This is a genomic window from Roseateles saccharophilus, from assembly GCF_031458095.1.
In the GTDB taxonomy this organism is placed as follows: domain Bacteria; phylum Pseudomonadota; class Gammaproteobacteria; order Burkholderiales; family Burkholderiaceae_C; genus Pelomonas; species Pelomonas saccharophila_A.
The window spans coordinates 1-55,231 of record NZ_JAVDXU010000006.1 but is presented as its reverse complement, the minus strand read 5'-3'; the positions used below and the strand labels follow the sequence as shown (position 1 = coordinate 55,231).

Sequence of the window (55,231 nt, the reverse complement as noted above, 5' to 3'; positions counted from 1 at the left end):
TCTGGCCCGCGTACATGACGGCAATCCGCTGGGCCATCTCGGCCACGATGGCGAGGTCGTGGGTGATCATGATCAGCCCCATGCCCTGCTCGCGCTGCAGCTTCAGCAGCAGGGCCATGATCTGGGCCTGGATGGTCACGTCCAGGGCCGTCGTCGGCTCGTCGGCAATCAGCAGCTTGGGGCCGCAGGCAATCGCCATCGCGATCATCACGCGCTGGTTCATGCCGCCCGACAGCTGGTGCGGATAGGCATTGGCGCGGTTGGCCGCGTCGGGGATCTCGACCAGCTCCAGCAGCTCGACAACGCGCTGCTTCGCAGCGGCGCCGCGCAGGCCCAGATGGGCCTTCAGCACCTCGGCGATCTGCGCACCCACGGTGTAGCTGGGGTTGAGGCTGGTCAGCGCGTCCTGGAACACCATGGCCACGTCACGGCCGATCAGCGCGCGGCGTTCGGCGGCGTTGAGTTTCAGCAGGTCGCGGCCCTGGAACTCCAACGCGTCGGCCGTGACCTTGCCCGGCAGGTCGATGAGGCCCATCAGCGCCAGCATGGTCACCGACTTGCCCGAGCCCGACTCGCCGACGATGCCCAGCAACTCGCCCTTGTCCAGCGTCAGGTCCACGCCGTCGACGGCGGGGAAGGCGCCGAACTGGACCTTGAGATTCCTGATGTTCAGCAAAGGCATCAGGCCACCTTCTTCAGCTTGGGGTCCAGCGCATCGCGCAGCCCGTCGCCCATCAGGTTGATGGCCAGCACCGACACCAGGATGGTCAGGCCCGGCAGCGTGACAACCCAGGGCGCGCGGGTGATGTAGTCGCGTGCCGACGACAGCATGGTGCCCCACTCGGGTGTGGGCGCCTGCACGCCCAGGCCCAGGAAGCCCAGGCCCGCCGTCTCCAGGATGGCTGACGAGAAGCTCAGCGTCGCATTGACGATCAGCGGCGCCATGCAGTTGGGCAGCACGGTGATGAACATCAGCCGCCACACATGGGCGCCGGCGACGCGGCTGGCCGTCACATAGTCGCGGCCGATCTCGCCCAGGGCGGCAGCGCGCGTCAGGCGCACATAGCCGGGCAGGGCGCCGATGGCGATGGCGATGACGGTGTTGACGAGACCCGGGCCGAGGATGGTGATGACGCAGATGGCCAGCAGCAGGGCCGGCAGGGCCAGCACGATGTCCATCACGCGCATGATGGCCGGCGACAGCCAGCGCTGGAAAAAGGCCGCCAGCAGCCCCAGCAGCACGCCGGGCAGCAGCGACATGAGAACGGCCGCCAGGCCAATGCCCAGCGACACCCGGCCGCCATGCAGCAGCCGGCTCAGCATGTCGCGGCCCAGCTCGTCGGTGCCGAGCAGGAAGCGCGTGTTGCCGCCCTCGGCCCAGCTAGGGGGCGTCAGCATGAAGTCGCGGTATTGCTCGATGGGGTCGTGGGGCGCGATCAGCGGGGCGAACAGCGAGGCCAGCGCGATCAGCGCGAAGACGATCAGCGCCACCAGGGCGCCGCGGTTGGCGGCAAAGCCGAGCCAGAACTCGCGCAGGGGGCCGGGCGGCTCGATGGGTTTGTCGAGGACGGCGCTCATCAGTGGCCACCTCCACGGATGCGCGGATTCACCACGCCATACAGCACGTCCACGATCAGGTTCACGGCGATGAAGGTCAGGGCCGAGATCAGGATGCCGGCCTGCACGACCGGATAGTCGCGCCGGCCGATGGAGTCGATCAGCCATTTGCCGATGCCGGGCCAAGAGAAGATGGTCTCGGTCAGCACGGCGCCGGCCAGCAGGCTGCCGGTCTGCAGGCCCACCACCGTCAGCACCGGGATCAGCGCATTGCGCAGGGCGTGCACGACAACGACGCGCGCCGGCGACAGGCCCTTGGCGCGGGCGGTGCGCACATAGTCCTCGCGCAGCACCTCGAGCATGCTGGAACGGGTCATGCGCGCCACCACGGCCAGCGTGCTGGTGCCCAGCACCAGCGCCGGCAGGATGAGGTGCATCAGCGCCGACTTGAAGGCGCCTTCTTCGCCGCTCAGCCAGGCGTCAATCAGCATGAAGCCGGTGACGCGCTCGGGGTCGAACTCGATGCCGATGCGGCCGCTCACCGGCGTCCAGCCCAGCTGCACCGAGAAGAACATGATGAGGATCAGTCCCCACCAGAACACCGGCATGGAATAGCCCACCGTGGCCAGGCCCATGACGCCCTGGTCCAGCAGCGAGCCGCGCTTGAGCCCGGCGCTGACGCCCAGCAGCAGGCCGAAGCCGACGGCAAAGATCAGCGCCGCCGTGGCCAGCTCAACGGTGGCCGGGAACAGGGCCGCGAACTCCTTGCTGACCGGCTCGCGGCTGACCAGGCTCTGGCCCAGGTCGCCGTGCAACAGCTTGCCCACGTAGTCCGCGTACTGCACCGGCAGCGGCTGGTCCAGGCCCATGCGCTTGACGAGAGCCGCATGGGCCTCGGGGTCGAGCCGGCGCTCGCCCATCATGACCTCGATGGGGTCGCCGGGCACGAGGCGGATCAGGCCGAAAGCGACGAGGGTGATGCCGATCAGCGTCGGCACCAGGGTCGCCAGGCGTTTGAGCAGGAAGGCGAGCATCCGGCGGTGTTACCAGCGCGAGGTGTAGGGGCGGGTTTCGCCGTCACCGCCGCCCGCCACGCGCATGGCGCTGGGCGTGGACGCGACCTCGATCAGCGCGGCTGTCTCAGCGTCGGGCGTGCCCGAGATGTCGCGCGGCCGGTACTTCATCTGGAAGGTCTGGATGACCTCCTTGGTCAGCACGTCCAGCTGGCCTGAGCGCGACACGTTGTAGCCGATGCGCGCGAGGCGCTCCTGCAGCCAGGCCACGTCGTGCGGCGCGACCTCGTGCTCCAGCGTCTTGACCATGACCGAGGGGCCGTCCGGCCAGGGGATCAGCCCCGCGTCGGCCAGCTGCTTCCAGGGGAATTGTGGGCCGGGATCCTGCTTGCGGCCGGGGGCGATGTCGGCGTGGCCGATGATGCGTTCGGGCTTGACGCCATGGCGCTTCTGGATGTCGCGCACCAGGGCGATGACCTCGTCGACCTGGGCCTGGGGGAAGGGCGCGTAGACGCGGCCGCCGGGGCCGTCCACATAGCCGGCGTTGACGATCTCGATGCCGATGGAGGCCGAGTTCAGATTGGTGGCGCCGCCCCACCAGCTGGCCCCGGCATGCCAGGCGCGGCGGTTCTCGTCGACGAGGGCGTAGCTGGCGATGGGGTTGTCGCGCACCAGGTAATGGGCCGAGACCTGGCCGCCCGTCGTCAGCACCTTCAGCGACTTCTCCCAATCGATGACGGTGTAGTGCAGCACGATGAACTGGGCGCGGCTGTCCTGGTTCTGCGAGGTATAGCTGCGGTCGATATTCGGGGCGCGCACAGCGGCGGCCGGCCCGGCGGCCATGACGGGAGCGGAGGAGGAAGGCGCGGCGGGCGAGGGGGCCGGTGTCGGCACGCTGGCGCAGGCGCTGAGCAGCAGGGCCAGGGTGGCGGCAACGAGGGAGGTGGACTTCATGCGTGGGAAGGCGTGGCCAAGCCCGGATTGTTGCAGCGCCCTCGCCCGGCCGGCCTCGGGCCAGCCCGCAGGGGTCATGCTGGAGGGCCATGCGGGTATGAGTGCAGGTGATGGTTGAATGGCGCCATGAGCCTGTACACGACGCTGCACGCCACGCCCTCGGTCGACACCTACCGCCATCTGCGCGTGGCCTCCGGGCTCAGCCCCAAGTCCGCCGAGGCGGCCGCACGTGGCCTGCCGAACTCGCTGTTCGCGGTGCAGATCCTGCACGCCGGCGAGCCCATAGGCATGGGGCGGGTCATCGGCGATGGTGGCTCGGCCTTCCAGGTCGTCGACATTGCCGTGCTGCCCGAACACCAGGGCCAAGGCCTGGGCAAGCTCATCATGGGTGAGATCGCTGCCTGGCTGCGTAGCAACGTGCCCGAGAGCGGCTATGTCAGCCTGCTGGCCGATGTGCCGGCCGATGCCCTCTATGTCCAGTTCGGCTTTGTGCACACGGCGCCCGCGACCGTCGGCATGGCCTGGAAACGCGCGTGAGCGAAGCTTGTCTGAAAGCCGACGACCGCTGCCTGCTGCCCATAGGCTGCACCGAGCAACACAAAGGCGCGACGAGGAGGTGCTGGAGATGTGGCGCATCGCGGTGGAGGAGACGCCGGCGTTGATCCAAGGGCCGTGGGCTTAGGGCGCTGCGATTGAGGCCGGGGCGTTGCCGGCCAGAAGCGGCGGGTCGGCTGGTTGCCGGCGGGAACAAAGATTGCCCTGAAAGGGGATGCAGTCAGAGGCTCTCCACGCATCGGCTCCAGCTTGCGTTGCGACGGATGTCATCCGCGTCGTCGGCGCCAGGGAGAACAACCTGCGCAATGTCAGCGTCGACATTCCGAAGAAGCGCATCACCGTGTTCACAGGGGTGTCGGGCTCGGGCAAGTCCTCGCTGGTTTTCGACACCATTGCGGCCGAGTCCCAGCGGCAGCTGAACGACACCTTCTCCACCTTCGTCAGGCATCGCCTGCCGCACCATGCCCAGCCGAATGCCGACTCGCTGGAGAACCTCTGCGCGGCCATCGTGGTCGACCAGCGACGCCTGGGCGGAAATGCCCGCTCCACCGTGGGCACGGCCACGGACATCCTCGCGCTGATCCGGCTGCTGTTCTCGCGTGTCGGGCAACCCTTTGTCGGCTACTCCAACATCTTTTCGTTCAACCATCCCGATGGCATGTGCCCGCGATGCGAGGGACTGGGCAAGGTTGACACCGTTGCTGTTGACCGGCTGTTCGACAGGCAACGGTCGCTCAACGAAGGGGCCATCCGCTTCAGTGCCTTCGCTGTCGGCGGCTACCGCTGGAAGCGCTACGTGAACAGCGGCCTTTTCGACAACGACAAGCCGCTGAAGGACTACAGCGACGAGGAATGGCAAACCCTGCTCCATGCGCAGGACGTGCCCGTCACCAACCCCGGGCCGGGGTGGCCGCCGACGAGCCGTTACGAGGGGGTGCTCCCGCGCATCCGGCGCAACTTCCTGAACCGCAATGTCGACGAGATCAAAGGTCTGGACCGCACCGAGTGGGACCGGCTGGTGACGGCCGGACCCTGTCCGCAGTGCCACGGCGCGCGCCTCAACGAGAAAGTGCTGAGCTGCCGCATCGACGGCAGGAACATCGCCGACTGGTGCGCCCTCGAGGTGGACGAACTGCTGGCGGTCGTCACCCAGGTCGGCGCGCCCCTGGCCGCCACCATGGTTCCCGCACTTGCCAGCCGGCTGCAGCATCTGGTCGACATCGGGCTGGGATACCTGAACCTCGGCCGCGGGACGAACAGCCTGTCGGGCGGGGAATCGCAACGCGTGAAGATGGTGCGCTACCTCGGCAGCAGCCTCAGCGACATGAGCTACATCTTCGACGAGCCCAGCGTGGGCCTGCATCCACGGGACGTGGCGCGCCTGACCGGGTTGTTGCGCCACCTTCGCGACAAGGGCAATACCGTGCTGGTGGTGGAGCACGACCCCGACATCATCGTGGCGGCAGACCATGTCATCGACATGGGGCCGGGGGCTGGAGACGCGGGAGGCCGCGTGGTCTTCGAGGGCAGCGTCGCCGCGCTGCGGCTGGCCGACACGCCAACCGGACGCTGCCTGGCTCGACCAGTGAGCGTCAATGCCGCGCCGCGCACGCCTTCGGGCTGGCTGCCTATCGAGCACGCGAATCTGCACAATCTGAAAGACGTGAGCGTCTCCATCCCCAAGGGCGTGATGACCGTCGTGACGGGCGTAGCCGGTTCGGGCAAGAGCAGCTTGATCAACGGCGCCTTCGTGCGCACCTATCCGGAGGTCGTGTGCATCGACCAAGGAGCGATCGGTGGGTCGCGACGCTCGAACATCGCCACCTACACAGGCATCATGGATCCCATTCGGTGGCTGTTCGCGCGGGCCAATACGGCCAGCGCATCGCTGTTCAGCGCCAACTCGGGAGGCGCGTGCCCCGTGTGCAAAGGGCTCGGCACGACGGAGACGGACCTGGCCTTCATGGAGCCGATCGTCAGCATCTGCGAGCGCTGCCGTGGGCGCCGGTTCACCGACGAAGTCCTGACCTACCGGATGCGCGGCAAGAACATCGGGGAGATCCTGGCGATGCGCGTCGCCGAAGCGAAAGCCTTCTTCGATGAACCGGAGATAGGGCCCGCGTTGGAACGGCTCGATGAGGTCGGACTCGCCTACCTGTCCCTCGGGCAACCCTTGTCCAGCCTGTCCGGTGGGGAACGGCAGCGCCTGAAGCTGGCTACCGAGCTGGGCCAGTCGGGCCGGATCTACGTGTTCGACGAGCCCACCTCGGGCCTGCATCTCTCCGACATCGACCGCTTGTTTCGACTGCTCGACCGGCTCATTGAACGTGACGCCACCGTCGTCGTCATCGAACACCAGCTCGACATGATCGCCCGGGCGGATTGGTTGATCGACATGGGGCCGGAAGCCGGGCGACGGGGCGGACGCGTGATGTTCGCAGGTACCGTCACCGCGATGCTGGCGACGGGCTCTGGTGACACCGCCGCGCATCTTCGAAGGTACGCGGGGTCAGCGGTGGCGCCATGAATGATTCCTGCCGAACGATCGCCGGATGCCCTACTTCGAGAACCAGCCCGCGACGCGCTGACGCAGCCGCTCGAAGAACCCGGCGCGCTCGACGTCGGCGAGCGCTATGACAGGCGCCTCGCCAAGCTGCTTGCCGTTGGCCGTGGCGACGATCTTGCCGATCACGGCGCCCTTGGCGATCGGTGCCTCCAGCGCAGGGTTCAGCGAGATCGCGGTCTGGACGGCGGCCGCCTGGCCCTTGGGCACCACCAGCGTCCAGGCCTGGGCAATGCCCGCGTTGACCGTGGGCGCCACGCCGTAGGTGACCTTGGCGGTCGTCAACGTCGCACCGGCCTGGGCGGGGGACGCTTCCTCGAAGTTGGCGTAGCCCCAGTTGAACAGCACGCGGGTCTGGTCGGCGCGGGCCTGCTTGCTGTCGGCGTTCATGATGACCGAGATCAGGCGCATGCCGTTGCGCTTGGACGATGCGGTCAGGCAGTAGCCCGCATCTTCCGTGTGCCCGGTCTTGAGCCCGTCCACCGTGGGGTCGGTGTACAGCAGCGCATTGCGGTTGCCCTGCTTGATGCCGTTGTAGGTGAACTCGCGCTCGGCGTAGATCGGGTAGTACTCGGCGCTGTTGCGGATGATGGCGGCCGCCAGCACGGCCAGGTCGCGGGCCGAGGCCTTGTTGTTGGGGTCGGGCAGGCCGGCCGCATTCGCGAACTGGGTCTTGCTCATGCCCAGCTTCTTGGCCTCGGCGTTCATCATCGCGACGAAGCCCGGCTCCGAGCCGCCGATGTGCTCGGCCAGGGCCTTGGAGGCGTCGTTGCCGCTGGCGATGACCACGCCGCGCAGCATGTCCATCAGGGACGCCTGCGCGTTCAGGGGCACGAACATGCAGCTGTCACCGTCCTTGCCGCCGCGGCACCAGGCGCTCTCGCTCATGGTGACCTTGTCGTCGGGCTTGAGCTTGCCGCTCTTGAGCCCCTGTTCCACCAGGTAGCTGGTCATCATCTTGGTCAGCGACGCCGGCGGCAGCGGTTCGTCCGGGTTGGACGAGGCCAGCAGCTGCCCGGTGTTGAAGTCCATCAGCACCCAGGCCTTGTTGGCCAGGACCGGCACCGACTGCCCGTTGGCGTCGGTGGTCATCGCCGGTTCGGTCGGGGCGGCAGCCTTGTTCTTGTGCGCTGCCGCGTGGGGCTTGGTGTGCTTGGCGCTGAAGGCCGGTGTGGGCGCCGCGACGAGGAGGGCGCTGGCAAGGACGACGGGAAGCAGGGAGGTGGAGGGAAAGCGGGAAATCATGGACAAATGCGTTTTCAGGAGGGCGACAGCCTGACGCATATTAGGCCCCGACAGCCGTCGGCCCCGTAGTTCAGCCTCCCTAAGGCACCGGCGGCAGCTCCGGCGCGCTCAAGCCCTCGAAGGGATCGGCCCAAGCCGGCAACGCCATCAAGCGCGCATGCCAGGCCGCCAGCGCCGGATAGTCGGACAGCGGCAGCCGGGCCACGTCGTTGTAGGGCAGGAAGGCGCCCATGCGGAAGTCGGCATAGCTCAGGCCGCTGGCCAGCAGCCAGTCCTGCCGGCCGAGATGGGCGTTGAGGATGGAGGCGGTCTCGTGGAAGCGCTCGATGCCGCGCGCCACGGTGCCTTCATCCAAGGCGCCCAGGCTGTAGCGCAGCTTGGTGCCGCGCTCAAAGTGCACCATGTCGCAGGCATGCATGAAGTTGTCGCGGCTCCAGCTGATCCAGCGGATCATGTCCGGCAGTTCCCTACCGGTGCGCCAGAACTCCGAGCCCACCAGCTGCGACAGCCGGCAGGCGATGGCATCGGCCTCCCACAGCGGGCGGCCGTCCTCGACCAGGATGGGCACCCGCAGCGACGGATTCAGCGGCAGGAACTTCTCCGCCTGGCCGGGCGCCAGCGGCGCGGCGAACTCGTAGCTCACTGGAGCCGCCAGGTATTTGGCTGCCGCCACGGCGAGGCGGGGGTTGGGATTGCGCGAGAAGTAGAGGATGGGCTTCATGGCTGGCAGCGTTGTCATCGGGCGCTGCGCAGTGTCCGCAAACTCGCCTGACGATTCAACTGGGCGCATGTCCTGGCGGCGATGCCTCACTGAACCGCGTCGATCAGCCGGGCGCGATCCGCCGGACTCAGGCCGGGCGCCTGCGACAACAGGGCGACCGCCTGGCCGGCGTCGATGTCGTGCAGGCTCTGGGCCAGGGCCTGCCAGGCCTGCCAGCGGCGCTCGGGCGAGGCGATGCGGGCGACGAGGTCCATCGCCTCGAGGGGCGCATGGCGGGCCAGTTCGTCGGCGCTGGCATGGCGGGCGATGGCCTCGTCCAGTTCGGGCAGCGGTGCATAGGAACGCAGCCAGTCGCGCGCGGCCTGGCCGTCCAGTGCCGTCCAGCGCAGCAGCCCTTCATCCAGCAGGGCCTGGCGTTGCCCACCCGCCGGCAGGGTGCTGGCGAAGACGGTGGCCGAGCGGACGTCCTGCTGCAACCAACGATCGTGCAGCGTGGCCAGCAGGGCGGCCTGCCCCGGGGTGTTCACGGCCCAGCGCGCCGCCTGTTCGGGCGCGGCTTCGGCCCAGCGCGCCAGCACCGCTTGCAGCAGACGCTCCTGGGTCTGGGCGTCGAGCGGCGCGCGCTGCAGCGCGAGCACGGCCCTGGGGTAGTCGCGCTCAGCCATCCAGCTGTCCAGCAGCGCCTCATCCAGCGCCGGGGCGGCGCTGCCGACGCGGGGCTCGGTGGGCGCCGGGCCGGCCGTGGGTGCGGCCAGCCCCATCATCTGCAGGACGGGGCTGGGCGCCGTGGCGCCGCCCGCCACCGGGGGCGGCATGGCGGGCGGCTGCCCGAGGGCCAGCGCCCCCAGGCCGGCCGCCGCCGCCAGCAGCCAGGCCAGCGGACGGGTGCCCATCACTTGAACACGCAGGCGCGTGCGACGTTGCTGCTGCTCGTGTCCTTGACCGGTTCGTTGCCCGAGCCGGTGCCGACATAGCCTTCGCATTTGGGCTTGGAGCCGCTGTAGACCAGGTCGGTGATGGTGGCGACGTCGTATTTGCCGGCGATGCCCGACTTGCTGTCGTAGCTGCTGTTGACGCCCAGGCCGGCCACGTTGAGGGTGCCCAGGCGCACGCCCGTCACCGTCACCTTGCGGGCGTACTGCGTCGAGCAGTTGCCGCAGGAGCGGTAGAGCTTGCCGATGTTGTCGGCGTAGAAGTCCGTGATCACCAGCGTGCCGTCGCCGTTGTGCTGGAACAGCTTGTCGGCGGCCTTGAAGGCGGCGCCGCCGCTGATGGTCAGCTTGCTGGTCACGCCGCTGAGCTTCTTCACCGTGGCGCCGTCCTCGCCGACGTCGGCCCAGTAGACGTTGGTGATGTTGCAGACGCCGTAGCAATGCACGCCGTCGGCCCCGCCCGCGGCCAGGTTAGTGCCGCTGCCCAGGGACCCGTCGCCGATGACGACGTTCTTGACCGTCGAGCCGTTGTTCAGCTTGAACATCGGGATCTGGCTCTCGCTCTGGGTGCCCTTCATGTTGGAGGCCGTGCCCACCAGGCAGACCCATTTGCCGTACTTGGCCACGCCGTCCCAGGTCGTGCCGGCCGGCACATCGATGGTGGCGCTGACATTGACCTTGGTGCAGGCCGGCACCGTGCGCACGCCCGGCGCGGCGGCGGCGCTGCTGGCCATGGCCACGAGGGCCAGGCCCAGCAGGCCCTGGCAGAAGCGGCGCAGCGGCCGGTTCAGAAAAAACGGGTTCATTCCTTGTCTCCTTGGATTGCTGTTGAAGTCGGCCGCCGCGAGCGGGCGGCAGGGCGTCAGCGCAGGGTCGAGGCCGGCAGGGCTTCAACGAGCAAGGTCAGCGAGGGAGTGGAACGACAAAACTCCGCACCGTCATGCAGAGACGGGCCAAGCCTCCAACGAGGCGGATTTGCGCCAAACGGAACGCACTTTCATTGTTTTGAAACGATGTTCCAATCGGTGGATGTCCGAAGCCGATTCAGGCGGCGGGGGGCCGGAGCGAGGCCGCGGCGCGTGGCGCCGCGCTTCAGCGCTTGCGGGGCGCGGGGGTTTTCTTCGCCGCCGGCCGGGACGCGGGTCGCGCCGGCTTCTCGGCCTCGGCGGCCGCCTGCAGCGGCGCCAATGCGGCCAGGGCGTCGAGTTGGGTCAGCAGGCGCTGCAGATAGCCGGGCGCCAGGGCCTGCAGCTGCTGCAGCGCGCGGGCCACCAGCACCTGGCTGTTCAGCGGGCCCAGATGCTCGGGCACCGGCGCGCTGACCTCGGCCAGGCGGCGCGTCAGCCGCAGCGCGCTCCAGGTGCGGCGGTGGATCTGCACATTGCGCAGCTCGGGGCCGGCCTGGAGCTGGGCCAGCAGTTCGGTCAGCGGGCTCGGGGCGTTCGCGGCCGGCCGCGCGGGCAGGGCGATGGGCTCGGCCTCGGCACGCTGCACGAGCCTGGCCACCAGGCGCTCGCGCAAGGGCCCCGGCGCCTGAGCGCAGGCCCGCCGCGCCAGCGCCTCCAGCACGCGGCGGCGCACCGGGTCGGCTTCGGCGCGGGCCTGCACCCAGGCGATGGGGTCGTCCATCACGGCGCGGAGGCGGCGGCGCGCCTGGGCCGCGGCGTGGGCGCGATCTCGACGCGGCGGTTCAGCGCCCGGCCGGCCGCCTCGTCGTTGGAGGCCACCGGCTGCTGCGGCCCGAAGGCGGCGGCGAAGACGGCGTCCGGCGGCAGGCCCTCGGCCATCAGCGTGCGCGTGACGGTCAGCGCGCGCTGGGCCGACAGCTCCCAGTTGTCGGCGAACTTGGTCCCGCCCTTGCCGCTCAGCATGCCGCGGTCGTCGGTGAAGCCGCTGACCATCAGGATCTCGTCACGCTGGCTCAGATAGGTGCGCAGCGGCAGGGCCAGGCTCTTGATCAGCGCGCGGCCATCGGCATGGAGCTGATCCGAGCCGATGGCGAACAGCACCGCGCCGCTGATGCCGATGCGGCCGTCCGACAGCGTGATGCGGCCATCGGCCAAGGGGCCGGCGAGCGCCCGCTCCAGCGCCTCGCGGCGGGCCTGCTCGGCCTGGCGTTGTGCCACCTCGGCCTGCAGCTTGTTGGCCAGATCCAGCTGGCCCACCAGGGCCGCGGCCAGCACCAGCACGAAGGCGCCGAGCACGCCGGCCATCAGGTCGCCAAACGCGGCCCAGGCGGGCGTGCCCACGCCTTCCTGTTCGATCTCCAGGGGCTCATCCATTGACGGTGGCCCCCTGCAGCGCGTCCAGCACCTGCTTCTGCGAGCCCAGGCAGAGGTCGATGACTTCGCGGGCCTGGGCCACGTAATAGCCCAGCTGCTCGTCGCTGCGCGTCATGGCGCCGCTCAAGCGCTCCTCCAGCGCGGCCAGATGCTGCACCAGCTGGGCATTGGCCCCCTGGAACTGCTCGACGGCTGCGCCAAAGCCCTCGCCCAGGCTGCCCATCTCGGCGGCGCTGGCGGCGATGGTGGTGGCCGCTTCCGACAGGGCCTGGCCGGTCGCATCGGCCTGCTCGGTGAAGCGCTGGCCCAGGGCCTCGAGCTGGGTGGCGGAATTGCCCACCAAGGCATGCACCTGGGACGACGCACTGCTGACCAGCACGTCGATGGCGGCGCGCTGCTCGCCGGCAGCCTGCTGCAGCGAGGCCAGCAGCGTCGACACCGTCTGCATCAGCTCGGCGCGCTCGGCCAGGGCCGCGCGGTCCTGGGCCTGGCTCTGCGCCAATTGCTCGCGCAGGGCGGCGACGACCTCGACGGCGGCGCGCGGCGCCTCGCCGGCGGCCTTCAGCAGCGCGCCGGCTTCGGTCAGCGTGGTCCTGGCCTGGGCTTCGGTCTGGGCGACCAGATCGCGGGTGTGCTGCAGCAGGCCGTCGGCCAGTTGCTGCTGCTGGGCGAGCTGGGCGGCACCGGCCGTCTGCAGCTCGGTGCGCCAGGCGGCCAGGCGCTCGGCGTCGTGGCTGGCGTGGGCCGATTGCAGCCGGCCGTGGGCCTCGGCGATGGCGGCGATGGCGGCCTGGGTCTGGGCGGTGAAGCCGGCCGTCAGTTCGGCCAGGGCATCCTGGGCGCGCTGGCCGCTGCTGGCGAGCAATTGCTGGGCGGCTTCGCGCTGGGCGGCCAGCAGCTTCTCGTTGGCTTCGCGCTGTCGGGCCAGGGCCTCGGCCTCGGTGCGCGCCTCGGCACGGGCCTGGGCATCCTGCTCGGCCAGCTGGGCGGCGTGGCGGGTCTGGCTGTCGGCGATGCGCTCCAGCAGCTGCTGGGTCTGGGTGGCAAAGCCCGTGGTCAGCTCGGTCAGCGCGTTCTGGGCGCGGGCGCCGCTGTCGGCCAGCAGCTGCTGGGCGGCCTGGCGCTGGGCGGCCAGCAGGGCTTCGTTGGCGCTGCGCTGCTCGGCCAGGGCCAAGGTCTCGGCGCGCGCCTCGGCGCGGCGCTGGGCATCGTGCTCCGCCTGCGTGGCCTGCTGGCGCGATGCGGCGTCCTGGAGGGCGGCCAGCAGGGCCTGGGCTTCGGCAGCCCAGCGGGCGCTCAAGCTGTCCACGGCCTTCTGGGCGGCCGCGCCGCTGTCGGCCAGCAAACGCAATGCGGCTTCACGTTGCTGGGCCAGGCCATCGGCCTGGGCCTGAGCCGCTGCCTCGGCCTGCCGGCCGATCTGCGTGACGCCGGCCTCGAACTTCACGCTGAGGGCGCCGAGTTGGTCGGCCACCTGCGCGCCCACGCGCTCATGCAGGGCCGCGGCTTCGCGGGCGATGCCGGCCATCGCCGCCTCGGCGGCGGGCTGGATGGCGGCGCCGGCCAGGCGGGCACTTTCGGCCAGGCTGGTGCGCAATGTCGTGTCCACGCTGGCGGCCAGGGCCGTGTAGGCCTTGCTCGTCTCGCCGTGGAACTGCGAGTTCTGCGCGGCCAGCTGGTCGGCCAGTTGACTGGCATGCAGCTGCAGCTGGGCGACGAGTTCCAGCTGGCGCTGCTGGGCGACTTCGGCCGCCGCGGCCTCGGCGGCCTGCTGCTCCAGCGCGCGGCGGTGCGCGGCCGTCAGCGGGCGCAGCTTGCCGAGCAGGGCGGTGTCGAGATGGGCCGACACGGCCGCACGTTCGCGCCGCGCCAGCGCCACCATCAGGCCCAGCATGGCCGAGCCGGTCACGCCGGCCACGCTGGCGCTGAAGGCCAGGCCCAGGCCCTGCACCGGCGCGCCCAGGGCATTGCGCAGGGCCGCGAGGTCGGCCGTCTGGCCCAGGGCACTGGCCGTGCTGCTCAGCGTGATGACCAGGCCGATGAAGGTGCCCAGCATGCCCAGCAGCACCAGCAGGCCGGCCAGGGCCGGGGCCAGCGACAGGCCGGGCAGGGCCGTGCGCAGGCCTTCCAGGCGCTGCTGCACGCCAGCCCGCAGTGTGGCGGGCAGTTGGGCGAGGAAGTCATCGCCCGCCAGCGCCGCCTCCAGCTCGCGACTGGCGCGGCGGAAAGCCGTCAGCTCCCAGACCCCGACGACGAAGAAGGCCGCGATCAGCAGCGTCATCGCCAGGGCCACCGGGTGGTGGCGCGACGCTGCGAGGGCCGCGCCGGCAATGCCCGCCAGGCCGGCGGCCAGGGCGAGGGGATAAAGGGCGTTCAGGAAGCGGTTCATCGGGGGCTGTCGTCGTGCAGGGCCTCGATGAGGCCCTGCACCGGTTGAAGTCGGAGGTCGAGCTCGGCCCGCAGCAAGCGCTGCAGGTCGGCCCAGAAGCGCTGCCGCCAGCGGCGCGGGTCGGTGGCGTGATGGGTTTCGGCGCGTCGGGTCAGCAGCGCGGGCAGGCCGGCCAGGGCCTGGCGTTCCTGGGCACCGGCGGCGCGCTCCAGCAGGGCATCCAGCTGCGCCAGGCGCGCCAGCGTGCCCGAGGCCTCGGCCAGGCGCGGGCGCAGGCGCTCGCGCAGCGTCGCGACGCGGGCGGCCATGCTGCGCTGCTGCTGGGCATGGTGCAGCCGAAAAGGCGCCAGCAGGTCAGCCAGCGGCACGCCCTCGGGCGCGGTCTCGGCGGCGTCGCGGGCCAGCAGGGCGTCGTCGAAGGCGGCCGTCAGCTCGGACTGCAGCCGCTCCAGCGCGGCCCCGGCCCAGTCGCGCGCCTCGCGGCGGGCCGCCGCGTTGGCACCGGTCGCCGGGGCCACGGCCAGCACCTGGGACAGGCCGATGGCATCCGCCCAGCCCAGCCAGCCGCCCAGGCGCTCGGCCACCGGCGCCGCCGGCACGGGTGCGACGCCCCATTGCAGCAGCAGCCGGGCCAGGGGCTCGGGGGTCTGAGGCTGCGGGGGGAGGGCTTGCATGGGGCGGGCGCGACCTGCGCGGGCGCGCGAGGCAAAAGGGCGAGATTTTAGTGAGCCCCGATGGGATGGGCTATCTGGCGGGCCCGGTGCCGTCCCGGGCCCGGCGCAGAATGCTCCGCATGCATTCCCATGACCATTCCGAATGGCGGCACGACCACGTCTTCGACACCGGCAACGCCGCCGCTGAGCGCGGCGCGCGGGTGGTGATGTGGATCACCGCCGCCACCATGCTCATCGAGATCGCCGCGGGCTGGTTCTTCAACTCCATGGCCCTGCTGGCCGACGGCTTCCACATGAGCAGCCATGCCGTCGCTATCGGCCTCAGCGCCTATGCCTATGCCGCGGCGCGCCGCCATGCCCAGGACCCGCGCTACGCCTTCGGCACCTGGAAGATCGAGATCCTGGGCGGCTTCGCCAGCGCCATCTTCCTGCTCGTCGTCGTCGCGCTGATGGCCTATGGCTCCATCGAGCGCCTGTTCAAGCCCGAGCCCATCCACTACCCCGAGGCCATGACCATCGCAGTGCTGGGACTGCTCGTCAACCTGGTCTGTGCGCTGATCCTGGGCAAGGCGCATGACCATGGCCACCATCACGGGCATGACCACGGCCATTCACATGATCACGCCCATGGCCATCACCACGACCTCAACCTGAAGTCCGCCTATCTGCATGTCGTCGCCGACGCCGCGACCTCGGTGGCGGCCATCGCGGCCCTGGCCGGCGGCTGGTGGCTGGGCTGGGCCTGGCTGGACCCCGCCATGGGCCTGATCGGTGCCGTCATCGTGGCCGTCTGGGCCAAGGGCCTGGTCGGCGAGACGGCCAAGGTGCTGCTGGACCGCGAGATGGACCATCCCGTCGTCGACGAGATCCGCGCGGTCATCAAGGACAGCGGCGCGGCCGGCGAGACCGAGCTCACCGACCTGCATGTCTGGCGCGTCGGCCGTGCCAGCTATGCCTGCGCCCTCAGCCTGGTCACCCACGACGCCCACCTCACGCCCGGCCAGGTGCGCGACTGGCTGGCGGTTCATGAAGAGATCGCGCACGCCACCATCGAAATCCACCGCTGCCCCGAAACCCACTGATCCATGCCCGCTTCCAGCTACTCCAACCTGCCCGCCGACGCCGACATCGAACTGCGCAACCGCTGCACGCGCTGGCTCAACGGCCACCGTCCGCTCAAGTCCATGCGCGATTCGCTGCTCGCCTTGGCCGAGCTGCCCGAGGCCGCGCTGCCGCTGGACGTCTACGGCCAGGGCCAGGCCATCCAGGCGCTGGAGGCCGAGGTTGCGGCCCTGCTCGGCAAGCCGGCCGCGCGCTTCATGCACAAGGGCGTGGCGGCCCAGCTCGCGGCCCTGCGCGTGCATTGCGGGGAGGGCGACGGCCCGGTGGCCCTGCATCCGCAAAGCCATATCGCCATCGACGAGGCCGAGGCCTTCGAGAAGCTGATGGGCCTGCGCGGCCTGCGCATCGGCCGTACGGATCGGCCCAGCCGCATCGAGGAGGTGATGGCTGCGCCCGAGCAGCCTGCCGTCGTCACCGTGGAACTGCCGCTGCGCCGCGGCGGCTATGTGCTGCCCGAGTGGGACGACCTGGTTGCCCTCAGCCGATGGTGCCGTGAGCGCGGCGTGCCCCTGCACTTCGACGGCGCCCGCCTCTGGGAGGCCGCGGCCCATTACGGCCGCCCGCTGGCCGAGATCGCCGCGCTGGCAGATTCGGTCTATGTGTCCTTCTACAAGGGCCTGGGCGGCCTGGCCGGCTGCGTGCTGGCCGGCAGCGAGGCCTTCATCGCCCAGCTCGCCCCCTGGCAGACCCGCCTGGCCGGCAATCTCTTCACCGTCCATCCCTTCGTGCTGAGCGCCCTGCAGGGGCTGCGCGCCCAGTTGCCGCACGTGCCGGCCTACCGCGAGCGCGCGCGGGCGCTGGCGCCGCGCCTGGCCGCCGAGGCCGGCTGGCGCGTGGCGCCCGAACAGCCCCAGGTCAATGCCTTCCAGCTGCACCTGCCGGTGGCGCCCGAGCCGCTGCGCCAGGCCCTGCTGGAAGTGGCCCGGCGCGACGGCTTCTGGCTGGGCGCGCGGGCCGTGCCTTCCCACCTCATCGCCGGCGGCGCCATGGTGGAAGTCGTCATCGGCGACGCGGCCGAGGGCTGGAGCGACGCGGACGCCGTGGCGGCCTGGCGCGCCGCCGCCGCGCTGGCGGCCGGTTAGGGGCGGGCTGGCTGAGAATGGCTGTCCTACCGACCGAGGTCCCTGCCATGCAGACCACCCTGCCCAGTGCCGATGCCCTGCCGGTGGCCGCCGGGAGCGCGGGCGCATCGGCCGCAGCAGCGCCGGCCGAGGTCGACATCGGCGAACTGCTGGAGCCCCAGCTCGCGCGCCTGAAGCGCGAGTTCATCGAGGACCTTTGGCAGGGCATGGTCGTCGTCGCGCTGATCGGCGTGCCCGTCTCGGTGTCGCGCTCCGTGGTCAGCGGCTGGCTGCCGGTCTACACCTCGCATATCGTGCTGGCCCTGCTGGTGGGCGCCGTCTTCCTGCTGCGCCGCCGCCTGTCCTATCACTGGCTGTCGGGCCTCTTTCTGGCCCTGCTGTGGGCCGTCGGCCTGCCGGGCGTGCTGTCCTTCGGCCTTATCTCGGCCAGCACCTTCTGGCTGGTGCTGAGCTGCTTCGTGGCCAGCAACCTCTACTCCACGCGCGTGGGCCTCGCCTTCGCGGCGCTGGCGGGCCTGGCCATCCTGGTGGTCGGCGCCGGCTATGTCAGCGGGCGGCTCAACACCCTCATCCCCGAGGCCGTCTACCACCGCCAGATCAGCGCCTGGCTGACGCTGCTGGTGGCCACCGGCACCTTCCTCTTCCTGAGCCTGCGCTCCATCGGCATGCACCAGCGCGCCGTCGTCGACCTGATGAAGCAGATCCAGGCCAAGGGGCGCGAAGTCTCCGACCTCTACGACCGCGCGCCCTGCGGCTATCACTCGGTGGACGCCCAGGGCCGCCTGCTGCGCATCAACCAGACCGAGCTGGACTGGCTGGGCCTCACGGCCGACCAGGTGCTGGGCCGACCCTTCACCGACTTCCTCAGCGCCGCCGGCCAGCAGGGCTTTCGCGAGGCCTTCCCGCGCCTGCTGCAGACCGGGCAGCTGCAGGACGTCGAGACCGAGCTGCTGCGCGCCGACGGCAGCCTGCTGCCCGTGCTCGTCAGCGCCACCGCCATGCTCGACGAGCAGGGGCGCTTCCTGCGCAGCCGCACCACCGTCTTCGACAACACCGAGCGCAAGAAGCTGGAGCTACGCCTGGAACAGCAGGCCCGCACCGACGCCCTGACCAGCCTGAGCAACCGGCGCGACTTCCACGAACGCGCCCAGGCAGAGTTGGCGCGCTGCCGGCGCCTGGCCAAGCCCATGGCCCTGCTGATGATCGACATCGACCACTTCAAGCAGGTCAACGACCGCCATGGCCACGAGGTGGGCGACCTGGCCCTGCGCCAACTGGCCGACAGCTGCCGCCATGCGCTGCGCGAGATCGACCTGCCGGCCCGCCTGGGCGGCGAGGAGTTCGCCGCCCTGCTGACCGAGACCGCCCTGCCCGCCGCGCTGGACGTGGCCGAGAGGCTGCGCCAGCACATCGAGGCCCTGGTCATCGAACTGCGCTATGGCTCGCCGCTGCGGCTGACCGTCTCCATCGGCGTGGCCGAACTGACCGACGCCGACGCCAGCCACGAAGACCTGATGCGCCGCGCCGACCGGGCCCTCTATGCGGCCAAGGGCGAGGGGCGCAACCGCGTCGTCGCGGCGCGCTGATCAGGCCTCGCCGGGCCCGTTGACGAAGGCCGCCACGTCGTCCAGGGCCGGCGCCAGCCAGCGCAGCGGCGCGCCGAAGGCGGCGATCAGCGTCATGTGGCCGACGTGGTCATAGAACTTCACCGTCACCGGCACGCCGAGGGCCCGCAGCCGGGTCGCCAGGCCCTGGGTGTTGCGCTGCGGATTCACCAGCGAGTCGTCCCGCGCCGCGGCCAGGAAGCTGCGTGGCGCGGCCTTGCTGGCGTGTTCCAGCGGCTGGGTGCCGGGCGGGTAGTCGGGGTGGAAGAACACCGGCTGGGCGTCCGGGTTGGTCATGGGCAGGAAGTCGTAGGGCCCGGCCAGGCCGATGAAGCCGGCCAGCTCGCGCGGCGTGTGCCCGGTGGGCTTGAGCCAGCGCGCGTCCAGCGCCAGCATGGCGGCGTTGTAGGCACCGGCGCTGTGGCCCATGACGAAGACCCGCCGCGGGTTGCCGCCCAGGCTCTCGGCATGGCCCAGGCCCCAGGCCAGGGCCGCGGCGCTGTCGCGCAGGAAGTCGGGGTAGCGCACCTGCGGGTAGAGGCGGTAGTCGGCCACCAGCGTCAGGATGCCGCGCGAGGCCAGGGCCGCGCCGACGAAGGCGTAGTCGCTGCGCTTGCCGCGGTTCCAGGAGCCGCCGTAGAAGAACACCACCACCGGCCAGCCGCCGCGCGGTGCGGCACGCGCCGGGCGGTAGATGTCCAGCAGCTGGCGCGGCCCCGGGCCATAGGCCTGGTCCGTCGTCACCGTGTGGGTGTTGCCGGGCGTCAGTGCATTCAGTGTCGCCACCGGCGCGCAGGCGACGAGCACGGCCCCCAGCAGCAGGGCGGCGAGCAGGAAGAGGCTGGCTTTCAGCATGGGCATGGCCAGCCTACGTGGCCGCTGCCCGTCTGGATGCCGCTATCCGCCCGGAGCCGCCCAAAAGCAATCGGCCGCCCAGTCATGCTGTGGCGGCCGATCGAGGGCATGGCGCTGAAAGGCTCAGCGGCGTTGCTGGCCGCCGCCCGGCGCCTGGCGCGGTGCGCCCAGGTGACGGAAGGTGATGCGGCCCTTGCTCAGGTCATAGGGCGACATCTCCAGCGACACGTTGTCGCCGGCCAGGATGCGGATGTGATGCTTGCGCATCTTGCCGCCCGTGTAGGCAATGACCTTGTGGCCATTCGTCAACGTCACGCGAAACCGCGAATCAGGCAGGATTTCGTCGACGACGCCGTTCATTTCGATCAGTTCTTCCTTGGCCAAATCTGAAGCTCCGTGATGAGTTGATAAACGAGGGCGTGACCCGCCATCAGTGGCTGCTTGCCCAGGCGAGGCCTTCGGCCCGCGCGTAGTGCAAGGCAGCCTGCGGGCTGCTGAACTGCGGCGTGAAGCGCATGACGCGATCCACGCTGGCCATGCCGCGACCGGAGCGGATCGACACCAAAGCGTCGAAACCGCCGCCCAGACGGGCCTGGCTCATGGGGGAAACCAGAAAGCGTCCCACCTCGATGTTCTTTTTGTTGTTATTCATATTGTTCTTCTTGGGGTGGCTGCCGAGCCGGTTCGAGCCGGCTGCGGCAGGGGGCGCACTGGCGCCCCCGGTGCACGAATTACAGCGTGCGGATGTTGGAGGCTTGCGGGCCCTTGGCACCTTGGGTGGCCTCGAAAGAGACCTTGGCGCCTTCGGCCAGCGAACGGAAGCCGCCGCTGTTCTTGATTTCGCTGTGGTGGGCGAAGAGGTCCTTGCCGCCGTTGTCAGGCGTGATGAAGCCGAAGCCCTTGCCGTCGTCAAACCACTTCACAGTGCCGGTTTCGGTAGTCATGGTGTTTCCTTTGGAAATGTACAGATGGAAGAAATACTCCGCCGGCGTCATGCCGTGCAGAGACAGAAACACTCAAGAACACTCACCGGGGAGTTGCTGAAGCGAGCCGCTCGCAAGAAAGGCCAGGGGGTGGCCAGCGGGGCTGCAGATAAGACCTTGAGGAAACGGCCTTGTGCGAATCTATGACGCCGAATGTACCACGCCGCGGCAAAGCCCTTGCAGGACAGAGGCCAGCAAGTCTGCGTGAAGCGTCGTTAGGTCACGGTTGCGGGCCGTCGTAGCTCTCGACGATGACGATATCGGCCTCGGCGGCCGACCAGGCGGAGTGTGGCGCGCGCCGCCGATCCGTGCAGGGCCAAGGTTTTGTTACGCAGCCGCGGCGCGATCGGATGCCCGGATTGACCCGTCCTGTGTTTGGGCTTCACGCCGCCGTGCATCTGTTGCCGCCGCTGCGCGTAAAGCCTGCAGCGGCCCATCAAGGCTGAGGGCCGCGCTCGCTGCAGGCATGTCGTCGCGCCGCGAGACCCCACCAGGAGCACACCATCATGAGCCTGCACCGTCCGCGCCTCGCCTCGAGCGCGCCCCTGCTGACCGCCCTCTGCGCAGCCCTTGCCGGCCTCGCGCTGCCGCCCGCCCAGGCGTCCAGCCACCGCGAGGCCCCGTCCATTGCCGGCTCGCCGCGCGTCGACGGCACCGACTTCTACATGTTCCGCAGCTACGAGGCGGGCCGCAGCGGCTACGTCACGCTGATCGCCAACTACCTGCCGCTGCAGGATGCCTATGGCGGCCCCAACTATTTCAAGCTCGACCCCAATGCGCTGTACGAGATCCACATCGACAACAACGGCGATGCCCGGGAAGACATCACCTTCCAGTTCCAGTTCAGGAACGCCTTCAAGGCCACGGCCCTGCCCATCGGCAACCAGACCGTGGCCATCCCGCTGACCCAGTCGGGCCAGGTCACCTCGCCGAATGCCGCGGCACTGAACGTCAACGAGAAGTTCACGCTCAACATCGTGCGCGGTGACCGCCGCACCGGCGCCAGCAGCGCGGTGATGAACCCCAAGAACGGCACGGCCCTGTTCGACAAGCCGTCCGACAACATCGGCGTCAAGACCCTGCCCGGCTACGCCGGCTATGCCGCCCAGCACATCTACAACGTCGACATCCCCGGCTGCGGCGCCAGCCGCGTCTTCGTCGGCCAGCGCCAGGAGGGCTTCGCGGTCAATCTCGGCCCCATCTTCGACCTCGTCAACGCGCCCGTCGGCGTCATCACCGACCCCAGCCTGATCAACGCCGCGGCCGCCAACTCCATCCAGGACAAGAACGTCACCTCGCTGGCCCTGGAAGTGCCGATCGGCTGCCTCACGCAGGGCGGCGAGACCACCATAGGCGGCTGGACGACGGCCAGCGTGCGCCAGAGCCAGCTCGTCAACGCCACGCCGCCCAGCGGCTACAACACGTCCACCACGACCGGCGGCGCCTGGGTGCAGGTCTCGCGCCTGGGCATGCCCCTGGTCAACGAGGTCGTCATCGGCCTGCCCGACAAGGACAAGTTCAACGCCTCGATGCCGTCCAAGGATGGGCAGTTCGCCACCTATGTGACGAATCCGACCCTGCCGGCCCTACTGGAGATTGCGCTGGGCCTGCCCGGCATCGCCCCCACCAACCTGCCGCGCGGCGACCTCGTCACCACCTTCCTGACCGGCATCCCCGGCGTCAACCAGCCCGCGGGCGTCGTGCCCGCGGAGATGCTGCGCCTGAACACGGCCATCGCGCCGACGCCCTTCGCCCAGCAGCAGCGACTGGGCATCGTCGGCAGCCTGCTGAACGGCGCCAGCGACTTTGCCGGCTACCCCAACGGCCGCCGCCCCAAGGACGACATCGTCGACATCTCCCTCGTCGCCGTCATGGGCGGCCTGTGCATGGCCAATGGCAACGGCAATGCGCTGGGCTTCGGGCTGGACTGCAACCCCAGCAAGGTGCCGCTGGGCGCCACGGCCTTCAAGCTGCACGACGCCGTCGACCAGGCCGTGGTGCCCTTCCTGCCCGGCTTCCCCTACCTCAACACCCCCCGCCCCGGTTCCTACTGAGCGGCATGCAAGGACACCCCATCATGAAACTCCGACTCCTCGTCGCCACGCTGGCCCTGCTCGCCCTCGGTGAGAGCGCCCAGGCCGGCCTGCTGCGCTTCGACAACCCCGACCCCATCGCCATCGACCCCGGCAACGTCGCCACCTACACCGAAGCCGGCTTCGCACTGAGCAGCCAGGCGGCCGACTTCCTGCTGCTGGACAACGGCGCCGGCGACGGCATGCTGGTGGGCGGCTTCTTCGGCGCCGGCCCCGTCACGCTGCGTGCGGCCGCTGGCGGCCTGTTCTCGCTGCTGAGCCTGGACTTCGGCTACTTCGACCTCGGTGACCCGCCGGGCCTGCTGGCCATCACCGGCCTGCTCAACGGCCAGCAGGTGGCCCTGCAGACCCTCAGCCTCGGCGCCCTGGCCACGGTCCAGTTCGACAGCCAGTGGGCCAGCCTCAGCGAGGTCATGTTCAGCGCCAGTTCGGGCTTCCAGCTCGACAACATCGCCGCCGTGCCCGAGCCCGGTGGCCTGGCCTGGCTGGGCCTGGGCCTGACCGGGCTGCTGGCCCGCCGCCGCCCTCAGCCGTAGGCGTAGAACAGCGCCGCGAAGAAGTGGCAGACGCTGCCGCCCAGCACGAAGAGATGCCAGACGAAATGGGCGTAGCGCAGCCGGTTGTCGAGCAGGAAGACCACCGCGCCCAGCGTGTAGCTCAGGCCGCCGGCCACCAGCAGGGCCAGGCCGGGGCCGGGCATGCGTTCCACCAGCGGCCCGATGGCGAACACCACCACCCAGCCCATGGCCAGGTAGATCAGCGTGGACACCAGCGGGTGGCGCAGCCGGTTCAGCAGCTTGATGGTCACGCCGAAGGCCGCCGCGGCCCAAACCGTGATCAGCAGGGCCAGGCCCGGCCCTTCCCGGTGCAGCACGCCCAGCGTGAAGGGCGTGTAGCTGCCGGCGATGAAGACATAGATGGCCGCGTGGTCCAGCCGCACCAGCCAGGCCTTGACGCGGCCATTGGCCAGCGAGGCGGGCAGGGCGTGGTACAGCGTCGAGACGCCGTAGAGCAGGATCATCGTGGCCGCGAAGACGGCCGCCGCGGCCACGTCGGTGGCGGCGCCGTGGGTCATCGCGCGGGCCACGAGGATGGGCAGGGCGGCAATGGCCAGGGCGGCGCCCAGGCCGTGGCTGATGGCGTTGGCGATCTCTTCGCCCAGGGTCTGCGGGCGGTCGCCCGTGATCGGGAGGGTGGAACTCATGGCTACCTCTTACTGCTGTGAGGATATGCGACCAGCATGCCAGCGCCGCATGACGCTGCCGACCCAAGGTTTGAGGGGTTGCCGGTGGTATGAATGCCGGCCGACAAGCTAGGGGCCAGGGGAACAAAGGCGCCGCGTTCGCCACGAACGCTGTTGTCGGCGGGCGCCTGCCTGCAAAGGGAGTCCTCATGCATCCCCACACCTCTTCGGTCCGCACCGTCCTCCAGTGGATCAACGAATTCAAGCGCATCGACATCGCGCGTGAAATCCAGCTGGACGGGTCGACCAAGAACTACGTCATGGAGTTCGGGCCGATTGCCGACAAGTTGCGCGACGTGAAGACCGATTCGGTCGGCACGGCGCTGGGCAAGGTCGAGGAGATCGACAAGCAGCGCTGCGGCGAGCGTCTGGCCGACGACAAGACGCTGGAGAAATGGACCCAGTTCCTGGAGGCCAAGAAAGCCTTCAAGGGCCACAAGGCCTTTGACGAGGCCGCCGGGCTGGTGGAGCAGGCGCGCCTGGCCAAGGATCCGCGCGAAGCACAGAAGCATCTGGCCAGCGCACGCCAGAAGCTCTGGGACAACACCCCGGACAAGCTGGAGAAGACCGACATCCCCGGCGTGCCGTCGGGGCAGTCCGCGCGCAAGATCGATCCCGCGCAGGCCGTGAAGGCGCTCAAGCGCAAGGACCTGGAGTCCCTCATCGCCCGCAACGACACCTGGGGCAATTTCGATCCCGCCAAGGCGCTGGGCGACAAGGCGACGGAAGAGGATCTCAAGGTGCTGCTCAACATCATCGAGAGCGCCGTGGAGGCCGACCAGCAGGACGCCGCCTGGAAGGAGTACGAGGACAAGGTGAACCAGGTCATCGCCAAGCGCCCCGGCGCGCCGGTGGATGCCAAGGTCTACAAGGAAGTCATCCTCGGTGCCGGGGCCAGCGCGGCGTACTACATCGCCAGCAACTACGGCAAGTTCGACATGAAGAACACCATGATCCTCGGCAATCTCCAGCCCTGGGCCAAGGACCGCGGCAAGGACGGCAACGTCAACCATCCGCACAACCAGACCGACCCGCAGCAGAAGGGCAACAAGCCCATCGAGGACGACGAGAAGGGCCTGGCCGCGCGGGCCGAGCTCTCCAGGCGCATCGCCGAGGTCATCGCCAAGGTGCCGCACACCCAGTGCACCATCGAGAAGGTGCGCCGCTGCCAGGGCGACTTCTTCGAGATCGAGACCAAGGAGGAGGGCAGTTTCTACGCGAGCAAGGTCACCAATGCCATGGGCATCGGCAAGCAGAAGGAGCCGGATCTGGACCCGCCCGCAGGCCCGGAAACCAAGGCCCATATGCACGACATGGACAGCTTCAAGCAGAAGCTCGATGACGGTACCGCCATCAAGAAGGCCTATCCCAAGGTCAAGTCGGTGTGCGTGAGCGGCGGCAATGCGGCCATCGACGTCATCACCGCCATCATCCGCGACCAGGGCAAGAATCCGTCGGACGACAAGCTCGACATCCATTGGGTCGTGGGTGATACGGGCGCGCCCGCCTTTCTCAACGGCACCGACAACGCGCTGGCGGCCGAGGCCTTTCCGGATGGCAATCTCGTCGGCGGCGGGCCCCTCATCAAGAACAACATGAAGGTCTATCGCGGCCGCCTGACCGGCGCCTCGGGCGCTGGCCCTGTCCAGGTGATCGCCACCTACTCGGACCCGCCGAGAAGCAAGACCATGAAGACCCACAAGTTCACGGTGGACATGGTGGTCTACGGCACCGGCCCCGACTCCGAGGCCATGCAGAGGATGTTCGTCAATGAAAGCAGCGTCGGCAAGGACGAGCCCCTGACGCTGGAGCCCGTCATCGACAAGAGCCGGCACTACAACGTCCAGATCGAGGAGAAGAACCCGGTCGAGCTGATGAAGAAGCTGCAGGGCAAGCTGAAGGACGAGCAGGCCGCCACGGAACTGAAGGGCTTCCTGGAAGACCCCAGCTTGGAGAAGGTCGTCGACAACCTCAGGGACGTCATCGTGTCCGTGAAGTCGCAGGACAGCGAAGGAGCGAAGTCGACCATGCAGTTCGTCGGCGCCTCCGGCGCGCGGATGCAGACCAACAACGGCTCCCTCACACCCCTGTCGCCCCGGGACCCTGATGTGAGGCACGAGGCCATTGCCTCCCTGCCCGAGAACGTCGTCGGCAACGACCAGCTTACCGCCGCGCGCAGCCGCATCGAGGCCCAGTTCAATTCCCTGCCCACCAGCTCCGACGACGATGTGCCTCTCGTCGCCGTCGAGGGCGGGATCAACTTCATCACCAGCAACCAGACCGTCATCCGGGTCCACATCGCCGAGTGCTACCCCAAGATCCCGCCGGGCCTGGGCGACTACGTCACCGGGCAGATCATCTTCGAGCGCAGCCAGCGCACCGAGAAGGGCAAGACGCCGAAGGCGTCCGTTCCCATCCCCACGCCCACCGAGGGCGACACCTGGATGGAGAACCTCAGCCTCAAGCAGCAAAAGGACTTCCAGAACAGGTGGACCAAGCGGCTGCAGGACATCAGCGCGCGCATCAGCTAGGCCCCGGCCGGGCCGTGCACCCGGCGCGGCGGCTTGACCCGCATCAAGCACCGCGCGGCCGCGGCGGCGCATGCTGGTCGCGCCATCGATGGAGGTCGCCGCATGAAGCCGCTCGCAATCGTCCTGTTTCCCTGCCTGGCGATGGCCTTGGCCGGCTGTGCCGCGCCCGCGCCGCGCGGCCACGGCGCCCCTGCCGCGGCCGAGGCCGGCAAGTCGGGCGGCATGGGTGGCATGGGCGGCATGATGGACGAGATGTGCAAGCGCCACGCCGCCGAGCCCGACCGCGCCGCCAGCGCCCCCGACAGCATGATGGACAAGCACTGCAAGGCCCGGGCGGAGGCGCCCGGCGGCGCGGCGTCGCACGTGCACTGAAGGCACGCGGCGAGGTCGTTCACTACACTGCGCGCCTCCCGACGACATCGCCCCGCTGCCGTGATCGACGACGCCCTGCTGGCCAAAATCAACCACAACTGCGACGTCGTGCTGTCCAGCGGCAGCGCGGCGGCGGTGCCCAGCCTGTGCTGGGGCATGGCCGGCCGCCTGCTCGACGACCGCCGCACCGTGGAGGCCTGGGTGCGCGAAGACCAGGCCCGCCAGTTCCTCGCCGACGTGCGCGCCACCGGCAAGGTGGCGGCCGTGTTCAGCGAGCCCTATACCAACGTGGCCGTGCAGCTCAAGGGCGGCGGCGCCAGCGTGCGTGCCGCCACCCGCGACGACGAGGCCTTCCTGCGCCACCATGTCGGCAACATCGTGCGCGAACTGGCCCGCATCAACATCCCCGAGCACTTCGCGCGCAACTTCTTCGAGCAGCCCTGGTCGGCGCTGGCCGTCGTGAGGTTCAAGGCCGCCGCCGTCTTCGTGCAGACGCCGGGGCCGCGCGCCGGCCAGCCGCTGGGCCCCTCCGCACCCGAGGCCGGCCATGCGGCTTGACCAGATCCGCGCGGCGCTGGAGGGCGCCATCCCCGCCACCATGGCCACCTGCGCGCCCGACGGCGAACCCAACGTCGCCTTCCTGTCCCAGGTCCATTACGTGGACGGCGAGCATGTCGCCCTGTCCTACCAGTTCTTCAACAAGACGCGCCGCAACATCCTCGCCAACCCGCAGGGCCAGCTCAGCGTCATCGACCCCTTCACCGGCCGGCTCTACCGCATGCGGCTGCGCTATCTGCGCACCGAGTCCGAAGGCGCGCTGTTCGAGCGCATGAAGGCCCACCTCGAAGGCATCGCCTCGCACACCGGCATGGCCGGCGTGTTCCGGCTGCTGGGCTCCGACATCTACCGCGTCGAGGAGCTCGAGGTCCTGCCCGGCAACACGGTGCTGCCGGCTGCGCCCTCGCTGCAGCCGCTGGCCGCGCTGCGCAGCATGTGCGAGAAGGTGGCCGCCCCCAGCGTCGTCAGCGACTTCGGCGCCCTGGTCGACGCGGCGCTGGACAGCCTCGTGGCCGACCTGCAGTTGCGCCATGCCATCTTCCTCGTCATGGACGAGCAGGGCCGGCGCCTCTACACCGTGGGCAGCCGCGGCTACGCCAACTCGGGCATAGGCTCCGAGATAGCGCTGGGCGAGGGCGTCATCGGCGTCTGCGCCCAGGCGCGCACGCCCATCCGCATCAGCTGGCTGACCCAGGCCTACCGCTACAGCCATGCCATGCGCGAGGTGGTGCGGCTGGAGGGCTCGCCTGCGGAGCTGTCCATCGCCATCCCCTACCCGGGCCTGGCCGACCCGCACAGCCAGCTCGGCGTGCCTTTGCTGCACGGCGGGCGCGTGCTGGGCGTGCTGCTTGTCGAGAGCGAGCAGGACCTGCACTTCACCTACGACCACGAGGACGCCCTGGTCGCCTTCGCCCATCTCGTGGCGGCCACCATGCGCACGCTGGGCGACAGCGCCGCCGTGCCGGCCGAAGCCGCGGCCGAAACCCGCCCGGCCGAACTCGACTGCCCCTTCGGCGGCGCGCCGCAGGAGCCGCTGCAGCTGCGCTATCACGCCGCCTCGCACAGCGTCTTCTGCAACCAGGACTACGTCATCAAGGGCGTGGCCGGCGCCATCCTGTGGCGGCTGCTCAGCGAGTACGCCGCCAGCGGCCGCACCGAGTTCAGCAACCGCGAGATCCGGCTGGACCCCGCCATCAAGCTGCCCGACGTCGTCGACAACCTCGAGGCCCGCCTCATCCTGCTGCGCCGGCGCCTGGACGAGCAGAAGCTCGGCATCGCCCTGCACAAGAGCGGCCGCGGCCGGCTCAAGCTGCAGGTCTGCGGCGAACTCCAGCTCACGCAGCTCTGAGCTTCGCTCCCGTGCCGCGCCACACATTGGTGGCGAAGCACAGCACCGCCACGCCCACCGTCGCCGAGCCCAGGCCGATCAGTGGCTCCACCGCCGGGTTGCCGCGCATCAGGGCGGCCAGGGCCGACAGCATCACCGGCAGGGCGCACTGGTGCAGCCAGAACTGCACGGCCACCAGCCGGGCGCTCAGCGTGTCGGCCAGGTGCTGCACCACCAGGCCGAAGCCCAGCATGCTGGCCCAGCCCAGCAGATTGATGTGGGCATGCACCGAGCGCAGCGAGAAGTCGTGCGTGGCGCCCATGTAGTTGCCCAGGGCCACGCCGGTGACGAGGTAGAGGGCGGCCATGCGCAGCCACCAGGCGCTGTAGCGTTTGTTGGTGTTCATCGCCGGCTCCTTCAAGCGGCCAGCCCGGGTGCGACCGGGATGCCCAGGCCGCGTGCCAGCGCGCCCCAGTCGTCGTCGTTGAGCCGCTCGCGCGCCAGGGCCAGCACCACGCCGAAGACCGGCGCCGGCGCATTCGCCTTCATGCCGGCCAGCAGGCCCAGACGCTCGGCCGGCGCCAGGGCCGGCAGCATCCAGCGCAGCGACATCGTCATCTAGGCCGGCGTCAGCGAGGCGAGGAGCCGGCCGTGGATGGCCAGGATGCCGGCGTCGTCCAGATGCGCCCACAGCACCGCGTTGTGCTCGGTCTCTTCCAGATGCATATGGGCCAGGTTGTGGGCCGCGAACAGGCTCACCGCGTGGTACAGCGCATGGCAGGCCGCGGGGCGGTCCTCGGGTGCACAGCCGGGCAGGGCACGGGCGTGGGTGCGCAGGGCCTCGATGTCGCGCTCATGCTCGACATGCTCGGTCGCGATGCGCTGGCTGGTGCCGGGCTGGGCGCGTTCCAGCGCCGGGTGCACGAAGGCGTTCTCGTGCTCCAGGTGGGACACGCAGAAGTCGGCGGCGGCCTCGACCTTGTCGACGAGCTGCCGCACCGAGGCCGGGTCGTGCGGGTCGACGCGGCCGGCGCTGCTGACCAGGTCGACCAGCATCAGGCGCGCGCCCTTGTGGATGCCGGCGTAGATGTCGAAGCGCGGCGCCGTGGCCGTGCCGCGCACGGCGAGGATTTCTTGCAGTGAGGTGTGCATCCTGGATTCCCTGTGGGGTGCGGTGAAGAGGTCGGTCGCTTGTTCTCGTCGACCGTGCAGCCACTGTAGGAATCGGGGCGGCGGCGCGCCGCTAAATGCGTGCTACCGGAACCTTAAGAGTTTGCTAAGTTGTTGTGGTGGTTGGTATTTTTGCCATTCAAGCCGTGCCGGAGGTCATGCTCCGGAGCGGCCTGGGGTTCGGCTGGCGGGGGCAGCATTGGCACCGCCCGCCGGGCCCATCACTTCAGCATCAGCTCCTGGAGCTCCATGCTGCCCGCCAGCTTGCGCATCACCTTGCGCTCGCCGGAGGCGGCATCCATCTTGTGCGCGTCCTGGGCCATGAAAGCCTCGTACTTCTTCTGCACCTCCAGCTGCTGCGCCGTCGTCAGATAGTCCTTGGACTCGATGGCCAGGATCAGATCGGGCTCGCCCTCGCGGGGGTTGTTCACCGCGAACACGTGGTAGGACACGATGTAGCCCTCCTTCTTGCCGAACTCGTTGGACTTCTTCCAGGTCTTGGCCAGGAAGTCCAGGTAGTTCTCGAACTGGCCGGGCTCGACCTTGATGCGCGAGAAATTCCACACCGTGCCCGGCTTGTAGCTGGAGTCCTGGGCGAATGCCGCAGCGCCAACCATCATCAAACCCGCCGTGAGCAGCCCCATCCTGATGTGCTTTGCGAAGTTCATTTTGAAGATCTCCTCACCTGTCGACGCCGGTGAATGCGTTCGCGCGGTGGTGCGCCGGGGCACTGTGCGCCTGTTGCCCCTGTAGCGGTGAGGCGGGCGGCGCGGGACGGCGCGAAGCGTCATTCATCTTCAGGATGCCAGGCCGCCGCAGCAGGGGGCCGGACGTCCACCGGCCTCAAGCGCTGATGACGTAGGTGCCGAGGGCCAAGAACCACGCCAGAGCCAGCGCAGCCCACACGCAGAACAGCGCATGCGTGGCGGCGGCCGGCCACAGGCCTGCCACGCCCAGCCGCCTGCCCAGCACGGCCAGCGCGGCGCCACCGTTGAGCAGCTGCAGCGGCAACAGGTTCAGGGCCGCCACCTTCGCCGCCACCACACCCAGCACCGCCGAGAACGGCGCCGCCTGCACCCCAACCGCTGCCTGATGCAGCAGCGCCTGCGCGTCACCGAAAGGCGAGATGGCGCCACCGAACAACTGGGCGGGCAACGCAAGAAAGGCAGCGATGCCTCCCGCGCCCAACAGCCCGACGGCCAGGGCCAGCAACACGGCGCAGCCGGACAGCAAGGTTGCCAGCTGCGCCAGCAGCGGGCGGCGGTCCAGCGCCCGGTGCTCTGCGCCTTCAGGCACCGGGTCGTCCACCGAGTGAAGGAAACGAACCGCGCCGCCGATCGGCAAGGCCCGCAGGTGAAAGCGCGGCGTGCGCCACAGCGTGGGGCCGGCGCCGAACGCCACCGACAGCAGCTGCGCCCCGAGCGCGCTGCCGACGACGGCCATCGTGCCGAGATGGATGAAGGCCACCAGCGCGCCGGCAAGCAGGAGGTTGAGCACGGGGAAGAGGGAGGTTGGCCAGCCACCCATTCTGCGCGAGCGGATGACGAGCGCTGTGAGCCCCGGCCTCTCACCTGCCGCCTGCGCAACGGGTCGTCCTCTAACTATGGGAAGAGATCCGTGACTGCGTGGCGGATGAAGGCATTTGACCCGTTAGCTTTTCGCAGAATGGAAACCTGCCAAAGGAGCCACGGGAGGGCATCGAAATGAAGTGAACGAACAGGACCCTTGCCGTCGAAATCAACTCGAAAAATCTTCAGAGAGGAAGCACAGTGAAATCCATCATCCAGAAGCTGCTTGCAATTGCAGCAGTCACATTTGCATCGGTTTGCTCAGCACAGATCACGTCGACCCAGGTATGGGCGAATCAGGTGGCCTATACCACCGGAGTCTCACCGGTGGCGCTGATTTCGTCAGCCGACAAGACCTACACGATCTACGTGAAGACCGGTGGCTCCGTGCCGCAGGAGGCATACAACGTGAGCCTGCAAACCTCGCCGGACAACGGGGTGAGTTGGTCACTCGTAATGGCAAAACAGATCTACATCCCAAAGACCGACCCCATCGGCACGACCTACCAGATGACAGTCGATGTGAAAGCCACCAAGCTTAGGCTCCAGCTCTGGAGTGCCCAGTCCAATGCTGTTTTCCCAGTGACGCTGTCAGCCTGGATCGTCAACTGAGAAAGACGCGAGCACGGCTTGCCGCCAGCGTGCGGGATCAGTGCTCGAACTCTCGATGCAAGGGCATCCGGTTCGCACTGATCGCTGCTTGCTGCGGTCGTGTTGTCAGGCGCCAGGCCGTTGGCGTGCTGGCGATGAAGCAGTCGCAATGGGGTGTTGCAAGAGTCCTGGCTGAAGTCGGTCGGCACGCGCAGCTGTTGCCGCTCGGGTGGGATCAGCTGCACCCACCAGGCCGCCTGCCACCTCGTGGTCGTGTCATCGGCGTGATGCGCCAGCCGTGGAAGAGGTGTGGACATGGGGGCAGGCCGCGGCCCTTATGCTCCGCCGCGCCGTAGCGCACCCGACCGCGCTGACGGCAAGGGAGCCATGAATATCAAAGACCTCGCGATGGGCGCTGCGGCCGGGGCCGCCGTGGCCGTCGTCACCACCCACTACTTCAGCGACGTTGTCGCGCCGGCGCCCGTGCTGGGCGTGTACGTGGCGGCCCCGGCGGCGTCTGCAGCCGCCCCATCTCCCGCTGCGGCGGCCAGCAGCGCGGCATCGGCCAGTCCGGGCAGCGCTTCAGCAGCGGCACCAGCCGCGACTGCCGCCGTACCGGCCGTGGCTTGCACGCCCGCGCTGGCGGCAGCCGAGCCGCGCAAGGCCGCCTCGGCTGCTGCGCCCGCGGCTCTCGCCACCGTGCGCGTGGACGTGCCCGCCGTCGCGCTGTCGGAGGAGCACGCCAAGATGCTGCTCGACCTGAACGAGCGCCCTCCCTCGCTGCCCGAGCTGCATGCCCGCTTTGCCGGGGAGCCGCTGGACGCGGCCTGGTCCCAGCAGATGGAGGCCCAGTTGCGCCAGGCGCTGCAGGACGCCGGCGTGCAGAAGGGCTTCGAGCTGCTCGCCGTGGAATGCCGCCGGACCTTGTGCGAGCTGCGGCTGTTCGGCACCGGGTCGGATGCCGGCCAGCGCTGGGGCGGCACGATGGGCAAGCTCGCCCAGCAGCCCTGGTGGGGCCCGAACTTCTCGGGCGTCAGTTCGTCGACGACCGGGCCGGATGACCGGTCGGTGATTGCGACCATCCTGCATCGGGCCAAGCGCTGAGCTTCAGCCGCGCTCCACGCGGCACTGGAAGCAGTTGAACTTCGAACGGATGTGCACATAGGCCACGTCCTCGCGGGCGAGGATGGCGCGGCAGGCGTCGGCCAACTCGTGGCCTGGCAGGACGCGGCCCGTCTCGTAGACGATCCAGTCCTTGGCGTCGTAGCCGCGCACCAGGGCCGGCGCGAGATGGGCGAACCAGGCCGGCAGCGCGTCGGCCTCGTAGCGCTCGCAGCCGGCCACGTGCAGAAAGATCGGGCCGGTCTCGGCATAAGGTTGGGCGTGGGCGAAGGGGCGGTAGGCCAGGATGAGCTTGGTGTCACCCTCCGCGATCAGGTTCAGGCAATGCCGGCAGGGGTTGCCCAGGCCATGGGCGGCCGCGCGCAGCGGCGCCTGGCCGTGGGCGTCGGGGCCGCCGGAGCGCAGTGCTTCGGCGTGAGCGGTGGGGATGCCGCGGACGAGGAGGCGGATGTTCGGTGAGGTCTGCATGCGGCCCTTTCTCGGCGGCGTGGGCGCCGCGGTGGATGAGGCTCGCATTGCAGCGGCGTCCCGGCTGGCGTGCTCGCCGGGAGCGGACATCGAGTTCGGGCAGCAGCGCTGCGCCTAAGCCTCGGCCACCAGCACGAAGGCCGGGGCCCAGAAGTAGTCGCTGAGGTGGGCCAGGCGCGTCACGCGCCACCCCAGGGCTTCGAGCTTGTCGCGCCAGATCGGCATCGGGTGCTCCCAGTTCGTCGCGGCCGTCTGCGCATCGAGCTGGCCGAGGAACATCGGGATGAGAAAGCCTTGGGCCACCAGCTCGCGCGTGGCGCCCCCGTACTCGCCCAGGGCGCGCTCGTAGCGCTGCGCCAGCGAGGCCACGTAGGCGTCCGAGCCGCGCTGCAGGTCCGGAATGTCGAACTCCACGATCACCAGGCGCTTCACATGGGCGCGCAGCCGCGCGAGGCCGTCCCAGCGTTCGGGCTCGGGGATGGCCTGCAGCGCGAAGGTGGCCTGGGCGAGGTCCCAGCGGTCGTCGGGCTGGAGCTTGGCGGTGAAGGTGCCAAGGGTCTCGTTCAGCGCCTGTACAGGCAGCGTGGGCTGCTCGGCAGGGGCGCGCGTCAGGGCGCTGGCGAGCAGGGCGCTGGCGGGCTCCACCAGTGTGAGGCGCTCCAGCGCGTGCGGGTGAGCCGTTGCGGCCAGCGCAGGAAAGAGGGCATGGCCGTCGCCGCAGCCGATGTCGAGCAGGGAGTGGACGTCGGGCGTGTAGTGATTAGCCAGCTCCCCGCTGACGCGCTCATACAACGGCACATTGCCGCCGCCGCGGATGAAGGCTTCGAAGGCGGCGGGGGAGGTGTAGACCGAGGTGTCGCGGGCGTGGGCGGCGTGCTGGCGGACGGCTGCGGTCAGTAGCGGAAGGTCGACGGCTGCGCGTCGTAGCGTTCGGATTAGGGTCACCAGTAGCCGAAATGTTGCCTAAATCGGCTTTGATGGTTGGTTTACTCTTTACCCTGTTGTTTCAATCTTATGTGTGCGTTCACTACTTTGCGAACTTTTGCTTCAAGTTCATTTGCTCCCGACTTAGTTGAGACGTTGACGTCGTCAAAGAGCATGTTAAGCAAGTTGGCTAAGGGGCCGTTCGCGGAAACAAGCTCGTCTGGATGATCGTTAAGAATTAGCTTGAGTGCTGCCTGATAAACTAATTGATCATCGCTGGTTATGCCGAAGTTTTTAACTCCATCTATTGCTGCCATCATTATCGAAAGGCGATGACCAAGATTGGCATCAATCAGAAGTTGTTCAATTGCCGCTTTTTTATCCGTTTCTAAAATTGATTTGCTTTGAAGATTTTCTGTTAAATAGATTGATGCAGCTCCCAACTCGCCGCCTTTGATGGACTTGAGCAACAGCGCCGAACGCATTGACAATATTTCCTGGTCGATCGTCTGACATGCCCTTTGTTCCGCAAGATTTTCTTCAATCAATCGGGTTTGATTTTCACTTTGCCTACGGCTCAAATCGACGGATCTATTGCGTAGGAGTCTCTCCATGTCCTTTTGGACATCATTGCATTTGTTTAGAATAAAAAATGCGCGGAGGGCGTCCGAAGGGGTTCCGGACGCTAGGGCGGTGCGTACTATCGGGGCATATCCTTCTGAACCAATTCTCCCACTGCCTGAATACAAGCTTGTGCCTCGATAGCTACTGACTCTTGGCACAGGTGCGCTAGACGCCGGAGTTTCAATGACGCCCGACGATGGTGCAGGCGCTGGTAACTGCAGCGGTTCAACTTTGGGGGGGCGGTCCGCCGGCGTAGGTGATGAACCATCTTCATTCCACAGGCGATAAAGGATGTGGACCCCAATGATCGTCAATGCAGCGCATGCGAGAAAGGCCAGTCGCTTGAGAAATGGTCTTTTAGTCACAATGGTGCCTATAAGCGTCAATTGGAAAAGCCACCGGCTAGGGTGGCGTTGAAGTCTGACCTGTTTACGGCGTTGACCGGCAGACGAGCTCTTCGTCTTCACACTTCTTCTTGACTTTGTCAGTTATATAGTCGGCGGCGACTTGACATGCTCCCCCAGCGAGGATTGCAATTATTCCCCACTTTGGCTTCTTTGTTTTGATGTCGTCGGCAACTTTGATGCATAAGGTGGCGCCGGCGACCAGTCCGACCGATCCGACCTTGCTCATGCATGCATCCTTCTTGTCCTTGCAGCGCTTAAAGCGTTCCTCAAGGTCCGCACCGCCATTGCTTCCCGAAGTCAGTTCGGCATCACTTGGAAACACGGGTGTAAGCACAGGGACCCAAAATTCTGGTTGGGGTGCGGAAGTCCCAGTCACTTCCACAGGAGGGAGAGTGGCAACGTCTAAGGTAAAACTATCCCCTCCAATGCCGCAGGGGTCGAAGTCAACAGCGTTTTTGCCAGAGTTCTTATTTTCCGTTTGTGGAGCATCTGAGCCAAACGAGCCTAACGGATAGATTTGTCCATTAGGCGCGCGGAGTCCGATGATTGTCTTTGTCGCTGGATCTCGAACGAGTTGATATGAGGTATCGCCAACATTGAAGGACACGACCCTGCCCTCCACGGTCGTGGCAGTTATTGGGCCAGGGTCAATACTAGGCGCCACGCTTTCCAGTTCATTTGGAGCGCAGCCTGCCGAGGCATTCGATACGCCGAACGCGAAGATAGCGGCGGCAAATAGTCTTGCCAAGAAATTCGATGTCACTGACTGCTCCGTTGGTTGATGACGAGCAAAAGACTAACGTCATAACGCAGCGTCATGCTCAGGCAAACCCGGATTCGTGAATGTGCACTGATCCCTAACTTTGCTATTGCGCCGAAGGTCCTCTTGCTGCCGTTCGGCTAAGGAGTCCGAGAGTGACCTGCTCAGGTTCTTAGTCACCCCATTAGCCGCCCCCGTCAAATGGCAAACACGCGCCCCTGCACCGCAAGAGCGCACCCTTTCTCCTTCAAGACTGCAATCCCTGTGGTCGAACTCACCGCGCACTTGGTTCCCGAGGTATTGGTTGCGCCGCAGCGCACCAGTCAACCATCAGGATCAAGGCTTTGAGCTTGGCGGTTGCCCACCGCACTCGCCACCCCTGGCGGCCTACGCCGCCCCAGAAAACCGCCTGTTCCTCAGGCCGGGGCAACGATAGCCGAATCACGATCTTGGCCGTGGACTGCCAGGTGGCTTGCGGCAGCAGATTCGTCTGCATGCGGCTGCCGCAGTCACCATCGGTCAGCACCCTCGGAACCTTGTCGCTCGTCAACTCCCCATCGATCCGCCCCCGCCACAATCCCGGCAATCTGGCTCACGCGTCCACCCCATGCCCACCCCCCGCTACGACCCCCTCAGCCGCGCCCTGCACTGGCTGACGGCCATCGCCGTGACCGTGGCCTTCATCCTGGGGCCGGGCGGCTTCGGGCGGATGATGCGCAAGGGCATCGACCCGGCCACGCGGCTGGACATCGTCTGGCATGAGTCCCTGGGCTTGCTGGTGCTGGCGCTGACGCTGCTGCGCCTGCTATGGCTGGCATTGCGGCCCGACAAGCCGCGCTTCGAGATGGCGGCGTGGATGCAGGGGCTCTCCAAGCTGACGCACATCACGCTGTGGGCCTTGATGCTGGCCCTGCCGGTCACAGCCCTGCTGGCCCTGGGCAGCGAGCACCATCCGCTGACGCTGTTGGGCGGCGTGCGGGTGGACGAGTTCCCGTGGATCGCCGGCTCGCGACTGGGCGAGGCGGCCGACTGGGGCGATGTGCATGAGGTGCTGGGCGACGCCTTGATGTGGCTGGCCGGCCTGCATGTCCTGGCAGCGCTGTACCACCACGTCGTGCGCCGCGACGGCGTGCTGGCGGCCATGCTGCCCTGGCAGACCCGGCGCTGAGGCGCGGAGGCCCTCAGGGACGCGCGGGTCAGCGCTGCGACAGCGTCGCGACGAGGGCCTTGGCCACGGCTTCGCTGGAGTTCGGGTTCTGGCCGGTGATCAGATTGCCGTCCTGCTCGACGTGGCTGAGCAGGGGCAGCAGCGCGGAATGGAAATCGGCGCCGCCGGCCTTCATCTCGTCTTCCAGCAGGAAGGGGACGACGTCCTTCAGCCGCGCCAGGAATTCCTCGGCATTGGTGAAGCCGGTGGCGCGCCGGCCCTGGAAAAAGGGCTGGCCGTCGGCACGCCGGGCGTGCACCAGTGCGGCCGGCCCGTGGCAGACGGCGGCGATGACCTTGCCGGCCGCGTCGTGCCGCGCCACCAGGGCGTGCAGGGTCGCGTCGTGGGCCAGGTCCACCATCGGGCCGTGGCCGCCGGGGATGAAGATGGCATCGAAGGTCTCGTCGCGCAGGGACGCCAGCGTGACGCTGTGGCGCAGCGCTTCCAGCGGCCGGGCCCAGGTGTCGCGCTGCTTGTCGTTCGGTTCTGTCTTGGGGTCCAGCGGCACGGGGCCGCCCTGGGGCGATGCGACCGTGACGGTGATGCCGGCCTCGGTGGCCGCCAGATAGGGCAGGGCGAATTCCTCCAGCCACAGGCCGGTGGGATGGTCGGGCGCCAGCTGGGTGGCGCTGGTGGTGACGAAGAGGGCGCGCATGGTGGGCTTTCAAGTGGGCAACGCCCCAATCTAGGCGGCTGCCCGCCGGGCCCGTGTAGGCGGCAATGCCGCCCGCAAGAACGCGCCGGCCTGAAAACACCGCTTCAGAGCTGGGTGTGCAGCGTCTTGGCCACGCGCTCCAGCAGCTTCTCGGTCCAGGGGCGGTGGCGCCAGTCGTCCAGCGTGATGCGGCGCGCCTTGGCCCAGTCGGCTTCGAACACCTGCTGCTGGATGCGGCCGAAGTCGGGGCTCAGCACATTGAGGTTGGCCTCGTCATTGAGCCGGAAGGAGCGGTTGTCGAAGTTGGTCGAGCCCACCGACGAGAAGACGCCGTCGACGACGATGCCCTTCACATGGAACATGGTGGGCTGGTACTCGGCGAACTCGATGCCGGCCTCCAGCATGGGCCCCCAGTCGCTGCGCGAGGCCAGGCGCACCACCTCCGAATCGATGCGTTCGCTGGGCGTCACCACGCGGATCTTGACGCCGCGCCGGGCGGCGTCGATGAGGGTGCGGATGGTCAGCCCGTCCGGCACGAAATAGGAGTTGGCCAGGTCGATGCTCCTGCGCGCGGCGGTGATGGCCAGCAGATACATCAGCTGCATGCTCTCGCTGCCGCCGCTGGGCGAGCTGCTGAACATCTGCGCGGCGTAGGGGCCGGCGGCCTTCAAGGCCGGGAAATAGTCTTCGCCGTGCAGCACCTTGCCGGTGGCGCGCATCCAGTTGTCCAGGAACACCGACTGCATCTGCGCCACCACCGGGCCCTGCACGCGGTAGTGCGTGTCGCGCCACTCGGTCTTGTCGCGCGCGCGGCCGCGCCACTGGTCGGCGATGCCCACGCCGCCGGTGAAGCCCAGGCGCCCGTCGACCACCAGCAGCTTGCGGTGGGTGCGGTTGTTCAGCTGGCCCCAGTTGGCGAAGCGCGGCTCGTGGAAGCGCTGGCAATCCACGCCGCCGGCCTTCATGGCCTCCACCAGCGCCGCGTCCATCTTCATGCTGCCCACCCAGTCCAGCAGCACATGCACCTTGACGCCGGCACGGGCGCGCTCGGTCAGCACCTCGACAAACTCACGGCCGATGCTGCCCGACCAGTAGATATAGGTCTCGAAGGTGATGGTGGTGCGGGCCGAGCGGATGGCGGCCAGCATGGCGGGGAAGATCTCGTCGCCGTTGAGCAGGGTCTCGACCTGGTTGCCCTCGACGATCTGCGGGCCGAGCAGGGCGCCCAGCGCGCGGCGGAACTCAGCGTCATCGGTTTCGTACAGCTTGGGCAGCTGCTGCTCGATCTTCTTCTCGCGGCTCGCCAGGTTCTGGTAGACGAGCACGCCCAGCAGGGTCAGCACCGTCGTGGCCAGTGCGACCGCCAGATAGGAGGCCATGGTGCCCTTCAGCATCGCGTGTTCCGCCAGCGGCCCGCCTTGGCGGCAGCCGCACCGTCGGGCCGCGCGCGTGGCGTGCCGGCCCGTGTTGGCGAAGCCGGACCCCTGCCGGCTTCAGGACATCGATGGTAGGAAGGATCAGCGCCCGCCGTCGTAGGCCGAAGCGCCGCGATGAAGCCGGCTGTGCCGCGGCAGTCCTGCCATCGCAGCAGCTGCGATGGCAGCGCCGGGCGTCAGAAGAACACGATGCCGCCCAGGGCGAAGCCATTCATCCGGGCCTGCTCGCCCGTCACCGGCTTGGAGGTGGTGCGGCTCAGCTCCGCCACCAGCGTCACGCTCCTGGTCAGCCCGTAGTACAGGCCGGCTGTCACATTGGTGTTGCTGCGCAGGTCGGTCGCGGCGCCGTCCTTCAGCCTGCTCTCACCCCAGTTGAGGCCGAACTTGGTCTTGGCCGTGGCCTGCCAGGTGGCTTGCAGCAGCACATTGGTCTGCTTGCGGTTGCCGCTGTCGCCGTCGGTCAGCACGCCCAGGCCCTTGCCGGACTGGACGTTGGCCGCGAAGCCCAGCGCGCCGGCGCTGAAGCTGGCGCCGACCTCGGCCGCGTTCATCGTGAAGCTGGCCGCGCCGCCCGTGCCTTCGAACTTCTGGCGCTTGACGCCCAGCCAGGCCTTGCCGCCGCCGAACCTGGCCGTGGCCAGCGCCTGGAGCTGAGGCTCGTTGCGGCCGATGGCGGTGCCGGCATCGACGGGGCTCATCAGCGCCACCGTGGCCGAGAAGCCGCCGCTGGTGGGCAGGCTGTAGGCGATCTGGCCGTAGGTGCCGAGGTAGGTGTAGCCGGAGCCGATATGGCCCAGGGTGACGCGGTTGCGCTGGGTGGCGGCAACGGGCGCGCCGGCGCCGAGCAGCGTCATGTCGCCCAGGATGGCCGAGGAGCCGAACAGGCCGTAGTCGCGGCCGAGCTTGACCGTGCCCATGTCGGCATTGCCGAAGGTGACAAAGCCCTGGCGCACGTCGACGTTGTTGTTGTTGTTGGAGATGGCGTCGCCCGAGGCCACGGCCGCGCCGATCATCAGCGTGGCGCTGATGTCCAGGCCTTCCTGGCGCGTCTTGGCCGTCGTCGTGAGGGCGTTGGGCAGCAGGCCGTTGCCGATGACGGTGCGGCCATCGGTGCCGCCGCAGCCCAGGCCCTTGGTGGCGAGCGCCGCGCCGCCCACGGCCTGCGAGCCTGAGCAGCTGGTGTGGGTGTAGTAGGCGTTGACGATGCCGCCGATGGCGATGTCCCATTCACCGGCTTTCAGGTCGACGGCGTGGGCGGCCGTGCCGACCGTGGCGATGGCTGCGGCGATAAGGGTGCGGGTCGTGTTCATGTTGTCTCCAGTTGTGGTGATGGACCGCAGCGCTTTGCGCAAGCGCTGTGCCAGTACCGGGCTGGAGCGAAGGACACACGCGGGCGTTGCCGCGCGGCGCAACGGGAGCAGTCGGGCGTGCCAAGGGGGCACGTTGTTGCGGGTGTGTACGCAGGCTCGCTGTTGCGCGAGGTGCGGGCGCGCTGTGCCGCCGCGCAGCAGTGCCCAAGGGCTAGTACTCGTACTTCAAACCCAATGACACGGCCCGTGGCGCACCCGGCGCGAAGAAGGTCGCGTGCCGCAGCGGCCGGTCGCCGTTGGCATTGGCCGCAAAGGGCCGGCTCTGGAAATTGCCCGCATCGTTGAAGCCGGTTGGGCCGAGCTGGGCGGCGGTGGCGTAGGCGCGGTCGAAGAGGTTGCTGACCTGGGCGAAGAGCTTGAAGCCTTTCATCCAGTTCGCCGGCTTCCAGGCCGCGTTGACGTTGACGACGGCATAGCCCGCACTGCGGCCTGGGCCGAGGTAGTAGACGCCATCGGCCTGGTGCTGGCCGTTCTCGTTGCCACGCGCGAGGGCGCCGCCCAGCCCGATGGCATCGGCGCCGAGGGACCACGCGTCGCCAAGGTCGAGGTCGGCATACAGCTTGAGCATGCGGCGCGGCAGCAGCGGGATGCGGTCGCCGGGCTGGATCTGGATGTTGCCGTCCACGCCGCGCAGGCCCGCTTGCGCGGCGTCATTGCTGCTGTTGGACGCGCCGTTGACGACCTCGGCCGTGCGGTAAGTGGCGTCCAGCAGCGTGAAGTTCATGCCCGCCGTGAAGCCCTTGGCCGGCTGGCCGCTCAGGCCCAGCTCCACACCCTGGCGGCGGGTCTTGCCGAAGTTCTTGAAGTAGCCAAAGCCGGCTGCGTCGTCGGCGACGAAGAGCAGGTCGTCGCGGTTGTCGGAGCGGAACAGGCCCAGGCTCCAGGCTAGCGGCGCGCCGGCGGCGCCGCGCACACCCGCCTCGACCGTCGTCGTGACGACCTGCCTGAGCGGCGGGTCGCCGGCAAAGGCATTGGGCAGCTTGCAGGGGTTGGCAGGGTCGGCGCAGCCCAGCTCGATGGACGACGGGTCGCGGCTGCCCTGGCTGATGCCCACCCAGGCGTTGACGCCGGCCACCGGCGTGAAGGTCAGGCCCAGGGCGGGGTTCAAGCGGCTGAAGCGGTGGTCGCCGTCCAGCGAACCCGCGCCCCCTCCGGGCGTGATGGCGTCGCGGTTGCTCACCTTGCTGTGGTTGTAGCGGCCGGACAGGGTCAGGTGGGCGCCGGGGCTGAACGCGAGCACGCTGCTGGCGAAGACGCTCAAGGTGCGCGTGCGGCCCGAGAGGTCGACGCGGGTGTCGTAGGGCGCGCCATCCACATCACCGCCGCTGACGCCGTCGCCGAAAGCGCCGACGCCAGTGATGCTGCGGTCGGCATTCAGAGTGCCCAGCTCCGAGCCCTGGGTGAAACGGCTGCGGCTGAAGTCGGCCGCGGCGCCGACCAGGGACTGGCTCTTCAGGCCGAACAGCCGGCCGTCGTGGCCGAGCTGCACGCTGAAGCCCTGGTTGCTCTGGGTCGTGGCGGTCTGGTGGATGACGCCATTGCATTTCTCGGCCGGCTCGTCGCGCAACAGGGCCTGGGCGATGCAGCGCCATTTCGGGAAGGGCGTGTTGGCGGCGCTTTCGCCGGCGGTGGGAAAGCCGCTGTAGCCTGCCGCCGCCAGCGCGGCGCGTTCGGCGGCGCTGGGCTGGTAGAGGGACTGATCCAGCGCGTCGTCGTTGAGGTCGCCGTTGGTGGTGAGGGTGCGGATGTGGCGGGCGTAGGCGTTGCCGCTCAGCGTCCACTGCGCGCTCAGCGACTGCGACAGCGCCAGGGTGAGCAGGGCCGAGCGGTTGCCGGTGTTGTCGGGCTTGGTGTAGACGCTGGCGCGGTCGCCGTCCAGAAAGCGCTGCTCTTGCAGGCCATTGCCATTGAGGCTGGTGCGAGCCGCGGCTGCGGTGAGGCTCAAGTCGGTGTCGCCGCTGCGCTGGCCGAGCTTGGCGAAGAGCTGGCTGACGCGGGACGGCGAGTCGGCCCGCCAGCCGCGCTCGTGGAACTGCTGGCCGGTGACGAACCAATGCGTGCCGTCGGCCGCGCGGCTGCCGCCGTGCTCGAACTCGACGGCCGCGCGGCGGTGCGAGCCGGCCAGAACCTGCAGCGAGCTGCCGGGGTGGCTCAGCCCGTCCTTGGTCTGCACGGCCAGGGCGCCGCCCAGGGTGTTGAGGCCGAACAGCGGGTTGGAGCCGGGGTTCAATGAGACGGAAGCGATAGCGGCCTTGGGGATGAGATCCCAGCTGACGACGTCGCCAAAGGGCTGGTTCAGGCGCACGCCGTCGAGGTAGAGCGACAGGCCCTGCTGCGTGCCCAGCAGCGGCGAGGCCGTGTAGCCGCGGAAGTTCACATCGGGCTGCAGCGGGTTGCCCTGCACCTCGTTGAGATGGACGCTGCCCAGGCGCCGGTTCATGAAGCTGCTCAGGTCCAGGGCCTGGCTGCGTTCGATCTCGGCGGCGCGGGCGGTCTGCACGGCGGCGGGAATCCAGTCGCGCGGCACGTCGACGCCCGCGACCGGCGAGAGGCCGACGACCTCGACGCGCTCCAGCTGGACCTGGGCGTGAGCAGCGGCGGACGCATAGGCGAGTGCCAGCGCCGCCCAGCATCTGCTGTGGCGGTGGTTCATGGTTGGGCTGAGGTTTGGGGCTAGCGGATCACCACGCCCCAGGGCAGCTTGCCCACGGCCACGTCGGCCACGCGCTGCTGGGTCTCGGTGTCGATGACGGAGACGGCGCCGGAGCGGCCGCAGGCCACGTAGAGCTTGCGGCCATCGGGCGTCAGGGCCATGTTCCAGGGGCGCTGGCCGACGGCGATGGTGGCGACCAGCGCCATGCGGTCCACGTCCAGCACCGAGACGGTGGCGTCGCCGCCGTTGGAGATGAAGACGCGCCGGCCGTCGGGGTGGACGCTGATGCCGTTGCTCTTGGGGCCGGCCATCAGCTTGTCCTGCACCGTGAAGGTCTGGGTGTTGATGACGTAGATCTCGCTGGACATCTCGGCCGCGACAAAGGCCTTGCGCCCATCGGGCGAGAAGCCGATGCCGCGCGGCCGCGTGCCGACCGGGATCTGCGCGATCTGGGCGCGCTTGGCCACGTCGATGACGTCGACGGCCCCGCCCTCCTCGGCGCTGACCAGCACCCAGCGCCCATCGGGGCTGAAGACGGTGTGCTCGGGGTTCTTGCCCTTCACCTTGACGGCGAAGCTCTTGGTCATCGTGCGGGTATCGACGAAGACGATCTCGTTGGCCTCCTCGACGGCGGCCGTGACCCAGCGGCCGTCGGGCGACTGCCCCAGGCCTTCGGGCGACTCGCCGAGCGGGATCTCGCCGGCCTGGCGGCGCGCGGCCAGGTCGATGACGACGAGGCGGTTGCCGGGCTGGTCGCTGACGTAGGCGCGGCGGCCGTCGGGACTGATGACGGCGCCGCGCGGCTTGGCGCCGGCGGGCAGCTCATAGAGCACGGCGTCGGTGGCGGTGTCGATGACGCTGAGCGTGCCCGAGCCCTCGTTGGACACATAGGCCAGCGGGCCTGCATGGGCCGACGCGACGGCCGTGACCAGCAGGGTCAGGGCGGGCAGGAGTCTTTGCATGGCATGCCCCTTCTAGAAGCGATAACTTGCGTTGGCGCTGGCCAGCCAGGTGCGGCCCGGCGCGGGCTCGAAGAAGCGGCCGTTACCGTCGTTGACGATGACCGAGCCGGCGTAGCGGCGGTCGGCCAGGTTGTCCACGCGCAGCAGGGCGCCCAGCTCCCAGGGGCCGAGGCTGAGCTGGTAGCCGGCATGGGCGGCCAGCGTCGCGTAGCCGGGGGCGGCGTCGTTGTTGAGGTCGTTGACGTAGACCTTGCTCAGCGACCGTCCTTCGACACCGAAGCGCCAGCCGCCGGCCGGCTGCCAGGTCAGCGCGCCATAGACGGCGGTGCGGGCAATGCCGGGAATGCGGTTGTCGGCGGCGACTTGCGTGTTGGCCGCGGCACAGGGCGTGGCGGTGCAGGTCAGGAAGCCGTCGCGGTAGCGGGCGTCCAGCCAGGTCGCGGCGACTTGCGCCTGCAGCGAGGTGCTGAGCTGGAAGGCGCCTGCCGCCTCCAGTCCGCGGCGGCGCGTGGCGCCGGCGTTCTGGTAGGTGGCGCGGCCGCCGACGTTGGTCTGCGTGACGATCTCGTGCTCGGTGCGCGTCTCGAACAGGGCCAGCGTCAGCTCGGCGCCGCTCCAGGGGCGGGCCTTGAGGCCGGTCTCGATGCTGCGGCTCACCGAGGCCTGCAGGCCGAAGTTCAGCCCTGTGGCGCCACTGGCGCGGTAGGCCAGTTCGTTGAGCGTTGGCGTCTCGAAGCCCTTGCCGGCGGTGGCGTAGACGTGCAGGCCCTCGCTGACGGCATAGCTCGCGCCCAGCACCGGCAGCGTGGCCGAGTAGCTCGCCGCGCCGCTGTCGTCGGGGTTGGTCTTGGTGATGTAGGCGTCGGTCGAGCGGAAGTCGACCTTGGCGCGGCGCACGCCGGCGTTCAGCAGCCAGGCCGGCGTGGGCCGCCATTCGGCCTGAAGGTAGAGGTCGGCATTGGCGACGTGGTTGGTCTCGTCGCGGCGCAATGCACCCTGAACGCCCAGCGTCGTGCCGATGAAGTTCTGGTAGCCCAGGCGGTGCTCGCTGAGCTCGTCGGCCGCGATGCCGGCGATGACGCTCGCCGTGGCCCCCTTCCAGCGCCAGCGCAGGTCGACGCCCTGGTAGTCGCGCGCCAGGTCGATGACGCCGCCGGGGTGCAGGGCATTGGCCTGCGTGGCCACCGGGATGGACTGGAACTGCGTCGTCGTGCGGTGGCCCTGGTAGACCATCACGCGCAGGGTGTTGGCCGCGTCGATGCCGTGCTCCAGCACCAGGCCGCCCTGGGTCTGCTGCATGGTCTTGCGGGTGTTGAAGCTCAGCGCCGAGGGGTCGACACCGCGCGGGTCGGCCTGCGGTCCCGTCAACCACTGGGCGCGCGTGAGGCCCAGCGGGTCCTGGGCTTCGGGCAGCTCGACGCTGTTGGCGATGACGGTGAGCTGGGTGTCGCTGCCGAGCTTGAAGTTCAGCCGCGCATTGCCCAGGCGTCGTTCGGTGGCGCTGTGCTGGCGGTAGCCGTCGGTCTCGAAGCGGCTGGCGCCCAGGGTGTAGCCAATGGCGCCGCTGCGCCCACTGGCTGCGGCCGCCACGCGCTTCAGGCCGTCGCTGCCAAAGCCCACGCTGGCGTCCAGACGCGGCGGGCCGACGGGGTTCTCGGAATAGATGCTGATGACGCCACCCGAGGAGTTGCCGTACAGGGCCGAGAAGGGGCCGCGCAGCACCTCGACGCGGCCGACGGTGCCGAGCTCGACATTGGTGATCTGGCCCTGGCCGTCGGGCAGCGTGGCGGGGATGTCGTCCACGTAGACGCGCACGCCGCGGATGCCGAAGCTGGCGCGGGCGCCGAAGCCGCGCACCGAGATCTGCACGTCCTGCGCGTAGTTCTGGCGGTCGCGGGCCAGCAGCCCCGGCACGCCGCCCAGGCCCTCGGAGATATTGACCTGGGCGCGGCCAGCGCGCAGGGCCTCGCCGTCGATGCGGTTGATGGAAGCCGGCACATCGAAAGGCGCGGCCTCGCTGCGCGTGGCGGTGACGACGACGGGCTCGAGAACGGTCGGCGCGGGCGCGGCCTGGGCCGTGGCGCTGGCGGCGACCAATGCGAGGGCGGTCCTTCGCGTCGTGTGCGCGAATCGTTGTGTTTTCATGTTTGTCTCCTGGGGCCGGCGTCGCTCAGGGCGAGCGCCAGGCCACCTTGTGTTGGGCAAAGATCTCGGCCACGCGGCCTTGGCTGGCCAGGCCGTTCAGCGCCTGCTGCAGGGCCTGGGCGAGATCGGTGGCGTCGCGCTTCACGGCCATGCCGGCCGCCCAGCCGTCGCGCGGCGCACGGGGCGAAGGCAGGGGCTCGATGCGGTAGGCAGTATCCCCGGCCAGCACCGCCTCCAGCTCCGAGGCCAGGCCGGCCGCCGCGGCCACCTCGCCGCGTTGCAGGGCCCGCGCCGCTTCGCAGCCGTCCTTCCACTGGGTGTTGAGCTGCTCGCGGTAGGCGCCGCCGTCCGCGCCGATCATCAGCCAGCCCGCCAGGGTCTGGCCGGCCACAGCGACGCGGCTGGTGCCGAGCTGGGACAGGGTCTCCAGCCGCGGCAGGTCGGCCACGCGCCGTGCCAGCATGACGCGCTCCCGGTAGTAGGGGCCGAAGATGGTGGCCTGGGGCGTGGCCTCGATCAGCGGGCGGTCCACCGGCACATGCAGCAGCACGTCGGCCGGGCCGTAGCCGAGGTAGTGGCCCTTCCAGACCATGTTGCGCAGGTCGTCGGCCATGTTCTCGTCGGCATTGAAGGGCAGGGGCGAGAACTTGACGCCCAGGGCCTCGGCCAGGGCCTGGCCCAGGGCCATGTCGATGCCCTTGCCCTTCACATGGAAGGGCGGCATGTCCTCGTACAGGCCCACGACGAGGCGGCCGCGCTCGCGCACCTGGGCCAGCGTGGTGGCGCCGGCCTGCGTGCCCGTGAGGGCGCCAGCGGCGGCCCAGGCCAGCAAGTGCCTACGGTTCACAGCGGCTTCTCCCGGCGGGTTTCCAGGTAGGACTTGATCGCCCACATGGCTTCCTGCGTGAACACGCCCTCGAAGGGCGGCATGTAGACCGCGCCGTTGCGGCTGCGGCCGTGCCGGATGGTGTTGAGGAAGTAGTCGTCGTTGTCTTTCACGCAGGCGGCCTTCTTGGCGTCGTCCTTCAGCGTGGAGCAGTCGTTGTCCAGGCGGCGCAGGTCGGGGGCGATGCCGCCGGAGATGGCTTCCAGGCCATGGCAGCGGGCGCAGTTCTGGTTGTAGGCCGAGGTGCCGATCTTGATGGCCGCCTCGTTGCCGCGGAAGGGGTTCTCGGGCCGCCAGGCTTCGCCGAGCTGGGGCAGGCTAGTGGTGTCCACGGCCTGCGGCGTGACGTCGCCGTGGGCCCAGGCCTGCATGGCGGCGGCGAGGGCGGCCAGGCACAGGATGCCGCCGATGACGAGGGGTTGAGGTTTCATGAGGCTGTCTCCGGTGTTGTCGAGGTCTGCAAGGCCCGTGTCGGGTTTGCAGCTCAAACTGCAATCCACATGCCAGCACCGGAGTGCTCCAACTTGACACAGTCACTTGCGCGCGGCTTGATCTCGCGCATGGACAGCCGGTGCGGTTTGGGACACGATGAATGCAGACGGGGCGGCAACGACCGCACCGCAACGGAGACAAGCCTGTAGCGAGGCAGGCCAAGGAAGCCTCTATGTCCATCGAAACCGAAGGGGCCGTGCCGCTGGCACCCCCGCGACAGGCCTTCATCGAGCGCAGCCACCAGCGCAGCGAAGCCCTGGGCCTGAAGCGCCACGAGAAAAGCGGTTTCGACCCGCTGATCCGCAGCGATCTCAACCTGGCCCGCGAGCGCAACCAGCGCCTGTACACCCATGCCGCTCCGGTGATGCAGCTGCTCTATGAGCAGATCGTCAACACCGAAAGCATGATCGTGCTGACCGACGCCCAGGGCACCATCCTGCACGCCGTCGGGGACGACAGCTTTCTGGCCCGCGCCCACCGCGTGGCGCTGGCGCCGGGCGAGAACTGGGCCGAGCATGCCAAGGGCACCAACGCCATCGGCACGGCCCTGTTCGAGGAGGCGCCGACGCTGGTGCATGGCGGCGAGCACTTCATGCACGCCAACAATTTCCTGACCTGCTCGGCCTCGCCCATCTTCGACCCGCGCGGCAACATGCTGGGCGTGCTGGACGTGACCGGCGACCACCGCGGCTACCACCAGCACACCATGGGCCTGGTGCGCATGTCGGCCCGCATGATCGAGAACCACTGGCTCTCGGACGACTACAACAACCGCCTGCGCCTGCACTTCCACAGCCGGCCCGAGTTCATCGGCACGCTGCTGGAGGGCATCCTGGTCGTGTCACCCGAGGGGCGGCTGCTGGGTGCCAACCGCGCGGCCCTGGACCAGCTCGGCATGAGCGGTGCCGAGCTGCGCGCGCGCAGCCTGAGCAGCCTGTTCGGCACCACGCCGGCAGCCATCTACGACCATTTCCGCATGCCACTGTCGCCGCCCATGCAGCTCTGCCTGCCGACGGGGCAGACGCTGTTCGTCAGCGCGCGCTTCGACTGGCCGTCGCGCCCGGTGGTGGCGGGTCTGCACCGGGCCGATGTCGAGCTGGCCGAGGTGCGCGAGGTGGCGACCACTGCCGTTGAAGCCGGGACACCGGCCGCGGCTTGCGCCGATGCCTCGCAGCGCTTCTCCGGCCTGCAATACCTGCCCACCGGCGACCCGCAGCTGGAGACCGTCATCCAGAAGGTCAAGCGCGTGCTGGACAAGGGCATCCCGCTGCTGGTGCTGGGCGAGACCGGCACCGGCAAGGAGCTGCTGGCCCGCGCCGTGCACCATGACTCGAATCGCTCGCGCCAGCCCTTCGTGGCGGTGAACTGCGCCTCCATTCCCGAGAGCCTCATCGAGGCCGAGCTGTTCGGCTACGAGGAAGGCGCCTTCACCGGCGCGCGGCGCAAGGGCGCGCCGGGGCGGCTGGTGCAGGCCAATGGCGGCACGCTGTTCCTGGACGAGATCGGCGACATGCCGCTGCCGCTGCAGGCGCGGCTGCTGCGCGCGCTGCAGGAGCGCAGCGTGACGCCGTTGGGCAGCACCAAGTCCATCGCGGTGGACATTGCCGTCATCGGCGCCACCCACCGCAATCTGCGCGAGATGATCGAGCAGCAGACTTTTCGCGAGGACCTCTACTACCGCCTCAACGGCCTGGCCCTGCGCCTGCCGGCCCTGCGCGAGCGCACCGACATCGAGGCCATCGTGCGCCGCATCCTGCAGGCCGAGAGGCCGCAGGACACGCCCGAGCTGAGCCCGCAGGTGCTGGCCATGTTCCGCCGCTACCAGTGGCCCGGCAATATCCGCCAGCTGGCCAATGTGCTGCGTACGGCGGCGGTCATGTCGGCCGGCGAGCGGCTGATCACGACCAACCACCTGTCCGACGATTTCCTCGAGGACATCCAGCGCGCGGTGGGCGGCAGCGTCATGCCGCCCATGCCGCCCGCACCCGCGCCGGTTTGGCAGGCCTACGAGGCCGCGCCCGTGCTGCCCGCGCCTCAGCCTGCCTTCGTGGCCGCCGAGCCCGCGAGCGCGCGCACGCTGGAGCAGGCCGAGATCGACATGATCCGCGCCACGCTGGACGCGGCGGGCGGCAATATCTCGCTGGCCTCCAAGCAGCTGGGCATCAGCCGCAACACCATCTATCGCAAGCTGCGCTGGAACACGCCGCAGGGCGAGTGAGCGTTGTTTCCGGGCCGAATCCGCGGCCCGGGACTTTCCCGAGGGGATGGGTGCTCCACCCTGTGTCGATCTGGAGCAAAACCCCCGATTGACGCAAGGCACGGGTTTTGCACCCGAGGGTGCATCGCTTGCTGATCCCTTGCATCCATGTCCCGTCTCTTGTTTTCGCGGAGCTTGCTGTCATGAAGCTCCTCGTGCTCGGCTCCGGCGCGGGCGGCGGCTTCCCGCTGTGGAACTGCCACTGCCGGCTGTGCAGCGCCTGGCGCCGCGGCGAACTCGACGCCAGCGCGCGCACCCAGTCCTCCATCGCCATCTCCCAGGACGGCCGGCCCGGCGAGGGCTGGCTGCTGATCAACGCCAGCCCCGACCTGCCGCAGCAGATCCGCACCACGCGCGCCCTGCAGCCCACGCAGGCCGACGACATGCCGATCCGCGCCGTCGTGCTGCTGGACTCGCGGCTGCATCACGTCGCCGGCCTGCTGTCGCTGCGCGAGAGCCGCGAGCTGGAGCTGTATGCAACGCCGCTGGTGTTCGAGGACCTGACGGCCGACCTGCCGCTGCTGCATGTGCTCGAGAGCTATTGCCAGGTGCGCTGGCGCATGCTGCCCATTGCCGGCGAGCGGCGCAGCGCCAGTTTCGAGATCCCGGGATTCCCGGCGCTGCGCTTTGCCGCCATGGCCGTGCCGGCGCGCACACCCCGCCATGCGCGGCTGCGCGGCGAAGAGGCCGGTGAATGCATCGCGCTGCAGGTGCAGGACCTGCGCAGCGGCCGCCGCCTCTTCCTGTCGCCGGCCCTGGCCGACGTGGGCGAGGCCGAGCTGGCCTGGATGCGCGAGGCCGACTGCGTCGTTGTCGACGGCAGCTTCTGGACCGAGCACGGCATGCAGGAGGCCGGCGTCGGCACGGTGAGTGCGACCGACAAGGGCCATCTGCCGCAGAGCCGCCACGGCGAGCGGCCCGGCATGATCGATGTGCTCAGGGCCAGCGGCGCGCCGCGCAAGGTGCTGACCCACATCCACCACAGCAACCCCATCCTCGACCGCGGCGGCGTACAACGCCGCGAGCTGGCCGAGCAGGGCATCGAGGTGGCGCATGACGGCATGGTGATCGAGCTATGAGGGCGATCGCCGCCTCGCGCCATTCGCAGCGCAACCCCGAGCCGCTGTGGCTGGAGTGGCTGACCCTGGTCGGCGGCCTGAGCTTCTGCGCCTGGCTGCTCGGCATGCGCGGCGTCTGGGCCCTGCTGCTGGGCGCCGACCCGACGGGGCTGACCCTGGTCATCACCGCCATCTTCCTGTGCTCCACGCTCTGGTGCGGCCAGCGCTCGCGCGAGCTGCAGCGCCAGCGCCGATTGCTGGTCGATCCGCGCAGCGATGAACCCGGCTGGGCGTCCGAATACCTGGCGGCGCCGGGCAGCGAAGCCGCCACCGATCTGCTGCTGGAACACAGCCACGGCCCGCATGGCACGGCCTGGTGGGTCAACGGCATCCAGCTCAAGCTGGGTCTGCTGGGCAAGGTCATCGGCTTCTCGATGCTGGCCCTGTCCATCGGCAAGCTGCACAGCTTCGACCCGGCGCAGTCGCAGGAGCTGCTGCGCAGCCTGACGGCTGGCCTCGGCGTGGCCCTGCTGACGACCATGGTGGGCCTGGTGGGCAACATCCTGCTGGGGCTGCAACTCACGAGGCTGGACCGCTTTGCCGATGCGCTGGTGGCCGACATCCAGAGAGCCGGCCTGAAGAAGGACGGTGCCTGATGCGCCGCTCACGCCGCGGCTCGCGTGAAGCCGAGGTCGACCCCTTCTACGACATGCTGTTCAACCTGCTGATCGGCTTTGTCTTCTGCTTCATCGTCGCGCTGCTGGCCATGAACCCGCGCGCCACCAAGGCCGGCGACGTGCCGTCCAAGGCCGAGTACCTCGTCAACGTGGCCTGGCCTGACAACAGCCCCGACGACATCGACACCTGGGTGCAGGACCCGGGCGGCAACCTGGTGTGGTTCCGCCAGCGCGAGGCCGGCCTGATGTACCTGGACCGCGACGACCGCGGCGAGGGCAATGCCTCCGCCATCATCAACGGCCAGCGCATCCAGAGCCCCTTCCGCCAGGAGGTGGTGAGCCTGCGCGGCATCGTGGCGGGCGAGCACGTCGTCAACGTGCAGTACTACCAGTCCCACGACGGCCAGCCGGTGCCGGTGACCGTGACGGTCATCAAGGTCAACCCGCGCGCCGACGTCGTCTTCTACGGCACCGTCCAGCTGGCCCGCCAGGGCGACGAGGCGACGGCCGTGCGCTTCACGCTGCTGCCCGACGGCAGCGTCGTCAACGTCAACACCCTCCCCAAGAGCCTGATGCAAAGACCATGACCCTGCCCATCATCCTCAGCTTTGCTGCATTGCTGCTGTTGTGCCTGCTTGCCCTGCTGCAGTCCCGCTGGCCCGCGTGGCTGCGCGGCCTGCTCGTGCTGGGCGTCAGCGCCTTCTACTTCTACGCCGACAGCGCCGTCCACACGCTGTGGGGCTGGCCCAGCGGCGATGCCCTGCCCGAGCGCTTCGTGCTGCTGGCGGCCGTCATCGAAGAGCCGACGGCCAGGCGGGATGGGGCGCTCTATGTCTGGGTCAACGCCGTGGAAGACGGCAAGCCCGCCGCCCAGCCGCGCGCCTACCAGCTGCCCTATGCCAAGGACCTGCACGCCCTGCTGAACGAAGGCATGAAGAAGGTGCGCAACGGCATCAGCCAGCTCGGCACCGCCGAGCCCAAGGTCGGCCGCAAGGGGCTGGCCTGGCTGAGGCCGGGCAGCGACGAGCAGCAGGTCAAGTTGCGCGACATGCCCTTGCCGCAATTGCCGGAGAAATGATGCCCCTCGTCCAGTCTCGCCCCGCTGAACGCGGGCGCCCCTGGCCGGTCCCCCGAGGGGACGGCGATGCTCGCGGCCTTGGGCCGCGAGCACATCGCCAACCGGGCCGGCTCGGGAGCGGCCCGTCGCTCGGCCCGAAATGCGTCCGCCGCGGTCTATTACTCGTGATGGCGCTGGCCGGTTGCAGCCGCGCGCCCGAAGGTGCCTCCTGGTTCCCTCTCGAAGCCGGTCACCGCTGGACTTATGCCGTCACGACCCGCAGCGGCGCCGAGGCGCCCGAGCGCGAGAGCCTGACGCTGCGCACCCTGGGTTCGGCGACGCTGGTGCTCGACGAGCAACCCGCCTGGCAGCGTCGCAGCGACAGCGGCGTCAACTACTGGCTGCGTGCCGATGCCGGCGGCATCCGCCGCGTGGCCAGCAAGAGCGACATGCAGGCCGATCCCGTGGCCGACCCGCGGGACCGCTATGTGCTGAAGGCGCCCTACGCCGTGGGCACGCAATGGCAGGCGACGACGACGGCCTATCTGCTGATGCGCATGGCCGAGTACCCGCGCGAGATCAAGCACAGCCATCCCGCCATTCCCATGACCTACGAGATCGAGGCCGTGGCCGATGCGGTGCAGGTGCCGGCGGGCCGTTTCTCGCCCTGCCTGCGCGTGCGCGGCAGCGCGACGGTGAGGATCTTTGTCGACGCCATCAGCGGCTATCGCGACCAGCCGCTGACGAGCGTCGAGTGGTATTGCCGCGGCGTGGGCCTCGTGAAACTGGAACGCAGCGAGCCGTCCACCTCGCCGATGCTGGTGGGCGGCTCGCGCGTGCTGGAGCTGGAGAGCTGGCAGTGATGCCGCGGCGGGCGGAGCGCTGGACCTGCCGAGGCGACACGTGAGCAAGTGGGTTGGCAGCGGCTTGCAGCCTGAAGGCGACTGCAGCTTTGCAGCGTGAGCGGACGAGTGGCTCCGCCCAGCTTCTCTACTTCACGCAGCCTTCACGCGCTCCATCCTGCCCTCACAAGTGACGTTGAAACTCGGAGCTTCGTTCTTCAATCAGTCGCGAGCGATCTGCCTTGCAACTGGATTTGCAAATGATCAAGCTCTTCGTGTTTGCAGCTGCCGTCGTCTTCATATGCCTTGCTGGTACGACCTATGAGTCCGCGCGGTGCCGGCACGCGGGCTACGAGAGATTCATCTGGTACGAGGGCGGCAAAGATTTGGGTAGAGGTGCGGGCGCTCACCTGCGTGCCGGCTACTTTCCCGAGGCGGACGATCCTCGCCGATTTGAGTCGGCCAGAGTCAGGTATGAGGACTACCACCGTTTCATCCAATGCGAAGGGCCTCTCAAGCACGCAGACGTTGTCAACGTTGTGCGCTTCGCCGTGGACCCGTCATTCAGCTTCGTGCCCTCGACCCGGTATTCAGACCCGGAGCCGTTGTGGGCGGATTGGTTCAGGCAGCCGGTGGGCGACTACATCCCGACCGACGTTTACACGGCTCAAAGGATGTGGAGCGATAACAGCTTCATGAAGCGTCCTGAGCTGGCGCATCTAGGCCTGAATCCAGACCGGTTCAAACAAGCCTGGTTGTCTAAAGTCGATGGCGTACCGGGCCGGAAGGATTTCGTCGACTCTCTTCACATCGATTGGCTCCGCGACGAGCCGCTCGACCAGGCGCATATCCTTGGCGTGTGGCAACGCGGGTGGCTGTTTCGCAGCGCCAAGCCGGGCTATTTTGTTTGGGTGGAAGGCGGGCAGTGAACCGTATCGCCCCAAGACCCGATGCCGATATAACCCTGGCCGATGAACTAGAGGGAAAACGGAAGAGGCAGAACGCATTTCCCGACCTCCAAAGCATAGAGCGCAGCCGTTGACCGCATTCAGCCAGAAGCTGCCGTCTGATGGGCCCAACCGGGTCTAGGTCGGCTTCGCAGCGGTTGCTGACCGTACCCGCCGGCGTCCGTACGGCAGCAATGTGCCCAAAGCGGAAGTTCGGCGTTCCTCTGCGACAGGCTACTAGTGGTCAGTCCAGAATGACTACTTCGTGGCCGTTCTTTTAGGCCTCAAGTGATACCCC

General features: G+C 68.7%; 55 protein-coding genes (1 of these 55 cut by a window edge). 21 read left to right on the top strand and 34 right to left on the bottom strand.

Going from position 1 to position 55,231, the window contains the following annotated elements:
- The 4 genes in view from J2X20_RS27690 to J2X20_RS27675 are tightly spaced (at most 9 nt apart) and all read right to left on the bottom strand, a layout consistent with a single transcriptional unit that may run on beyond the window.
- Nucleotides 1-682 carry the 5' portion of an ABC transporter ATP-binding protein gene (locus J2X20_RS27690; RefSeq protein ID WP_310272670.1) on the bottom strand. It extends 269 nt beyond the left edge of the window, so the window shows 682 of its 951 coding nt (coding positions 1-682); its start codon is at nt 680-682; its stop codon lies off the left edge, out of view.
- A complete protein-coding gene (locus tag J2X20_RS27685; protein WP_310272668.1) occupies nt 682-1,578 on the bottom strand; it encodes an ABC transporter permease subunit in 897 nt (298 codons plus the stop codon). The genes J2X20_RS27690 and J2X20_RS27685 overlap by 1 nt, the downstream gene beginning before the upstream one ends.
- Nucleotides 1,578-2,591 (bottom strand): ABC transporter permease, encoded by a 1,014-nt coding sequence (locus J2X20_RS27680; RefSeq protein ID WP_310272666.1) that lies wholly within the window; start codon nt 2,589-2,591, stop codon nt 1,578-1,580. Before J2X20_RS27680 ends, J2X20_RS27685 begins: the two co-directional genes overlap by 1 nt.
- 9 nt (nt 2,592-2,600) lie before the next feature.
- Nucleotides 2,601-3,524 carry an N-acetylmuramoyl-L-alanine amidase gene (locus tag J2X20_RS27675; protein ID WP_310272664.1) on the bottom strand — a complete coding sequence of 308 codons (924 nt, stop codon included), beginning with the start codon at nt 3,522-3,524 and terminating at the stop codon, nt 2,601-2,603.
- 126 nt (nt 3,525-3,650) lie between these two features.
- Here J2X20_RS27675 and J2X20_RS27670 point away from each other — a divergent pair, with 126 nt between their 5' ends.
- A complete protein-coding gene (locus J2X20_RS27670; RefSeq protein ID WP_310272662.1) occupies nt 3,651-4,061 on the top strand; it encodes a GNAT family N-acetyltransferase in 411 nt (136 codons plus the stop codon).
- A gap of 232 nt (nt 4,062-4,293) precedes the next feature.
- Nucleotides 4,294-6,606 (top strand): ATP-binding cassette domain-containing protein, encoded by a 2,313-nt coding sequence (locus tag J2X20_RS27665; RefSeq protein ID WP_310272661.1) that lies wholly within the window; start codon nt 4,294-4,296, stop codon nt 6,604-6,606.
- 30 nt (nt 6,607-6,636) lie between these two features.
- Here the strand turns inward: J2X20_RS27665 and J2X20_RS27660 are convergent, their stop codons facing one another.
- The 8 genes from J2X20_RS27660 to J2X20_RS27625 form a co-directional block, all read right to left on the bottom strand.
- A complete protein-coding gene (locus J2X20_RS27660) occupies nt 6,637-7,887 on the bottom strand; it encodes a D-alanyl-D-alanine carboxypeptidase family protein (RefSeq protein ID WP_310272660.1) in 1,251 nt (416 codons plus the stop codon).
- 79 nt (nt 7,888-7,966) lie between these two features.
- Nucleotides 7,967-8,626, bottom strand: coding sequence for a glutathione S-transferase family protein (locus J2X20_RS27655; protein ID WP_310272658.1), 660 nt, complete (start codon nt 8,624-8,626; stop codon nt 7,967-7,969).
- 68 nt (nt 8,627-8,694) lie between these two features.
- Complete coding sequence (locus tag J2X20_RS27650) at nt 8,695-9,501, bottom strand: hypothetical protein (RefSeq protein WP_310272656.1); 807 nt, start codon at nt 9,499-9,501, stop codon at nt 8,695-8,697.
- A complete protein-coding gene (locus J2X20_RS27645) occupies nt 9,501-10,346 on the bottom strand; it encodes a pectate lyase (RefSeq protein WP_310272655.1) in 846 nt (281 codons plus the stop codon). Before J2X20_RS27645 ends, J2X20_RS27650 begins: the two co-directional genes overlap by 1 nt.
- A 286-nt stretch (nt 10,347-10,632) precedes the next feature.
- Nucleotides 10,633-11,169: a DUF2894 domain-containing protein gene (locus tag J2X20_RS27640; RefSeq protein ID WP_310272653.1), complete on the bottom strand. Its 537-nt coding sequence runs from the start codon at nt 11,167-11,169 to the stop codon at nt 10,633-10,635.
- Nucleotides 11,169-11,822 carry an OmpA family protein gene (locus tag J2X20_RS27635; RefSeq protein WP_310272651.1) on the bottom strand — a complete coding sequence of 218 codons (654 nt, stop codon included), beginning with the start codon at nt 11,820-11,822 and terminating at the stop codon, nt 11,169-11,171. Before J2X20_RS27635 ends, J2X20_RS27640 begins: the two co-directional genes overlap by 1 nt.
- The gene (locus J2X20_RS27630) at nt 11,815-14,211 is read right to left on the bottom strand and encodes a coiled-coil domain-containing protein (protein ID WP_310272649.1); all 2,397 of its coding nucleotides are present in this window, start codon (nt 14,209-14,211) and stop codon (nt 11,815-11,817) included. The genes J2X20_RS27635 and J2X20_RS27630 overlap by 8 nt, the downstream gene beginning before the upstream one ends.
- Nucleotides 14,208-14,885 carry a DUF3348 family protein gene (locus tag J2X20_RS27625; protein ID WP_310272647.1) on the bottom strand — a complete coding sequence of 226 codons (678 nt, stop codon included), beginning with the start codon at nt 14,883-14,885 and terminating at the stop codon, nt 14,208-14,210. Before J2X20_RS27625 ends, J2X20_RS27630 begins: the two co-directional genes overlap by 4 nt.
- Nucleotides 14,886-15,004: 119 nt before the next feature.
- Here J2X20_RS27625 and dmeF point away from each other — a divergent pair, with 119 nt between their 5' ends.
- The 3 genes from dmeF to J2X20_RS27610 are packed head-to-tail and all read left to right on the top strand — an operon-like array spanning nt 15,005 to nt 18,675.
- Nucleotides 15,005-15,967, top strand: coding sequence for a CDF family Co(II)/Ni(II) efflux transporter DmeF (gene dmeF / locus J2X20_RS27620; protein ID WP_310272645.1), 963 nt, complete (start codon nt 15,005-15,007; stop codon nt 15,965-15,967).
- Nucleotides 15,968-15,970: 3 nt separating this feature from the next.
- Nucleotides 15,971-17,089, top strand: a complete 1,119-nt coding sequence (locus J2X20_RS27615; protein ID WP_310272643.1) for a threonine aldolase family protein — start codon at nt 15,971-15,973, stop codon at nt 17,087-17,089.
- A 47-nt stretch (nt 17,090-17,136) separates the two neighbouring features.
- A complete protein-coding gene (locus J2X20_RS27610; RefSeq protein WP_310272642.1) occupies nt 17,137-18,675 on the top strand; it encodes a GGDEF domain-containing protein in 1,539 nt (512 codons plus the stop codon).
- On the opposite strand, the gene J2X20_RS27605 is transcribed toward J2X20_RS27610, so the two are convergent.
- From J2X20_RS27605 to J2X20_RS27590, 4 genes are all read right to left on the bottom strand, one after another.
- The gene (locus tag J2X20_RS27605; protein WP_310272641.1) at nt 18,676-19,554 is read right to left on the bottom strand and encodes an alpha/beta hydrolase; all 879 of its coding nucleotides are present in this window, start codon (nt 19,552-19,554) and stop codon (nt 18,676-18,678) included.
- A gap of 117 nt (nt 19,555-19,671) precedes the next feature.
- Nucleotides 19,672-19,932, bottom strand: a complete 261-nt coding sequence (infA, locus tag J2X20_RS27600; RefSeq protein WP_310272639.1) for a translation initiation factor IF-1 — start codon at nt 19,930-19,932, stop codon at nt 19,672-19,674.
- A gap of 46 nt (nt 19,933-19,978) precedes the next feature.
- Nucleotides 19,979-20,200 carry a hypothetical protein gene (locus J2X20_RS27595; protein WP_310272637.1) on the bottom strand — a complete coding sequence of 74 codons (222 nt, stop codon included), beginning with the start codon at nt 20,198-20,200 and terminating at the stop codon, nt 19,979-19,981.
- Nucleotides 20,201-20,279: 79 nt separating this feature from the next.
- A complete protein-coding gene (locus J2X20_RS27590) occupies nt 20,280-20,492 on the bottom strand; it encodes a cold-shock protein (RefSeq protein WP_310272636.1) in 213 nt (70 codons plus the stop codon).
- Between the two features lie 545 nt (nt 20,493-21,037).
- On the opposite strand from J2X20_RS27590, the gene J2X20_RS27585 reads away from it, so the two are divergent.
- Together J2X20_RS27585 and J2X20_RS27580 are read left to right on the top strand one after the other, a co-directional pair.
- Complete coding sequence (locus J2X20_RS27585; RefSeq protein ID WP_310272634.1) at nt 21,038-22,585, top strand: DUF4331 domain-containing protein; 1,548 nt, start codon at nt 21,038-21,040, stop codon at nt 22,583-22,585.
- A gap of 23 nt (nt 22,586-22,608) precedes the next feature.
- Complete coding sequence (locus tag J2X20_RS27580; protein ID WP_310272631.1) at nt 22,609-23,160, top strand: PEP-CTERM sorting domain-containing protein; 552 nt, start codon at nt 22,609-22,611, stop codon at nt 23,158-23,160.
- On the opposite strand, the gene trhA is transcribed toward J2X20_RS27580, so the two are convergent.
- A complete protein-coding gene (trhA, locus tag J2X20_RS27575) occupies nt 23,151-23,828 on the bottom strand; it encodes a PAQR family membrane homeostasis protein TrhA (protein WP_310272629.1) in 678 nt (225 codons plus the stop codon). The genes J2X20_RS27580 and trhA overlap by 10 nt on opposite strands.
- 188 nt (nt 23,829-24,016) lie before the next feature.
- On the opposite strand from trhA, the gene J2X20_RS27570 reads away from it, so the two are divergent.
- The 4 genes from J2X20_RS27570 (at nt 24,017) to J2X20_RS27555 (ending at nt 28,676) form a co-directional block, all read left to right on the top strand.
- On the top strand, nt 24,017-26,398 hold the full coding sequence (locus J2X20_RS27570; RefSeq protein WP_310272627.1) for a hypothetical protein: 2,382 nt from the start codon (nt 24,017-24,019) through the stop codon (nt 26,396-26,398).
- Nucleotides 26,399-26,500: 102 nt separating this feature from the next.
- A complete protein-coding gene (locus J2X20_RS27565) occupies nt 26,501-26,770 on the top strand; it encodes a hypothetical protein (protein ID WP_310272625.1) in 270 nt (89 codons plus the stop codon).
- 60 nt (nt 26,771-26,830) lie between these two features.
- A complete protein-coding gene (locus tag J2X20_RS27560) occupies nt 26,831-27,328 on the top strand; it encodes a hypothetical protein (RefSeq protein ID WP_310272623.1) in 498 nt (165 codons plus the stop codon).
- The gene (locus J2X20_RS27555; RefSeq protein ID WP_310272621.1) at nt 27,318-28,676 is read left to right on the top strand and encodes a GAF domain-containing protein; all 1,359 of its coding nucleotides are present in this window, start codon (nt 27,318-27,320) and stop codon (nt 28,674-28,676) included. Before J2X20_RS27560 ends, J2X20_RS27555 begins: the two co-directional genes overlap by 11 nt.
- Here J2X20_RS27555 and J2X20_RS27550 read toward each other — a convergent pair.
- From J2X20_RS27550 to J2X20_RS27530, 5 genes are all read right to left on the bottom strand, one after another.
- Entirely contained in the window at nt 28,663-29,061 is a 399-nt protein-coding gene (locus J2X20_RS27550; RefSeq protein WP_310272619.1) for a hypothetical protein, read from the bottom strand. The two genes, J2X20_RS27555 and J2X20_RS27550, sit on opposite strands and share 14 nt — an antisense overlap.
- An 11-nt stretch (nt 29,062-29,072) precedes the next feature.
- Nucleotides 29,073-29,273 carry a hypothetical protein gene (locus tag J2X20_RS27545; protein ID WP_310272617.1) on the bottom strand — a complete coding sequence of 67 codons (201 nt, stop codon included), beginning with the start codon at nt 29,271-29,273 and terminating at the stop codon, nt 29,073-29,075.
- The gene (locus tag J2X20_RS27540; RefSeq protein ID WP_310272615.1) at nt 29,274-29,807 is read right to left on the bottom strand and encodes a hemerythrin domain-containing protein; all 534 of its coding nucleotides are present in this window, start codon (nt 29,805-29,807) and stop codon (nt 29,274-29,276) included.
- 239 nt (nt 29,808-30,046) lie between these two features.
- A complete protein-coding gene (locus J2X20_RS27535; protein ID WP_310272613.1) occupies nt 30,047-30,493 on the bottom strand; it encodes a hypothetical protein in 447 nt (148 codons plus the stop codon).
- Nucleotides 30,494-30,668: 175 nt separating this feature from the next.
- Nucleotides 30,669-31,322, bottom strand: a complete 654-nt coding sequence (locus J2X20_RS27530) for a site-2 protease family protein (protein ID WP_310272611.1) — start codon at nt 31,320-31,322, stop codon at nt 30,669-30,671.
- A gap of 272 nt (nt 31,323-31,594) precedes the next feature.
- Between J2X20_RS27530 and J2X20_RS27525 the strand changes: the two genes are divergently transcribed.
- Together J2X20_RS27525 and J2X20_RS27520 are read left to right on the top strand one after the other, a co-directional pair.
- Nucleotides 31,595-32,005 carry a hypothetical protein gene (locus J2X20_RS27525; RefSeq protein ID WP_310272610.1) on the top strand — a complete coding sequence of 137 codons (411 nt, stop codon included), beginning with the start codon at nt 31,595-31,597 and terminating at the stop codon, nt 32,003-32,005.
- A gap of 366 nt (nt 32,006-32,371) precedes the next feature.
- Complete coding sequence (locus J2X20_RS27520; RefSeq protein ID WP_310272608.1) at nt 32,372-33,088, top strand: hypothetical protein; 717 nt, start codon at nt 32,372-32,374, stop codon at nt 33,086-33,088.
- Between the two features lie 3 nt (nt 33,089-33,091).
- Here J2X20_RS27520 and J2X20_RS27515 read toward each other — a convergent pair whose 3' ends face one another.
- From J2X20_RS27515 to J2X20_RS27500, 4 genes are all read right to left on the bottom strand, one after another.
- The gene (locus J2X20_RS27515) at nt 33,092-33,574 is read right to left on the bottom strand and encodes a DUF1203 domain-containing protein (RefSeq protein ID WP_310272606.1); all 483 of its coding nucleotides are present in this window, start codon (nt 33,572-33,574) and stop codon (nt 33,092-33,094) included.
- Nucleotides 33,575-33,688: 114 nt separating this feature from the next.
- Nucleotides 33,689-34,519: a class I SAM-dependent methyltransferase gene (locus tag J2X20_RS27510; RefSeq protein WP_310272604.1), complete on the bottom strand. Its 831-nt coding sequence runs from the start codon at nt 34,517-34,519 to the stop codon at nt 33,689-33,691.
- Nucleotides 34,520-34,560: 41 nt separating this feature from the next.
- Nucleotides 34,561-35,589 carry a hypothetical protein gene (locus J2X20_RS27505; RefSeq protein WP_310272602.1) on the bottom strand — a complete coding sequence of 343 codons (1,029 nt, stop codon included), beginning with the start codon at nt 35,587-35,589 and terminating at the stop codon, nt 34,561-34,563.
- On the bottom strand, nt 35,552-36,292 hold the full coding sequence (locus tag J2X20_RS27500; protein ID WP_310272600.1) for a hypothetical protein: 741 nt from the start codon (nt 36,290-36,292) through the stop codon (nt 35,552-35,554). Before J2X20_RS27500 ends, J2X20_RS27505 begins: the two co-directional genes overlap by 38 nt.
- 604 nt (nt 36,293-36,896) lie before the next feature.
- Between J2X20_RS27500 and J2X20_RS27495 the strand changes: the two genes are divergently transcribed.
- Nucleotides 36,897-37,457, top strand: a complete 561-nt coding sequence (locus J2X20_RS27495; protein ID WP_310272598.1) for a cytochrome b — start codon at nt 36,897-36,899, stop codon at nt 37,455-37,457.
- Nucleotides 37,458-37,485: 28 nt separating this feature from the next.
- Here J2X20_RS27495 and J2X20_RS27490 read toward each other — a convergent pair whose 3' ends face one another.
- From J2X20_RS27490 to pedF, 8 genes are all read right to left on the bottom strand, one after another.
- Complete coding sequence (locus J2X20_RS27490; protein ID WP_310272596.1) at nt 37,486-38,151, bottom strand: type 1 glutamine amidotransferase domain-containing protein; 666 nt, start codon at nt 38,149-38,151, stop codon at nt 37,486-37,488.
- A 104-nt stretch (nt 38,152-38,255) separates the two neighbouring features.
- Entirely contained in the window at nt 38,256-39,545 is a 1,290-nt protein-coding gene (locus J2X20_RS27485) for a phospholipase D-like domain-containing protein (protein ID WP_310272594.1), read from the bottom strand.
- Between the two features lie 218 nt (nt 39,546-39,763).
- On the bottom strand, nt 39,764-40,897 hold the full coding sequence (locus J2X20_RS27480; RefSeq protein WP_310272592.1) for a porin: 1,134 nt from the start codon (nt 40,895-40,897) through the stop codon (nt 39,764-39,766).
- Between the two features lie 211 nt (nt 40,898-41,108).
- A complete protein-coding gene (locus tag J2X20_RS27475; protein WP_310272590.1) occupies nt 41,109-43,610 on the bottom strand; it encodes a TonB-dependent receptor in 2,502 nt (833 codons plus the stop codon).
- Between the two features lie 20 nt (nt 43,611-43,630).
- Entirely contained in the window at nt 43,631-44,572 is a 942-nt protein-coding gene (locus J2X20_RS27470; protein WP_310272588.1) for a beta-propeller fold lactonase family protein, read from the bottom strand.
- A 12-nt stretch (nt 44,573-44,584) separates the two neighbouring features.
- Entirely contained in the window at nt 44,585-46,717 is a 2,133-nt protein-coding gene (locus J2X20_RS27465) for a TonB-dependent receptor family protein (protein ID WP_310272586.1), read from the bottom strand.
- Nucleotides 46,718-46,742: 25 nt separating this feature from the next.
- Nucleotides 46,743-47,564: a substrate-binding periplasmic protein gene (locus J2X20_RS27460; protein ID WP_310272584.1), complete on the bottom strand. Its 822-nt coding sequence runs from the start codon at nt 47,562-47,564 to the stop codon at nt 46,743-46,745.
- Nucleotides 47,561-47,974: a cytochrome c-550 PedF gene (gene pedF, locus J2X20_RS27455; protein ID WP_310272848.1), complete on the bottom strand. Its 414-nt coding sequence runs from the start codon at nt 47,972-47,974 to the stop codon at nt 47,561-47,563. The genes J2X20_RS27460 and pedF overlap by 4 nt, the downstream gene beginning before the upstream one ends.
- A 293-nt stretch (nt 47,975-48,267) precedes the next feature.
- On the opposite strand from pedF, the gene J2X20_RS27450 reads away from it, so the two are divergent.
- The 7 genes from J2X20_RS27450 to J2X20_RS27420 all read left to right on the top strand — a co-directional run bounded on the left by J2X20_RS27450 (nt 48,268) and on the right by J2X20_RS27420 (nt 54,915).
- Complete coding sequence (locus tag J2X20_RS27450) at nt 48,268-50,313, top strand: sigma-54-dependent Fis family transcriptional regulator (RefSeq protein WP_310272581.1); 2,046 nt, start codon at nt 48,268-48,270, stop codon at nt 50,311-50,313.
- 182 nt (nt 50,314-50,495) lie between these two features.
- Complete coding sequence (pqqB, locus tag J2X20_RS27445) at nt 50,496-51,431, top strand: pyrroloquinoline quinone biosynthesis protein PqqB (protein WP_310272580.1); 936 nt, start codon at nt 50,496-50,498, stop codon at nt 51,429-51,431.
- Nucleotides 51,428-52,066 (top strand): hypothetical protein, encoded by a 639-nt coding sequence (locus J2X20_RS27440; protein ID WP_310272577.1) that lies wholly within the window; start codon nt 51,428-51,430, stop codon nt 52,064-52,066. Before pqqB ends, J2X20_RS27440 begins: the two co-directional genes overlap by 4 nt.
- Nucleotides 52,066-52,674, top strand: coding sequence for a hypothetical protein (locus tag J2X20_RS27435; RefSeq protein ID WP_310272575.1), 609 nt, complete (start codon nt 52,066-52,068; stop codon nt 52,672-52,674). Before J2X20_RS27440 ends, J2X20_RS27435 begins: the two co-directional genes overlap by 1 nt.
- Nucleotides 52,671-53,165: a hypothetical protein gene (locus J2X20_RS27430; protein WP_310272574.1), complete on the top strand. Its 495-nt coding sequence runs from the start codon at nt 52,671-52,673 to the stop codon at nt 53,163-53,165. Before J2X20_RS27435 ends, J2X20_RS27430 begins: the two co-directional genes overlap by 4 nt.
- Nucleotides 53,166-53,332: 167 nt before the next feature.
- On the top strand, nt 53,333-54,007 hold the full coding sequence (locus J2X20_RS27425; protein ID WP_310272572.1) for a hypothetical protein: 675 nt from the start codon (nt 53,333-53,335) through the stop codon (nt 54,005-54,007).
- Nucleotides 54,008-54,246: 239 nt separating this feature from the next.
- On the top strand, nt 54,247-54,915 hold the full coding sequence (locus J2X20_RS27420) for a hypothetical protein (RefSeq protein ID WP_310272571.1): 669 nt from the start codon (nt 54,247-54,249) through the stop codon (nt 54,913-54,915).
- Nucleotides 54,916-55,231: the final 316 nt, after the last annotated feature.

Coding starts and splice junctions, on each gene's coding strand:
- J2X20_RS27565 (WP_310272625.1), top strand. CDS start 26,501: ATGAAGCCGCTCGCAATCGTCCTGTTTCCCTGCCTGGCGATGGCCTTG.
- J2X20_RS27610 (WP_310272642.1), top strand. CDS start 17,137: ATGCAGACCACCCTGCCCAGTGCCGATGCCCTGCCGGTGGCCGCCGGG.
- J2X20_RS27430 (WP_310272574.1), top strand. CDS start 52,671: ATGACCCTGCCCATCATCCTCAGCTTTGCTGCATTGCTGCTGTTGTGC.
- J2X20_RS27475 (WP_310272590.1), bottom strand. CDS start 43,610: ATGAACCACCGCCACAGCAGATGCTGGGCGGCGCTGGCACTCGCCTAT.
- J2X20_RS27650 (WP_310272656.1), bottom strand. CDS start 9,501: ATGGGCACCCGTCCGCTGGCCTGGCTGCTGGCGGCGGCGGCCGGCCTG.
- J2X20_RS27550 (WP_310272619.1), bottom strand. CDS start 29,061: ATGAACACCAACAAACGCTACAGCGCCTGGTGGCTGCGCATGGCCGCC.
- J2X20_RS27615 (WP_310272643.1), top strand. CDS start 15,971: ATGCCCGCTTCCAGCTACTCCAACCTGCCCGCCGACGCCGACATCGAA.
- J2X20_RS27675 (WP_310272664.1), bottom strand. CDS start 3,524: ATGAAGTCCACCTCCCTCGTTGCCGCCACCCTGGCCCTGCTGCTCAGC.
- J2X20_RS27580 (WP_310272631.1), top strand. CDS start 22,609: ATGAAACTCCGACTCCTCGTCGCCACGCTGGCCCTGCTCGCCCTCGGT.
- J2X20_RS27595 (WP_310272637.1), bottom strand. CDS start 20,200: ATGAATAACAACAAAAAGAACATCGAGGTGGGACGCTTTCTGGTTTCC.
- J2X20_RS27605 (WP_310272641.1), bottom strand. CDS start 19,554: ATGCCCATGCTGAAAGCCAGCCTCTTCCTGCTCGCCGCCCTGCTGCTG.
- J2X20_RS27495 (WP_310272598.1), top strand. CDS start 36,897: ATGCCCACCCCCCGCTACGACCCCCTCAGCCGCGCCCTGCACTGGCTG.
- J2X20_RS27655 (WP_310272658.1), bottom strand. CDS start 8,626: ATGACAACGCTGCCAGCCATGAAGCCCATCCTCTACTTCTCGCGCAAT.
- J2X20_RS27640 (WP_310272653.1), bottom strand. CDS start 11,169: ATGGACGACCCCATCGCCTGGGTGCAGGCCCGCGCCGAAGCCGACCCG.
- J2X20_RS27665 (WP_310272661.1), top strand. CDS start 4,294: ATGCAGTCAGAGGCTCTCCACGCATCGGCTCCAGCTTGCGTTGCGACG.
- J2X20_RS27485 (WP_310272594.1), bottom strand. CDS start 39,545: ATGCTGAAGGGCACCATGGCCTCCTATCTGGCGGTCGCACTGGCCACG.
- J2X20_RS27465 (WP_310272586.1), bottom strand. CDS start 46,717: ATGAAAACACAACGATTCGCGCACACGACGCGAAGGACCGCCCTCGCA.
- J2X20_RS27425 (WP_310272572.1), top strand. CDS start 53,333: ATGGCGCTGGCCGGTTGCAGCCGCGCGCCCGAAGGTGCCTCCTGGTTC.
- J2X20_RS27590 (WP_310272636.1), bottom strand. CDS start 20,492: ATGACTACCGAAACCGGCACTGTGAAGTGGTTTGACGACGGCAAGGGC.
- J2X20_RS27635 (WP_310272651.1), bottom strand. CDS start 11,822: ATGGATGAGCCCCTGGAGATCGAACAGGAAGGCGTGGGCACGCCCGCC.
- J2X20_RS27435 (WP_310272575.1), top strand. CDS start 52,066: ATGCGCCGCTCACGCCGCGGCTCGCGTGAAGCCGAGGTCGACCCCTTC.
- J2X20_RS27440 (WP_310272577.1), top strand. CDS start 51,428: ATGAGGGCGATCGCCGCCTCGCGCCATTCGCAGCGCAACCCCGAGCCG.
- J2X20_RS27645 (WP_310272655.1), bottom strand. CDS start 10,346: ATGAACCCGTTTTTTCTGAACCGGCCGCTGCGCCGCTTCTGCCAGGGC.
- pedF (WP_310272848.1), bottom strand. CDS start 47,974: ATGCAGGCCTGGGCCCACGGCGACGTCACGCCGCAGGCCGTGGACACC.
- J2X20_RS27490 (WP_310272596.1), bottom strand. CDS start 38,151: ATGCGCGCCCTCTTCGTCACCACCAGCGCCACCCAGCTGGCGCCCGAC.
- J2X20_RS27680 (WP_310272666.1), bottom strand. CDS start 2,591: ATGCTCGCCTTCCTGCTCAAACGCCTGGCGACCCTGGTGCCGACGCTG.
- J2X20_RS27660 (WP_310272660.1), bottom strand. CDS start 7,887: ATGATTTCCCGCTTTCCCTCCACCTCCCTGCTTCCCGTCGTCCTTGCC.
- J2X20_RS27520 (WP_310272608.1), top strand. CDS start 32,372: ATGAATATCAAAGACCTCGCGATGGGCGCTGCGGCCGGGGCCGCCGTG.
- pqqB (WP_310272580.1), top strand. CDS start 50,496: ATGAAGCTCCTCGTGCTCGGCTCCGGCGCGGGCGGCGGCTTCCCGCTG.
- J2X20_RS27480 (WP_310272592.1), bottom strand. CDS start 40,897: ATGAACACGACCCGCACCCTTATCGCCGCAGCCATCGCCACGGTCGGC.
- J2X20_RS27670 (WP_310272662.1), top strand. CDS start 3,651: ATGAGCCTGTACACGACGCTGCACGCCACGCCCTCGGTCGACACCTAC.
- J2X20_RS27450 (WP_310272581.1), top strand. CDS start 48,268: ATGTCCATCGAAACCGAAGGGGCCGTGCCGCTGGCACCCCCGCGACAG.
- dmeF (WP_310272645.1), top strand. CDS start 15,005: ATGCATTCCCATGACCATTCCGAATGGCGGCACGACCACGTCTTCGAC.
- J2X20_RS27630 (WP_310272649.1), bottom strand. CDS start 14,211: ATGAACCGCTTCCTGAACGCCCTTTATCCCCTCGCCCTGGCCGCCGGC.
- J2X20_RS27545 (WP_310272617.1), bottom strand. CDS start 29,273: ATGACGATGTCGCTGCGCTGGATGCTGCCGGCCCTGGCGCCGGCCGAG.
- J2X20_RS27555 (WP_310272621.1), top strand. CDS start 27,318: ATGCGGCTTGACCAGATCCGCGCGGCGCTGGAGGGCGCCATCCCCGCC.
- J2X20_RS27570 (WP_310272627.1), top strand. CDS start 24,017: ATGCATCCCCACACCTCTTCGGTCCGCACCGTCCTCCAGTGGATCAAC.
- J2X20_RS27685 (WP_310272668.1), bottom strand. CDS start 1,578: ATGAGCGCCGTCCTCGACAAACCCATCGAGCCGCCCGGCCCCCTGCGC.
- J2X20_RS27535 (WP_310272613.1), bottom strand. CDS start 30,493: ATGAACTTCGCAAAGCACATCAGGATGGGGCTGCTCACGGCGGGTTTG.
- J2X20_RS27515 (WP_310272606.1), bottom strand. CDS start 33,574: ATGCAGACCTCACCGAACATCCGCCTCCTCGTCCGCGGCATCCCCACC.
- trhA (WP_310272629.1), bottom strand. CDS start 23,828: ATGAGTTCCACCCTCCCGATCACGGGCGACCGCCCGCAGACCCTGGGC.
- J2X20_RS27420 (WP_310272571.1), top strand. CDS start 54,247: ATGATCAAGCTCTTCGTGTTTGCAGCTGCCGTCGTCTTCATATGCCTT.
- J2X20_RS27540 (WP_310272615.1), bottom strand. CDS start 29,807: ATGCACACCTCACTGCAAGAAATCCTCGCCGTGCGCGGCACGGCCACG.
- J2X20_RS27470 (WP_310272588.1), bottom strand. CDS start 44,572: ATGCAAAGACTCCTGCCCGCCCTGACCCTGCTGGTCACGGCCGTCGCG.
- J2X20_RS27585 (WP_310272634.1), top strand. CDS start 21,038: ATGAGCCTGCACCGTCCGCGCCTCGCCTCGAGCGCGCCCCTGCTGACC.
- J2X20_RS27625 (WP_310272647.1), bottom strand. CDS start 14,885: ATGCAAGCCCTCCCCCCGCAGCCTCAGACCCCCGAGCCCCTGGCCCGG.